Below are 55,644 nucleotides of genomic sequence, written 5' to 3'. Positions count from 1 at the left end.
CATCGGGCAGCGTGATCCGGGCCAGGGCGGTCATGATGTTTTCTTGGGTTACGGCCATATCGACGGCTCCTTTTCAAATGCGCCTGTTTTTCCGTCAACTTCTGGCACGTTTTGAGCAAGACGCAAGGGCGCAGCCCCACCTGCCTAATTTTGCAACACTCAGATGACATTAGGTCAGCATAACTTATGCATTTTCTGCATAGCAGCATTGACCGATCAGCCATTGTGCAGGTGCAGCATTATCTTACATGATGGACACAAGCGAACGGCGAGCCTGCCGCGACCAGTACAACGAAATGAGTAGTGACATGACAACCTTTAACATCACGCTTCCGACAAGCATCCCATTTTCGGATCGTCTGGCCAGCCTGCGCGCCACGCTGTCCGACAAGATGGCCAAGCGCAAAGTGTTTCAGACCACGCTGAACGAATTGCAGTCCCTGTCCAACCGCGATCTCGCGGACCTGGGCCTGTCGCGCTCTGCGCTGCGGGGCATCGCATTCGAAGCCGCTTACGGCAAGTAATTCAAGAATCGGATCTGCTGCCTCCTCCCTGAAAAGGCAGATCTGACAGACCCCCGCGCTCTACCTCCTCCCGGAGCCAGGGGTCATGATTAAGGCGGCGGCGCCCACCTCCTCCCGGGTGCCGCCGCTTTATGACACAGGTTTCGGAACCGCCCACCTCCTCCCGGGCTGGGACCGATTTTACCGCCGACGGCGCCCACCTCCTCCCGGGCAAAGTTGGCGAGGACGCGCCTTGCTTCTTCTCCTCCCGAGACGCAAGGAGGCGCTGATAAAAGAGAACGGTCATGCCCACCTCCTCCCGGGCATGGCCGTTTTTTTATGCGCGGTTGCAGGGGGCGCTGCCCCCACCCCGGATTAATTCCGGGGTCCCCCCGGAGTATTTTTGGAAATAAGAAGTCGGCGGATCAGGCCCGCGTATCCTTGGGTGATCCCATGACCATATAGCTGGTGATCGCGCGCACATGCGGCACAGTGCCAAGGATATCGGTGTGAAACGCCTTGTAGGCGGGCAGATTTGCGACCTCGACCCGCAGCATGTATTCGAACGCGCCTGCCACGTTGTGACATTCCGTCACCTGATCCGCGCCTTGCATTGCTGCCTCAAAACCCATTTGCGCGGCCTTGGTATGTTCCGACAGCCCCACAGCGACATAGACCACATAGGCCCGACCCGTCTGCGCAGGATCAAGCCGCGCGCGATAGCCTTTGATCACTCCGCTGCGTTCCAGTTCCTGCACGCGGCGCAGGCAGGCCGAAGGCGACAGCCCGACCTGTTCGGCGAGCTGCAAATTACTGATCCGGCCATCGCGGGACAGAGTGTGCAATATATCGGCGTTAATCTTGTCTATAGTCGTCATATATTGCATTCATAACCCAAAACTACGCAACTTGGCAATTACATTGCGCGATTTACCCACTATTGTTGCGTGATGAGTTATGACATCCTGATCGCCCTTGTGGGCTTTGCCTTTGCCTCGTCTGTCACACCGGGGCCGAATAATGTGATGCTGATGGCATCGGGGGCCAATTACGGGTTGCGGCGGACATTGCCGCATATGCTGGGCATATCGGCCGGTCATGCATTTATGGTGTTCATGGTCGGTGTCGTTCTTTTGGGCGTTTTCCTGACCTATCCTGCATTGAATATCGTGCTGAAAGTCGTCAGCGCCGCCTATATGCTGTGGCTGGCCTGGAAAATCGCCAATGCAGTGCCGCCAGAGGCGAAAAAGGTCACGGGCAAGCCGTTTACCTTTTTGCAGGCAGCCGCGTTCCAATGGGTCAACCCAAAGGCCTGGTTCATGGCAATCACCGCGATCAGCGCCTATGCGCCGCAGGACCGCGGGCTGGTCGTGGGGTCGCTGATGGTGGCGGGGGTTTTCGCCACAACCAACCTGCCCGCCGTCACGATCTGGGCCTGGATCGGGGTACAGCTGCGCCGCTGGCTGGGCACGGCGCGCCGGTTGCGCATGTTCAACATCACCATGGCATTGCTGTTGGTGACGTCATTATGGCCGATGCTTGTGGGTTAGAACGGCACGTCATCGGCGGCATCCGCGCTGACGATGAACCGCGCGACGACATGTTTGGTCCCGGCCTTGTCAAAGGCGATTTCGAGCTTGTCGCCCTCAATCCCCAGCACGTTCCCATAGCCGAATTTCTGGTGGAACACGCGATCATCCACGCTGAAGGCGGAGATCGCAGTCACGTCGATCGTCATGTTGCGCGCCTCGGACGGGACGCCCAAACCGCGCTGTTGGCTGCGGGTCTGCAGCCGCCGCCAGCCTGGCGAATTATAGACATCGGCGTCATGCGCCTTTTGGTGCAGGTCAGACCCCGCCGCCCCCATGATCGCAGGGGACGCACTGGCCGCCATCCCCGCCGCCCCGAACCCGCCGCCATAAAGGCCCGGCGGCGTCAGCACCGCGACATCGCGGCTGGGCAATTCATCGATGAACCGCGACGGCATCTGCGATTGCCACTGGCCGTAAACGCGGCGGTTGGCAGCAAAGGAAATGGTGCAAAGCTCTTCGGCGCGCGTGATGCCGACATAGGCAAGGCGGCGTTCCTCCTCAAGCCCTTTCAACCCGCTTTCATCCATCGAGCGTTGCGAGGGGAACAGCCCATCCTCCCAGCCTGGCAGGAACACAGAAGGGAATTCCAGCCCCTTTGCCGCGTGCAGGGTCATGATGCTGACCTTTTCGCCCGCTTCCTCGGTCTCGTTATCCATGATCAGGCTGACATGTTCCAAAAACCCTTGCAGATTCTCGAAATTCTCCAGCGCTTTGACCAGTTCCTTGAGGTTTTCGAGCCGTCCCGGTGCCTCGGGCGTTTTGTCGTTCTGCCAGAAACCTGTATAGCCGCTCTCGTCCAGAATAATCTCGGCCAGCGCGACATGGGTATCCGCCTCGGCGCGGAGCTGTGCGTGCCAGCGGTCCAGCCCTGCGACCAGTTCTGTCAGCTCTTTCAACCCCTTGCCACCCAGCAGCCGCCCTTGGCAGACCAGCCGCGCGCCTTCAACCAGCGACACGCGATTGGCACGCGCGGTGCGCTGGATCGTCTGGATCGCCTTGTCGCCCAAGCCCCGCTTGGGCGTGTTCACGATCCGCTCAAACGCCAGATCATCGGCGGGCGATACGGCCAGCCGGAAATAGGCCATCGCATCGCGGATTTCCATCCGCTCATAGAATCGCGGCCCGCCGATCACGCGGTAGGGCAGACCGATAGTCAGAAAGCGGTCCTCGAACGCGCGCATCTGGTGGCTGGCACGCACAAGGATCGCCATACTGTCCAGTCCCAAGGGCGCCATGCCACGGGTGCCGCGTTGGCTCGCCTCGATTTCTTCACCGATCCAGCGCGCCTCTTCCTCGCCGTCCCAATGGCCAATCAGGCGTACCTTTTCACCTTCCTCGACAGAGGTGAACAAGGTCTTGCCCAACCGGCCCTTGTTGGCGGCAATCACGCCTGACGCAGCAGCAAGGATATGCGGGGTAGACCGGTAATTTTCTTCCAACCGCACCACATGGGCGCCCGGAAAATCCGCCTCGAACCGCAGGATATTGCCGACCTCGGCGCCGCGCCAGCCATAGATCGACTGGTCATCATCGCCCACGCAGCAGATATTCTTGTGCCCCGCCGCCAGCAGGCGCAGCCACAGATACTGGGCGACATTGGTATCTTGATATTCGTCCACCAGAATATAGCGAAACCGCGTTTGGTACTGGCGCAGCACATCGGGGTGTTTTTGGAAGATCGTGACCATATGCAAAAGGATATCGCCGAAATCGACAGCATTCAGGTCGATCAGACGGCGCTGGTAGGCGGCGTAAAGATCCACACCTTTGCCGTCAAAGGCCCCGCTTTCGGCGACAGGCACCTTGTCGGGTGTCAGCGCCTTGTTTTTCCAGCTATCTATGATCCCCGCCAGCATCCGCGGCGGCCAGCGTTTTTCGTCGATGTCGGATGCCACGACCAATTGCTTGAGCAGGCGCAACTGGTCGTCGGTATCAAGGATCGTGAAACTCGATTGCAGCCCCACCAATTCGGCATGACGGCGCAGCAGTTTGGCGCTGACCGAATGAAACGTCCCCAACCATGGCAGACCTTCCACCGCCTCGCCCATCAACGCAGCGATGCGGTGCTTCATCTCGCGCGCGGCTTTGTTGGTAAATGTGACTGCCAACACCTCTTGCGGGCGCGCGGACCGTGTGGCCAGCACATGCGCGATCCGGCTGGTCAGCGCCTTGGTCTTGCCGGTCCCCGCCCCCGCCAGCATCAAGACCGGCCCGTCCAGCGTTTCCACCGCCTGCCGTTGCGCAGGGTTCAGCCCGTCCAGATAGGGCATCGCAGGCCGCGCCATCGCGCGCTGGCTCAACGGAACGGCGGCCGCCTCAAAGGCATCATCTTCGGAATAATCACTCATTCCCCAGACATAGCGCCATCACCGCGCCATGAAAAGCCTTGTTCTACTTCCGTTCCATCCCATCTTCCGAGCAAAAATATCCCCGCCGGAGGCATCGCAGCCATTGCAAATGGCGCGAAATCCACCCTAACGTCGCGGCATGAACGCCCATGCAAAATACCCCGCGATATCCGACCTGAAAACCCGTGCGCGGGGCCGTATCCCGCATTTCGTCTGGGAATATCTTGACAGCGCGACAGGGGTCGAGGCCACGCAAAGGCGCAACCGTACCGCGCTGGATCAGGTGCTGCTGAACCCCTCGATCCTGCATGGCGAATTCGCGCCCGATCTGTCCACCACCCTGCTGGGGCGCGACCATCCGCTGCCGATCGGGATTGCGCCCTTGGGCATGTCGGGGCTGATCTGGCCAGGGGCAGAACAGATGCTGGCGCGCATGGCCGCGCGCGAAAACATCCCTTATACTTTGTCCACCGTGGCCAGCCAGCTGCCAGAGGATGTCGGCCCGCATGCAGGCGATCAGGGCTGGTTCCAGCTTTATCCACCGCGCGATCCGGTGATCCGCGACGATATCTTGAACCGCGCAAAGAGTGCGGGGTTTCACACCCTAGTGCTGACGGTCGATGTGCCCGTCGCCTCGCGGCGCGAACGCCAAACCCGCGGCGGGCTGACGCAGCCGCCGAAACTGACGCCACGGCTGGCGTTGCAGGCGGCGCGCTGTCCGGCTTGGCTGCTGGGCATTAGACAGACCGGCATGCCGCGCCTACGGCTGATGGAAAGCTATAGTCAGGTCAAAGGCTCGCTGCCCTCCAACCAGCACATCGGCTACCTTTTGCGCACCTCGCCGGATTGGGATTATTTCAAGGCCCTGCGCGATGCATGGGATGGCCCTTTGGTGGTCAAGGGCGTGGGCCGCGCCGTTGATGCCGCCCGCCTGACCGACGAAGGGGCGGATGCAATCTGGGTCAGCACCCATGCAGGCCGGCAGTTCGACGGCGGCCCCGCCAGTATCGAAACCCTGCCCGCGATCCGTGCTGCCACCCCGCTGCCGGTGATTTTCGATAGCGGCATAGAAGGCGGGCTGGACGTTTTGCGCGCGCTGGCCTTGGGGGCGGATTTCGTGATGCTGGGCCGCGCCTTTCATTATGGCCTTGCCGCGATGGGCGAGGCGGGGGCGGCTCATGTGCTGGATATCCTGCGACAGGACATGATTTCCAACATGGGCCAGCTGGGCGCGCGCAGCCTCAAAGACCTGCCCGCCTGCCTGCGCCAAACCCCTTAACCATCTGGACGTCTCCAGATTTGCCGCTTACCAATGCTGCAACTGCGAAGGGGACGACAATGACCGAATTCAAGAAAATCCTGATTGCCAACCGTGGCGAAATCGCGATCCGCATCATGCGCGCCGCCAACGAGATGGGCAAAAAAACCGTCGCCGTCTATGCCGAAGAAGACAAGCTGGGCCTGCACCGTTTCAAAGCGGACGAGGCTTACCGGATCGGCGAAGGCATGGGGCCGGTCGCGGCCTATCTGTCGATTGACGAAATCATCCGCGTCGCCAAGATGTCCGGCGCGGATGCGATCCACCCGGGTTATGGCCTTTTGTCGGAAATCCCCGATTTCGTCGATGCCTGCACATCACACGGGATCACTTTTATCGGCCCCAAAGCGCAAACCATGCGCCAGTTGGGTGACAAGGCCAGCGCGCGCCGTGTGGCGATAGAGGCTGGCGTGCCGGTCATCCCCGCGACAGAAGTGCTGGGCGATGACATGGACCTGATCCGCAAACAGGCGGCCGAGGTGGGCTATCCCCTGATGCTCAAGGCGTCATGGGGCGGTGGCGGGCGCGGGATGCGCCCGATCATGAATGAAAAGGAACTCGAAGAAAAAGTCCGCGAAGGCCGGCGCGAGGCTGAAGCCGCATTCGGCAATGGCGAAGGCTATCTCGAAAAGATGATCATGCGCGCCCGCCATGTCGAGGTGCAGATTCTGGGCGACAGCCATGGCCAGATCTACCATCTGTGGGAACGCGATTGTTCGGTCCAGCGGCGCAATCAAAAGGTGGTGGAACGCGCCCCTGCCCCGTATCTTTCCGAGGTGCAGCGCCAACATATTTGTAATCTGGGCAAGAAAATCTGCGCCCATGTGAATTACGAATGTGCCGGCACGGTCGAATTTCTGATGGATATGGACAGCGGGGATTTCTTTTTCATCGAGGTGAACCCGCGTGTGCAGGTCGAACATACCGTCACCGAAGAAGTCACCGGCATTGACATCGTGCGCGCGCAAATCCTGATCGCGGAAGGCAAATCACTGGTCGAGGCAACGGGCTGTGCTTCGCAATATGATGTCAAACTTGACGGTCATGCCCTGCAATGCCGCGTGACGACCGAAGACCCGCAAAACAATTTCATCCCCGATTACGGGCGCATCCAGATGTATCGCAGCGCCACGGGGCCGGGCATCCGGCTCGATGGTGGCACGGCCTATTCGGGGGCGGTGATCACGCGCTATTACGACAGTTTGCTAACCAAGGTCACCGCCCGCGCCCCCACGCCTGAAATGGCGATTGCGCGGATGGACCGCGCCTTGCGCGAATTTCGTATCAGGGGGGTATCGACCAATATCGCCTTTGTCGAAAACCTGCTGAAACATCCGACCTTTCTGAACAATGAATATCACACCAAATTCATTGACGAGACGCCGGACCTTTTCAATTTCACCAAGCGCCGCGACCGCGCGACCAAAATCCTGACCTATATCGCGGATATCACCGTCAACGGGCATCCCGAAACCGCAGGTCGTGCGCGCCCCGCCGCAGATATCCGCCTGCCGCGCCCGCCGGTGAAACCGACCAGCAACCTGACGCCGGGCACCCGCAACATCCTTGACACCCAAGGGCCAATGGCCGTGGCGCAATGGATGCGCGACCAAAAACAGGTGCTGATCACCGACACGACAATGCGCGACGGGCATCAATCCTTGCTGGCCACGCGGATGCGGTCGATCGACATGATCAATGCCGCCCCCGCCTATGCCGCGAAAATGCACGGTTTGTTCAGCGTTGAATGCTGGGGCGGGGCGACATTTGATGTGGCTTACCGGTTCTTGCAGGAATGTCCGTGGCAGCGGCTGCGCGATATCCGCGCTGCCATGCCCAATATCATGACGCAGATGTTGCTGCGCGCCTCCAACGGCGTGGGCTATACCAATTACCCTGACAATGTCGTGCAAAGCTTTGTCGCGCAGGCGGCGATTTCGGGTGTTGATGTGTTTCGCGTCTTCGACAGCCTGAACTGGGTCGAAAACATGCGCGTCGCGATGGATGCAGTGATCGACGCGAACAAGGTCTGCGAAGGCACGATCTGTTATACCGGCGATTTGCTGGACCCTGCGCGCAGCAAATACGACCTGAAATATTATGTCGCCATGGCAAAGGATCTGGAATCGGCCGGCGCCCATGTGCTGGGGCTGAAGGATATGGCGGGGCTGCTCAAACCCGCCGCGGCCAGCATTCTGATCAAGGCGCTGAAGGACGAGATCGGCCTGCCAGTGCATTTCCACACGCATGACACATCGGGTGCGGCGATTGCCACGGTGCTGGCAGCCGCAGCCGCAGGTGTGGATTGCATCGATGCGGCGATGGATTCCTTTTCGGGCAACACATCGCAACCCACACTGGGCTCGATTGTCGAGGCTTTGCGCGGCACCGACCGCGACACCGGCCTTGATATCGCGGCGATCCGCGAGATCAGCAATTATTTCGAACAGGTCCGCGCACATTACACGGCCTTCGAATCGGGGCTGCAGGCCCCCGCGTCAGAAGTTTACCTGCACGAGATGCCCGGCGGGCAGTTTACCAACCTCAAGGCACAGGCGCGGTCCTTGGGGCTGGAAGACCGCTGGCACGAGGTGGCGCAAACCTATGCCGATGTGAACCAGATGTTCGGCGATATCGTCAAGGTCACGCCATCCTCCAAGGTCGTCGGCGATATGGCACTGATGATGGTCAGCCAGAACCTGACCCGCGCGCAGGTCGAGGACCCGAAAGTCGATGTCTCTTTTCCCGACAGCGTGATCGACATGATGCGCGGCAATCTGGGCCAACCGCCAGGTGGCTGGCCTATGGCGTTGCAGAAAAAGATCCTCAAAGGCGAGGCAGCACAGACCGACCGTCCGGGCAAGGCGCTCGCCCCCGTTGATCTTGCCAAGACCAAGGCGGATTTGCAGGTGAAATTCGAGGATGTGATCATCGATGACGAGGATCTGAACGGATACCTGATGTATCCCAAAGTGTTCATGGATTACACCGCGCGCCACGAAATCTATGGCCCCGTGCGCACCCTTCCGACGCGGACCTTTTTTTACGGGATGGAACCGGGCGAGGAAATCGCCGCCGAAATCGACCCCGGCAAGACCCTCGAAATCCGCATGCAGGCCGTGGCCGACATGAACGAGGATGGCGAGGTCAAGGTGTTCTTCGAACTCAACGGCCAGCCCCGCACGATCAGGGTGATGAACCGTCTTGCCGCCGCCGACAAGGTCCAGCGCCCCAAGGCAGAACTGGGCAACACGGGCCATATCGGCGCCCCGATGCCCGGTGTCGTGGCCAGCGTGGCGGCAGTGGCGGGCAAACAGGTCAAGGCAGGCGATCTGTTGCTGACGATCGAGGCGATGAAGATGGAAACCGGCATCCATGCGGAACGTGACGCCGTGGTCAAGGCCGTGCATGTCCAGCCCGGCAGCCAGATCGACGCCAAGGATCTGCTGGTCGAGCTGGAATAATCTGCCCAAAGGGGCGCAACACCCACTTGCGCCCCGCCCTTGCACTTCTCTTTTCCAAAAATACTCCCGCCGGAGGCCCCCCTGACCAGCTGGCACCCCGCCAAGGCTGTCTGCCGTAGGGCGGGGTTCACCCCGCCCCCCCTGTCGCTGCCCCAAACACCACAAAAAACACGAGGCTCTGCAATTTTGGCCTTGCGGACCACGCCAAGTATTTGTAATCCACGCCTCACCAACGGATGCGGGCGTAGCTCAGGGGTAGAGCATAACCTTGCCAAGGTTAGGGTCGAGAGTTCGAATCTCTTCGCCCGCTCCAATTGGTTCACTGGCCCAGAGGGCCGCTTGCAAAGGCCGCCTTTCAGGGCGGCCTTTTGCGTTACAGATCAGGCAAATGCCTTGATGGCGCCGTCGCGCGGCGGCATCGCTGGGGCATTGAGCACCGGATGCGGGCGCACATCGGCGTAATCGCCCCAGCTGCGCCGCCCATCTGCCACGCTGTCATGTGCAGCGGGCGCGGCCGAAGCGGCGTCATCTTCTGCGCCCCAACAGGCTGCATCATCCTGCGCGATCAGGTCGAGGTCTTCTTCACCCTCGCCCATATCCGCAGCATCGGCAGCAAGCTGACGATCAATACGGCGGGCCACCTCTGCCGCGTTGGCGACGGCAGACAAAAAGATCTGGCTAACCAGCGCCGTCTCTGTCTGCGTGCCGATCAGCGCGTACAGACTGGGGATCAGCCCATAAAGATCATCCATCACCTCACGCCCCTCATCGGTCATGATGATGGTGCTGACATAGGGATTGCGCCGTTCGGCGGACAGGGCCAACGTATGGGTCAGCTGCGTGCCGACCCGCTGATCCATGACCATAAGGTCGATCATTTCGGCATGGATCATTGCCTGGGCAAGGTCGCGGCTGGTCACGCACAGGGTCTGGAACCCATTGCTGGCCAGAATATGGGCTGTTTGCACCGCATCGGCGGCGTCGGCGCGCAAGATCATTGCTTTCATCGGATTCTCCTGACAAGGCTTCATCCCCTCCTGAATGACAGCAAATGCTTAAAACTTGCTGAAAAGCGCTGGCAGGCGCCCTGCGGACTTGGCGGTCGGAGCGGATGCCCTTATAGACAGGGCCAGCACGGCCAAGGGACAGCAGCACATGCGCACAGCCACCATCACCCGCAAGACCGCGGAAACCGACATCACGGTGACCATTAATCTGGATGGTAGCGGCATCTATGACAATGCCACTGGCGTCGGTTTCTTCGACCATATGCTGGATCAATTGGCGCGCCATGCGCTGATCGACATGACAATCCGCGCCAGCGGCGATCTGCATATCGACGATCACCACACGGTCGAGGATGTGGGCATCGCACTTGGCCAGGCGCTGACGCAGGCTCTGGGCGACAAGCGTGGCATCCGGCGTTACGGGTCCTGCCATCTGGCGATGGATGACGCACAGGTGCGCGCAGCGCTCGATCTGTCGGGGCGGCCCTATCTGATCTGCAACCTTGATCTGCCGTTTGGCAAGATCGGCACGTTTGACACCGAACTGGTGCGCGAATTCTTTCAGGCTTTGTCGACGCATGGCGGCATCACGCTGCATATCGACCGGCTGCACGGGTTCAACGCGCATCACATCACCGAAGCCGCATTCAAGGCGGTCGCGCGCGCTTTGCGTGACGCGGTGGAAACCGACCCGCGCAAGGGTGATGCCATCCCTTCTACCAAGGGCAGCTTATGACGACGGCACTCGTCGATTACGACAGCGGCAATCTGCATTCGGCGCAAAAGGCGTTCGAACGGATGGCGGCAGAGGTCGGTGCAGGCCCGATCATCGTCACCGGCGACCCCGATGTCGTGGCCCGCGCCGACCGGATCGTGCTGCCCGGTGACGGGGCCTTTCCGCATTGCCGCAGCCAGCTTTATGCACAATCCGGTCTGGCCGAGGCAATTACCGAGGCGGTGACCCGCCGCGCGGTGCCATTCTTTGGCATCTGCGTGGGAATGCAGATGCTTGCAACCACGGGCCATGAACATGCCGACACCCCAGGTTTTGGCTGGATCGCGGGCGATATCCGCCAGATCACCCCCGCCGATCCCGCGCTAAAAGTACCGCATATGGGCTGGAACGATCTGGTGATCGATACTCCCCATCCGGTGCTGGACGGGATTGCCACTGGCGAACATGCCTATTTCGTCCATTCCTATGCGATGCAGGTCAGCAACCCGGCAGAACGGCTGGCCCATGTCGAATACGGCGGCGATGTCACCGCCATCATCGGGCGCGACAATATCATCGGCACCCAGTTCCACCCCGAGAAAAGCCAGCATGCGGGCCTGCGCATGATCGCCAATTTCCTGAGCTGGAGACCGTAAGCTTGACCATGTGTCACTGGTCCAGACGCGCGATGCTGTTTGGCACAGGTGCTGCACTTGCCGCTTGCGCGCGCGGCGGCACGGAAACGGCAAGCATGGCCGATACCAGCAACATCCCGCTGCATCCCAATGAAACACCTGCATTGCGCGCCCTGATCAACCGATATGCCGATATTCACGAGATCCCCGTGACCTTGCTGCACCGCGTGATCATCCGTGAAAGCACGCATAACCCCGCCGCGCGCAACGGGCCTTATTACGGGTTGATGCAAATCCTGCCCGCCACAGCGCGCAGCATGGGGTTTCGCGGGCAACCTAACGATTTGCTAGATGCGGAAACAAATCTGAAATTCGCAGGCCGCTATTTGCGCGGCGCATGGCTGTTATCAGACGGCGACGAGCAGACCGCCATACGCTGGTATGCCCGCGGCTATTATTACGAGGCCAAGCGTCGTGGAATGCTGGTGGAAACAGGGCTGCGCCCCGGCCCCACCAGCAGCTAGGCAGGCCTATTCCACCCGCACCCAGTTCTGGCTGGAACACAGCAAGCCGCCCGCCACGCAGCCACGCAGGCGCAAAGCATCGCCATCAACATCCATTTTGCCCAGATAAATCCGGTCATTGGACGGGCGCCAGACCTGCCCTTGATAGCTGGCAGCCCCCGTTGGCACCATGTCGATCACCAATTGCCGGCCCAGGTTTTCAGATTGATATTCACCATCGGCATTAAACGTGCGCGCAATGATGCCGCAAACAGCCGCGCCACAAGGCGCGATTGTGATATAGGCGAAAGCGCCGTCATCGACCTCGGTTTGCCAAGTGCCGATGGCGGCATCCTGCGCGCTGACAGCACCGGCCATGGCAAAGGCCGCGGCGGCGGCAAGGATCAGTTGTTTCATATAGATCTCCTCCCTGAAGATAGGGCAGTTTGATCCGGACCGATTTGCGCAATCAAGTCTGACGTTGGGTCGGGGCTGCTGCGTTGCATTCCCGCGCACGCCATGCATAACGGGCGCGAACATGCGAAAGGTTGCGCCGATGATCCTTTACCCCGCCATCGACCTCAAGGACGGACAGGCCGTGCGGCTGGTGCATGGTGACATGAACCAGACCACCGTGTTCAACGACGACCCTGCCGCACAGGCGCGCGCCTTTGTGGATGCAGGCTGCACATGGCTGCATCTGGTCGACCTGAACGGCGCTTTTGCCGGCACACCGGTGAATGCAGCGCCGGTCGAGGCGATTTTGAAAGCCTGCCCCGTGCCTGCGCAACTGGGCGGCGGCATCCGCGATATGGCAACCATCGAGGCCTGGCTCGACAAGGGCCTCGCGCGGGTGATTCTTGGCACGGTCGCGGTTGAAAACCCCGATCTGGTACGCGAAGCGGCGCGCGCCTTTCCCGGTCAGGTCGCAGTGGGCCTTGATGCGCGGGGCGGACGCGTCGCCACCCGTGGCTGGGCCGAGGAAACCGATATCATGGTCACCGATCTGGCGCGCAGTTTCGAAGACGCAGGGATCGCCGCGATCATCTATACCGACATCCTGCGCGACGGCGCGATGAAAGGGCCGAATATCGCGGCCACCGCTGATCTGGCCCGCGCGGTCAGCATCCCGGTCATCGCCTCTGGCGGGGTGTCGTCGCTGGCGGATCTGACCGCGCTGCGCGACACCGGCGTGATCGCGGGTGCCATTTCGGGCCGCGCACTTTATGACGGGGCACTTGATCTGGCACAGGCGCTGCGCATGCTTGCCGAACCCCGCAGCCGGGCCTAAACAGGGCCATGCTCAAGGTCCGCATCATCCCCTGCCTCGACGTCGCCGAAGGGCGCACTGTGAAAGGCGTCAACTTCGTCGATCTGGTCGATGCAGGCGATCCCGTCGCACAGGCAATGGCCTATAACGCGGCAGGCGCGGATGAGTTGGTGTTTCTCGACATCAAGGCAACCCACGAAAACCGTGGCACGATGTTCGATCTGGCCACCCGCACGGCGGAACAATGTTTCATGCCACTGACCATCGGTGGCGGCGTACGCACGCATCACGATGTACGCGACCTGTTGCTGGCGGGGGCCGATAAGGTCAGTTTCAATTCGGCTGCGGTGGCCAACCCTGATGTGGTGGCCGAGGCCGCGATGCGCTTTGGCTCGCAATGTATCGTCGTCGCCATCGACGCCAAAACCGTAGCCTCCGGCAAATGGGAAATCTTTACCCATGGCGGCAGGCGCGCCACCGGCATTGATGCGGTGGAATTTGCCCGCACCGTCGTGCAAAAAGGCGCGGGAGAAATCCTTTTGACCTCGATGGACCGCGATGGGACCAAGGCGGGATTCAACCTGCCGCTGACCCGCGCCATATCAGATGCCGTCGATGTGCCGGTCATCGCCTCGGGTGGGGTCGGCACGCTGGATCACCTTGTCGAAGGGGTGACCATTGGCGGTGCATCCGCCGTGCTGGCCGCTTCGATCTTTCATTTTGGCACCTTCACCATCGCGCAGGCCAAGGCGCATATGGCCGCAGCCGGCATCGCGGTGCGGCCATGACGCTGGATGATCTCGCCGCCCTGATTGCCGCGCGCAAGAATGCCGATCCCGCCAGCAGCTGGACCGCACAATTGCTGGCCAAAGGCCCCGAAAAATGCGCCGAGAAATTCGGGGAAGAAGCCATCGAGGCCATCATCGAAGCCGTCAAAGGCGACCGTGAAAAGCTGACGTCAGAGGCAGCGGATGTGCTTTACCATCTTCTGGTCATGCTGACCGCGCGCGATGTCACATTGGCCGAAGTTGTAGCCGAGCTCGCCCGCCGCCAAGGCACATCAGGTATCGCCGAAAAATCCGCCCGCCCTTCCTGATCCACAATTTCTTATTTCCAAAAATACTCATACGCAGGGGTCGCCCCCTGTCAGAGCTTGGAAGAAATAATCCCCGTCGCAAACCCGCCCATGCGCAATTCACCAAACAGGCGCTGGTATTCGATCTTGGGGCAGCGATCCTGCACCACCGTCACACCGCGTGCTTCAGCCTTGGCCGCCGCTTCTGGATGGGTCACACCGATCTGCATCCAGATCGTTTGCAAATCAGGCCAGCGCGCCAGTGCTTCATCGACCAGCGCAGGCACAGCATCGGGTTTGCGAAAAATATCGACCATATCCACATCATGCGGGATATCGACCAAGCTGGCATAAACAGTCTCGCCAAACAGGGTCTGCCCGGCCAGCCCAGGATTGACCGGGATCACGCGAAAGCCCTTCAGCCCGAGATAGCGCGCGACAAAATAGCTCGGGCGCACCGGATTGGCCGACACGCCCACCACGGCGATGGTGCGGGTGCGTTTGAGAATCCTGCGCAGGCTGTCGTCATTGATGATCATGCGGTCACCCTAACCCAAGGTCTGAGAAGAAAAAAGCGCCCAAGGAAACCCTGGGCGCCAGTTATGGAACGAGGGACAGTGCGTTTGGCGCAACCGGTTCCAAAGGCCACGCCATACTCCACAGATGGTAAGCCATCCCGACAACAAAAGGTTCCCTCAGCAAGACGTGATGAATGCGTGATGGTGTCACTTTCAGTCGAAGACGTCTTCGATGATGTCCCAGATTTCCGAAAACACCTTGCGACCAAAGCTTTTGCCCTTACGCCGCTTTTGCGGTCGGGCGACCTGCTGACGTTCGGGATGGGGCGGGGTATAGGGGCGCTTTTGTGGTTGGGGCGCGGGTGCCTTGGTGGCAGGGAGCATCTTCATCACATGCAGCGGCGCACCACAATTGCTGCAACTCAACTCATGCCGGTTTTGGCCGCGCAACACCAGCGCCGCCCGTGTGCCACAATAGCAGCAGGTCGCGATCTTTGTCCCAGCCATCTGTCACCCCGTCGTCAGCCTCTGGCTGCATATAAGGCGACGGCGGCCGCATTTGAAACGTTGAGCGAGCCGAAATCGGCACTTGCGTCGATGCGGACCAGTATGTCGCAGGTCTCGCGGGTTTTGTCGCGCAGGCCCGGCCCTTCAGCCCCCATGACCAACGCCACGGCGCGGTCGCGCTTGCCTTCGACGGCTTCTTCGATGGTTGTCTCGGCCTCGCCGTCCAGCCCCAGCACCAGATAGCCCATCTGCTGCAATTCCACGATCGCATCGGCCAGATTGCGCACCCGCAGGTAAGGCTGGCGTTCCAGCGCGCCGCTGGCGGTCTTTGCCAGCGCGCCGGTTTCGGGGGCTGCATGGCGCTGCATAGCAACAACGGCGCGCGCGCCGAAGACTTCGGCCGATCGCAGGATCGCACCCACGTTATGGGGATCGGTCACGCGGTCCAGCAGCACGATGCGCGGCGGCATCGGGCCTTCGCGCAAGGCGACATCCTGCAAACTGCCCCAATCCAGCGGTTTGACCTCGAGCGCGGCCCCCTGATGCACCGATTGCGGATCAAGCGGTGCCGCAAATTTGCGCGGATCGCTGATTTCAGGCTCGATGCCGCCAGTTGCCACCGCATCGCCCAAACGTTCCAGCGCATTGCGCGTCACGATCAGGCGCAGTTTTTCGCGCGCGGGGTTTTCCAGCGCATCACGCACGGCATGCAGGCCGAACAACCAGACGGTTTCCTGCGACGCCACGCGCTTGGCCTGTTCCTTGGCAATCACCCATGTCGGCTTTTTCATTCTGGCACCTGTCCTAGCTTTGGCACGCCGATACGCGACATTGCCCGCGCTGTGAAGAGGCCGACGAAAACCCGCGACTTTTGCGGTTGACGGCAATCGGGGCCGCAGGTAATCACCCCCGCAGTGGGCGACAGGCCGCAAGGTGTGGCAGGGGACTGTAACTCCCTCGCGGAGACGCACGCCAGGTTCGATTCCTGGGTCGCCCACCACTCTCCCACTTTTTCCTATTGTGACTGCAGCGCGTTTTCTCTTACGAAAAACCCGGTAAAAAGTGACAGGATTTCGCCCAATGCCGCAGCCGTTCAATATCATGATCGTGGGTCAGGGCGGACGGCTGCAATACGAGGCATTGGTCTTTGTGGCCAGCCTGCGCGCCCATGCGCCGGGGTTTGCAGGGCGAATGATCGTGGCGGAACCGCAGCCGGGGCCGCTGTGGCAAGATGATCCGCGCATGACCCCCGAGATCACGGCGGCGCTGGTGGCATTGGGAGCAGAGGTGGTCCCTTTCACCGCGCAGCATTTCGGGCAAGCCTATCCGCATGGCAACAAGATCGAAGGCTTGCAGGCCCTGCCTGCGGGCGCGCCATTCGTGTTTTTCGACAGCGACACGCTCATCACAGGCGATATCAGCACGGTACCGTTCGATTTCACGCGCCCTGCCGCTTCGATGAACCGGACGGGAACTTGGCCGGTCGAGGACCTGTATTGGCCGGGCTATACCGCAATCTGGCAATCGCTTTATGACAAATTCGGTCTCGATTTCGCCTCTTCACTGGACCTGTCGCAGCCGGATGAATTTTGGGAACGCTATCTTTATTTCAACGCGGGCTGGTTTTACGGGGCCGACCCCGCGCAATTCGGCGCGCTGTTCACCAAATACGCCGTGGCGATCCGCGATGCGCCGCCGCCCGAACTGGTGATCCAGCCGCTTGATCCCTGGCTTGATCAGGTGGCCTTGCCGCTGGTCATCCATGCCTTGAAAGGCGGCAGGCCGGATGCGGCGCTGGCAGGACTGGACGGTGATCTGACCTGTCATTACCGCCTGCTGCCCCTGCTTTACGCACGCGGCAGCGATGCCCAGATCGCGGCACTGGAACAGGTCTGCGCGCCCAACAAGATCAAGAAATACCTGCGCCAGCACCCGCCGTTCAAGCGGATGGTCTATCAAGGCCAAGGGCAAAAGGTGCGCGCATTGTTCGACAGGGCCAACCTGCCCCGCCATGAACGCGCAATCCGCAACCAGATCAGGGCGGCAGGATATTGGATGCGCTAGGCTGATCGCCAGCTGTTTTATATCACCGGTCATGGCCATTGCGGCCACAATGTCAGGCGGATGCAATCACCCAAGCATCACGTGTTTGAGGCGACTGCCCCGCCGCTCAGGCTGCGAAAACACCGCTTTCAGCAGCGAAACCCTTGATCTCGATCGGGTTGCCAGAGGGGTCGCGAAAGAACATCGTCCATTGTTCGCCCGGCTCGCCCTTGAACCGCACCGAAGGGGCAAGGATGAAATCGGTCTGCCGGTCTTCCAGACGGCCGGCAAGCTGGGTCCAGTCATCCAGCGGCAGCACCACGCCGAAATGCGGCATTGGCACCATGTGATCACCCACTTTTCCGGTCGGCGCATTGGCAAAGGGTTCGCCCAGATGCAGGCTCAACTGATGGCCGAAAAAGTCGAAATCGACCCAGGTGTCGGTAGAGCGGCCTTCAATGGCCCCCAGCGCGCCAGTATAGAATGCGCGCGCCTCGTCCAGATCAGTGACGTGATAGGCGAAATGAAATGGTACGGGCATGGGCGGCTCCTTGGGTTCTGCACCCTCGATTTACACATTCTGTACTGCGAAGTCCAAGCCCGAAGTGTCCTGTTGCCGCACAAGTCTTTTCGCGCGGCGCGCTGTTGTTTGCCCACCGTTTTGGCCCTACACCTTTTCCAGTCCATTCACAGGGAGAGAGATGATGACAGACGCCCCCAGCTACGGTTTCGATACATTGCAAGTTCACGCAGGCGCGCGCCCTGATCCCGCGACAGGCGCACGGCAGGTGCCGATCTACCAGACCACCGCCTATGTGTTCCGCGACGCCGAACACGCCGCCGCACTCTTTAACCTGCAAGAGGTCGGATACATCTATTCGCGCCTGACCAACCCCACGGTCGCGGCCTTGCAAGAACGGATCGCCACGCTCGAAGGTGGCGTCGGGGGTGTGTGCTGTTCGTCGGGTCACGCCGCCCAGATCATGGCGCTGTTTCCGCTGATGCAGCCGGGGCGCAATATCGTGGCGTCGAGCCGTCTTTATGGCGGCACGGTCACGCAGTTCAGCCAGACCATCAAACGCTTTGGCTGGTCGGCCAAATTTGTCGATTTCGATGACCACGCCGCTGTCGCCGCCGCCATCGACGATGACACCCGCGCCGTGTTCTGCGAAGCGATTGCCAACCCCGGCGGGCATATCACCGATCTGGACGCGATTTCCGCGATCTCTGATGCGGCGGGCATTCCGCTGATCGTCGACAACACAACGGCAACGCCATATCTGTGCCGCCCTATCGAACATGGCGCGACGCTGGTCGTGCATTCGACGACGAAATACCTGACCGGCAACGGCACCGTCACCGGCGGCTGCATTGTGGACAGTGGCAAATTCGACTGGCGCGCCAATGACAAGTTTCCGTCTCTGTCGCAGCCCGAACCCGCCTATCACGGGCTGACATTCGCAGAAACCTTTGGCCCGCTCGCGTTCACCTTTCACGGCATTGCTATCGGGTTGCGCGATCTGGGCATGACGATGAACCCGCAAGCCGCGCATTACACGCTGATGGGAATCGAAACGCTGTCGCTGCGGATGGACCGGCATGTGCAGAACGCACAGACCATCGCCAAATGGCTGCAGGATGATCCGCGCATTGATTATGTCACCTATGCGGGGCTGGACAGTTCACCCTATGCGCATCTGGTGCCCAAGATCTGCCCCAAAGGCGCGGGTGCCTTGTTCACCATCGCCGTCAAGGGTGGCTATGACGCCTGCGTCAAACTGGTCGATAGCCTAGAGATATTCAGCCATGTGGCTAACCTTGGTGACACACGCTCGCTGGTGATCCATTCAGCCAGCACAACGCACCGGCAGTTGACGCCAGAGCAGCAAAAGGCCGCAGGGGCCGGGCCGAACATCGTGCGCTTGTCCATCGGGATCGAGGATGCCCGCGACCTGATTGCCGATCTGGATCAGGCGCTGGCCAAGGCTGTCGGCTAGGCCTGTCGCAACAGTATCTGCCCGCCCTTGCCCTTGGCTTGGGCGGGTTTTTGCTTTAGGATTTCGGGATCTGCGCAAAGGCGTTCAGATGCGGCCTTCAACCTGCTAGACGCGGTATATGACACCCGATTTCGCCCTTTCGCTTTCGCTTGCAGGCATTGATCTGCTGCAACGTACCGACACTGGATGGCGTCGTGTTGGGACGGCATCGCTGTTGTCGCAAGATATCGCGGCGGACCTTGCCGATCTGCGCAGCAAAGGACAGGCGCTGGCACCTGACGGATTTTGCACCAAGCTTGTGATCCCGATGGAGCAGGTCAAATACCTCGCGCTGGATGGCATCCAGACTACTTTGGCCGACATCACGCAGGCGCTGGATGGAACAACGCCTTATGCGCTAGATGCATTGGCGATTGATTTCGAACGCAGCAACGGGCGCACCCATATTGCCGCCGTCGCCCAAGACACCCTGCGCGAGGCAGAAGATTTCGCTGCGGCGCATGGATTCAACCCCGTCGCCTTTGTCGCGGTGCCGGACCCTGACACTTTTGCGCAGGAAATCTTTTTTGGTCCCACCACGATGGCCGCCCGCAATCTTGGCCCCGGTGTTACCGTTACGCGCGACAGCCTGCCGGTCAGGTTGATCGGCACGCGGATCAAGGCGTATATGCTGGAGCCGCACACAGCTGTCATTCCCTCTGCCGCAGCGTCTGACCCAGCCCAAGTGACGCCGCTTGACCAGATCATCACCGAATACTACCCCCAGCACAGACCCGCAGCTGTGGTGCCTGCACTGCCGCGCGTGGTCCTGTCTGACGCAGTGCCTGCCGCACCGGACCATCTGGACCGGATCATCGGCGCATATCACGCCCCCACGACCCAGACCGAAGTCCCGATGATCGCCGTGCCTGCGCCCGGATCGACGCGGGCTGTGGTGCTAGGCGGGGTCATGGCGAGAGTGTCAACGGCTGCTTTGCGATGGCCCGCCTATCGGGTGTCGGGCGCGATTGCTGCCAGCCTTGCCGCCTTGGGCGTCATCTGGTGGCTGCAATCCGGCCCCGTGCCGGTTGACGCCGTGCCGGTTGACGTACCCGTCACTGTCGCCGCACAATCCCAAAGCGGCCCCACAGCGGTGCAGCTCGACATCGCGATCGCGCTACCGGATCAGCAGGCTTTGGCACAAAGGCTGCCCGAAGCCGACACCGCATTTGCCACCAGCCCGCCACCTTTGCCTTTGACGCCAGATGCGGCTGACAGCCCCGGCGGCGCGCCGCAACCCCCACCTGCGCGGGTCATGGCAACAACGCACGTCCTAAGCGCGGATCAGGCGCAAGCCGCCTATGCCGCGACAGGCGTCTGGCAGCGGCCACCGCGTTTTGTCGATCAGCCCTCTGCCACCACGACCCAAGACGTCACTTTGCCAGCCATCGCGGCCGCCCCGACCTCTGTGGCCGCGCCGCGCTTGGCTGATATTGAAACGCTGACGACCGATCTTGCCTTTGTGCCACCAGCGATTCCGCCTGCGGCCGGTACAACCTTCGACATTGACGAAGACGGCTTTGTGCGCGCAACCCCCGAAGGTACGCTGACGCCCGAAGGTGTCGTCGTTTACGCAGGGCTACCGAACGTGCCATTCCGCGTGCGGCCGACCCTGCCCCCCAACACGGACGCCGCATTGGTCGATACAAGCGTCGCAGACATTCTGGCTGATATTGTCGTGATCCCTGGCCCGCCGCCGGTTGTGCCGCCCGTGCGCCCTGCGGCTGTCGAAGACAGGACAGCGGGCGGGGTATCCTTGGCGGGGTTGCAACCGGGTGCCACCGGACAGGATGCAATCGGCGATCTGGCACCGCCCCCCGGTGCGATCCGCCCACGGGTGCGCCCCGCCTTGCCTGCGTCCGCCACGGTGGCCAGCGAGATTGAGGCCGTTCTTGGCGGTATCGCGCTGGCAACGCCGAACCCGAGCGCCACCGCATCGGCCTTAGCGGTGACACGTTCACTGCGTCCGACCAGCCGGCCCAACAATTTCGACCGCGTCGTCGCCGCGGCCCGCAGCCGCCAACAACCCGCGGCAGCGCCATCGCTCGGCGCAATCGCGGCAGCGCCTGCGGCACCGGTACAGACAGCAGCCCCCCCAGCCCCACAGAATTACGAACCCGTACCAGGCGGCGTTGCCCGTGCCGCCACGCAGGATAGCGCGATCCGCCTGCGCGACATCAACCTGATCGGCGTCTATGGGCAACCCAGTGCGCGACGCGCGCTCGTACGGCTCAGCAACGGACAATTTGTCCGCGTGCAGGTCGGCAGTGACCTTGACGGCGGACAAGTGACCGCCATCGGTGAAAACGCGCTGAACTATGTCAAGCGCGGCACCACCTATGCTTTGCAGATCCCGCAAGGTTGAATAGCGTCAGAACCTGCTTTTGTTTTGACGCCTTTGAACGCCGGTCAGGCGTCGCTGACACCGGCCTCGGCGAAAGTGGCCATGCCGGAATGGCAGGCGATCGCCCCTTGCAGGATGGTGATGGCAAGCGCCGCGCCCGAGCCTTCGCCCAGCCGCAGACCCAGCGACAAAAGCGGCTGTTTGCCCAAGGCATCCAGCAGGGTCTGATGCGCGCCTTCGAGGCTCAGATGACCTGCGACGGTATGATCCAGACCGGCGGGATGCAGTTTGTGCAGAACGCCCGCCGCCGCCGCACAGATGAAACCGTCCAAGATCACAGGAATCCGGTGCGCCCGTGCTGCGGCCATCGCACCGGCCATTGCCGCAATCTCGCGCCCGCCAAGACAACGCAACGCCTCCAGCGGATCAGCCACATCATGCAGGGCCAGCCCAGCATCCACAGCCGCCACCTTGCGCGCAAGACCCGCATCATCGACGCCCGTGCCACGCCCGGCCCAATCGGCGCCCGTGCCACCGAATAATGCCGCGGCAAGGGCTGCCGCCGATGTGGTGTTGCCGATCCCCATTTCGCCGGTGACCAGCAGGTCGGCAGCGGGATCAACCGCGCTCCAACCGGTTTGCAAGGCGCTGACCAGTTCGGCTTCGGTCATCGCGGGGGCCTGGGTGAAATCGGCCGTGGGTGTCTCAAGCGACAATGCATGCACATCCATCCGCGCGCCTGCCGCCTTGGACAATTGATTGATCGCCGCACCACCATGGTCGAAATTGGCGACCATTTGCGCCGTGACCTCGGGCGGAAAGGCCGACACACCCTGCGCACAAATGCCGTGATTGCCGGCAAAGATGATAACCTGCGGCGCGGTGATCGCGGGGCGCGGATTGCCGCGCCAGCCGGCGTACCAGATTGCCAGATCCTCCAACCGGCCCAAGGCGCCTTGCGGTTTGGTCAACTGTCCGTTGCGGTCGGTCGCACCGGCGATTGCACTGGCGTCAGGGGCGGTCAGATCGGCGAAGATCGCGCGGAAATCGGCAAGGGTGGTGAAAGGGGCTGTCATCAGGTCCTCGTTGCGTAACATGTCCTGACTGTCTAACGATCACGTCACAGATGAAAAGAGCCGCAAGGGGCAAACAATTGACCAATCCCGACAATCGCCTTTTTGCCGCCATCGACCTGCCTGCCGCATTGGGCCTTTTGACGCGGCTGCCGGTGCCGGTGGATGGTGCGGCAGCGACCGCGCGGGGCGCTGCGGCGGTCTGGGCCTATCCACTGGCGGGCATGATCGTGGGTGGGATGCAGGCGCTGGCGATGGCGGTGCTGCTCTGGCTCGGCGTACCGGCTGCGATCACGGCGGCGCTGGTGCTGGCGCTGGCGGTCAGCGTGACGGGTGCGATGCACGAGGATGGTCTGGCCGACAGCGTCGATGGTCTATGGGGCGGCTGGGACAAGGCGCGCCGGCTGGCGATTATGAAGGACAGCCATATCGGCACCTATGGCGTGATAGCGCTGGTCCTGACGCTGGTACTGCGCTGGACAGCGCTGGGCATGATCGCGGACGCGGGGGGCTTTGCGCTGGTGCTGGTCACCGTCGCAACACTCAGCCGTGCGGCGATGGTGGGCGTTATGGCCACCCTGCCCCATGCCCGCGATGGCGGGCTGAGCCGCGCCGTCGGGCGACCTGCACCGCGTGTGGCTTGGGTCGCTATCGGGATCGGCGCGGGGCTGGCATTGGTGACGGGGTATCTGGGGCTGGTGATTGTGGCGGCAACCGTTGCCGTGCTCTGGGCGATGATCGCGCGGGCCAAGATCGGCGGACAGACAGGTGATATTCTGGGTGGTGCGCAGCAATTCGTCGAGGTCGCCTTGCTGATCGCAGTCGTCTCGGCGCTGGATTAATCCGGCAGCAGGCCACAACGCAGCGCTATGGCGAAACTATCGGCGCCATCATGCCGCCCGATGTCCGTCTGCTGCAGGCGCCCATCGTGTAACCGCGTGGCGATGATCCGTGACCAATCGGCATTCGCGGTGATGATGTCAGGCCCTTGCCCGCAATCGCGGATACCACCGGCAATGTCGGTCTGTCCGATCCGGTGATTGGTCAGCCCGGCGGAACGGGCGATTTCGCGCAAGGACCACGCATCACCCGCCTGACTGATCCGCACCACGACCAGTTCGCGTGCCAGATGCGGGCGGTCGATATAGGCGATTTCGATCGCGCCGTCGCCGTCCAGATCGGCAGCACCCGCCACGGCCAGCCAACGAAACCGCGTGCCAATATGGGGCGCCGCGACAAGCGGCTGCAACGCACCGTCGCGCAGCCCCCAGACCGCCAGTTGCGCGCCAAACGTCTCGTGGCTTTGCACCACGATCACCTCTGCCGCGCCATCGCCGTTCAGATCAACCACGCGGGGGCTGGTATCTTCGAAAACCATCGGCGCGGGCCAGCGCGTAGCCAGTTGCCTGCCATCCGCCAATGTCACCTCGAGCGTGTCGTGTTCACTGGGCGCGCCAAGCACGCCATGCGGATAGCGGTCGGTCGGGCCGGTCAGCCGCGCATCCGTGATCGTCTGTGCCTGCGCCAAGGCCGGAAAAACCGCCAAGGCCAGCAGGCACAGCCGCATTAGATCTGCTTTTCAGGCATCTGCACCCGCAGACCGTCCAGCGCATCGCTCACCTTGAGCTGGCAGGTCAGGCGCGATTTGACCGGGTCGGGCTGATAGGCGAAATCGAGCATGTCGTCTTCCATCGCGTCTTTGGCGGGCAGTTTGGCCACCCAAGCGTCATCGACATAGACATGGCAGGTCGAACAGGCACAGGCGCCGCCGCAATCAGCCTCGATCCCCGGAATACCGTTGTCGCGTGCGCCTTCCATGACTGTCAGGCCATTGGCCACATCGACCACATGTTCCTTGCCGCCATGTTCGACATAAGTGATTTTCGCCATTGTCTTGGGTCCTTTGTAGAATTGATGCGTCGCGCTATTCCTAAATGACCCATTGGGCCGGTGCCAGCGCAAATCCGCCACATGGACAAAGGGCGGCCCATCAGGACCGCCCTTTGCCGCAAGCGGTAAGGCCGGTTATTCCTGATCCAGCACCAGCGCCACGAAACGTGGATCGCCCCCGCGCCGGACCAGCATCAGGATCGACGTGCGCCCTGCTTCGGTCGCAAGGTCGATCTGTGCGCGCAGCTCGTCCATCGTGCCGACCGGCTGGCGCGAGGCTTCGGTGATCACATCACCTTCGATCAACCCCTTGGAGGCGGCATCCGAGTCAGGTGCAATGGCGGTGATGACAAGACCCTGATCGACGTTCAGCGAAAATTGTTCCACCAGTTCAGGGCTGACAGGTTCCAGCGTCAGACCCAGCAAAGTGTCGGGTTCGGCGGCAGGCGCCTCTGGTGCGGCGGCGGGAAACGCCACGGCCTCAGATGTTTCGCGCCGGCCAAGCACCACAATCAGCTGTTCCGTTTCGCCATCGCGCAGCACCTGCACGGGGACTTCTTTGCCCACGGGCGAATTGCCGACGATGCGTACCAGTTCACGGGTATCCGCGATTTCGACCCCGTCAAAGATCAAGATAACGTCGCCCGACAGCATGCCGGATTCTTCTGCGGGTCCGGCAGGAACATCCGTCACCAGCGCGCCGCGCGCATTGTCCAGCCCGTCGATCGCCGACACCATGTCAGGTGTCACATCCTGAATCCGCACACCCAACCAACCACGGCGGGTTTCGCCGAATTCGATCAGCTGATCGACGACATTCACCACAACGTCGGACGACATGGCAAAACCGATCCCGATAGACCCGCCCGTGGGCGACAGGATCGCCGTGTTCACGCCGATGACCTGACCGTCCATGTTGAACAATGGACCACCCGAATTGCCACGGTTGATCGCCGCATCGGTCTGGATGTAATCGTCATAGGTGCCAGACAGCGCGCGATTGCGCGCAGACACGATCCCGACAGAAACCGAAAAGCCCTGCCCCAGCGGGTTGCCCATCGCCATCACCCAGTCACCGACGCGCGCGCCTTCGGCATTGCTGTCGCCAAAGGCCACGAACGGCAGGTCGGTTGCGTCTACTTTCAGCACGGCGATATCGGTGTTGGGGTCGGTGCCGATCAATTCGGCCGGCAATTCGACACCGGAATAGAATTCGATCAGGATCTCATCCGCGCCTTCGATAACGTGGTTATTGGTGACGATGAACCCATCGGGCGAAATCACAAAACCTGATCCCAAGGCAGATGACCGCTGCGGCCCACCGCGGGGGCCGTTGTTGAAGAAATCCTCGAAAGGGGATCCTTCGGGCACGACACCGCGCGGCATGGTGCGTTCGGCGATCGTCGTGCTGGTCGTGATATTCACCACCGATGGGCTGACCAGTTCGGCCAGATCGGCAAAGCTGGGCGGACGGTCCTGCGCAAAGGCGGCCACGGCCTGCATGACAAGGAACGACACTGCCAGCAGGATCGCGCTGGCGCCTGCGATCAGCATGCGGCGCATCTGGGAAAGGTCTTTTTGGATAGCGACTGCCTTGGCGTTCACGGATCATCTCCTCAAGGATGGGCGGGACCATTGTCCTGCGATAATTCTAAAAATAAGTTAGCGCATCAGTCAGGCAGTACAATCCCCCTCACCTGCAAGTGATCCAATGCAAAAGGCCGGCCACAAGGGCCGGCCTTTGCGATGCTGCACGGGTGCCGCGGATCAGCGCAGGGCTGCTTCATCCTCGACCGGTGGCAGGCTCTGCACGGCTGCCCCCGTGTCGCCATTATCGGTAGAGCGCAGCGAATCCGCTCCTTGGGCCGAGCGTAGGTAGTTGAAGAACTCGCTTTCCGGCGACATCACCATCATCGTGTTCCCACCCTGCAAGGCCCGCTGATAGGCGGTCATCGACCGGTAGAATTCAAAGAATTCCGGGTCAGCGCCAAAGGCCGTTGCAAAGATTTCGTTGCGCAACGCATCGGCTTCACCCTGAATGACCTGGGCTTCGCGTTCGGCTTCGGACACCAGTTCGATCACGGTCCGGTCGGCCTGCGCTTGAATACGCTGGGCGGCTTCACGGCCACGGGCGATTTCATCGGCAGCTTCGCGTTCGCGTTCGGCCTTCATACGCTCGTAGGTGGCGTTGAGGTTGGCCTCGGGCAGGTCGGTCCGTTTCAGGCGCACGTCCAGCACCTGAAGCCCCAAGGCTTGCGCTTGCGTGATCGCACCGTTGCGGATGCGCAGCATCAATGCAGCCCGGTCGATCGACAAGATGTCATTTGACGACACCGAACCCAGGACTTCGCGGGTTTCAGCGCGCAGGATACTGTCCAGACGCTGCGACGCCGCCGCAAGCCCACCGACACCGACAGCGCGGCGGAATTGTTCCACATCCGCGATACGGAACCGTGCAAAGGCATCTACGACCAGACGACGATCATCCGCAGGCGTGACTTCGATCGGGTCCAGATCGCGGCTCAGGATCCGGTCGTCGTATTTCACGACTTCTTGAATCAGCGGGATCTTGAAACCAAGACCGGGTTCTTCCTTGACGCTGACAATCTGGCCGAACTGGAGGACCAGCGCCTTTTCGCGTTCGTCCACGATGAACACCGACGACATTGCGACGCCGATGATGACCACCAATGCGGGAATGAGAAGTGCTGTTTTCCGCATCAGTTGTTACCTCCTGTCGCAGCGGGCGTGCGCCGCATTTCGTTCAGCGGCAGATAAGGCACGACGCCTTGGCTGCCGGCAGCGTTTTCATCCATCATGATGATATCGACATCGCTCAGAACACCTTCGAGTGTTTCCAGATAGATCCGCTTGCGCGTCACATCGGGCGCCTGAACATATTCCGCCAGAATGGCCGAGAACCGGCTGGCTTCACCCAAAGCTTCGTTCACGACACGGGCGCGGTACCCTTCGGCCTGTTCCAGAACCTGTGCCGACTGACCGCGCGCTTCGGCGACGACGCGGTTGGCATAGGCGTCAGCCACGTTCTGCAGACGGTCGCGTTCCTGACGGGCATCCTGCACCTGTCGGAATGCGGCGATCACCGGCTCGGGTGGGTCGGCCTTGTCAAAGTTGACGCGGATCACGTTCACGCCTGAATCAAAACTATCGAGCGACGCTTGAATGGCTTCGCGCAGGCTGTCTGCAATCGCGCCACGGTCACGGTTCAGAATTGGCGCCAGTTCGGATTGCGAAATGATTTCGCGCATCGCAGATTCCGACACCGCCGCAATCGTCTGGGGCGGATCAGTCAGACTGAACAGGTAAAGCTGCGGATCAATGATGTTCCACACGATCTGGAAATCAATGTCGACGATGTTTTCGTCGCCAGTCAGCATCAGGCCGGGATCACGGCGGGTGGCACTTGCGCCCACGTCAATCGTCCGCTCTGTCGACACAGCCAGCACCTCGCGGGTGACAACGGGCCAAGGCGCAAAGTTCAAGCCAGGTTCACCCGTCTTGTAATAGCTGCCCAGGAACAATTCGACAGACCGTTCTTCGGGCCGGACCGTATAGAAAGAGGCAAAAAGCCACAGCGCCACGAGCGCCAGAATACCAAGCCCCACGGTGCCGCGTGTCAGTTGCGGTCCTTGACCGCCACTTTCGCCGCCTGGCCCACGCGATCCGCCACGGCCGCCGCCCATCAGGACGCGCAGCTGTTCGCGGCCCTTGTTCACCAATTCATCAATTTCGGGGATGTTGGGACCGTCATTGCCGGGCCTGCGCCCACCGCCACGATTGCGGTCGTCGTCGCCGTTCCCGCCCTTGTTGCCGCCACCGCCCCACGGGCCTCCAGAATTTCCTGCCATCGTTTCCCTATTCTTCCTTTCAACTCGCCCCGCGCGCGGGGTTCTTGTTCGACATGTGTGTCCTGACGGCGCAAATTCAAGCGCGGCGGACAGGGTCCTTCATGGTGACCAGTTCTTCGGCCATGGTCGGATGAACCGCGACCGTGCGGTCAAAGTCCTCTTTTGTGGCACCCATCTTGATCGCAATCGCGGCCAGCTGGATCATTTCGCCCGCGTGATCTGCGACGATATGACAGCCCAGCACCTTACGGGTGGCGCAGCTGACGACCAGCTTCATCATGACACGGTCCGTGCGCCCCGCAAAGGCATGGTTCATCGGCTTGAACGAGGTGCAATAAATCTCGACCGGTTCGATGTCGCGGGCTGCTTCTTCGGTCAGGCCGATGGTGCCCATTTCGGGTTGGGTAAAGATCGCCGAAGGGATCAGATCGTGATCCGGCTTCGTCGGATTGCCCTTGAACACGGTTTCGACGAAAGCCATGGCTTCGCGGATCGCCACTGGCGTCAGCTGCACGCGGTCGGTCACGTCACCGATCGCATAGATCGACGGCACGCCGGTCTGGCTGTAGTCATCGACCATGATTTCGCCGCGCCGCCCGATCTGCACGCCGGCCGCTGCCAGCCCGATATTTTCGGTATTGGGCGCGCGGCCGGTGGCGAACATGACCTGATCAAAAATCGCCTCCTGACCATTGGTGGCCTTGACCCAGATCCCCTTGGCCGGTTCGCCGGACGGCGCCGAGACGGGCTTGCCCTGTTCGATAGGCGCGGACATGCCGTTGTCTTGCAGGTCGTCGGCGGTGGCGGCGCGCATTTCGACGATATTGGTGCCCAGATGCAGGTTCACGCCTTTTTCGCGCATCCCTTCGGCGACCAGACCGCGGGCTTCGTCGTCAAAGCCACGCAGGATCTGCGCACCGCGATAGAATTGCGTCACCTTCACGCCCAGCCCGTTCAGGATGCCCGCAAATTCCGACGCGATATAGCCGCCGCCGACGATCAGGATCGATTTTGGCAATTCATCGAGCAGGAAAATATCGTTCGAGGTGATCCCCAACCCGGCCCCCGGAATGTCGGGGACAACAGGGCGGCCGCCGGTGGCGATCAGGATATGTTTTGCCGTCACTGTCCGGCCGGTGGACAAAACCACGGTATGCGCATCGGTGACACTGGCGCGCGCATCGCAGATTTCAACGCCGGAATTGTCCAGCAGCTTGCGATAGATCCCTTCAAGCCGGTCAAGTTCCTTGTGCAGATGGCTACGGAAACGCGGCCAGTCGAACGGGCCATCGGTCACATCCCAGCCATAGGCGCGGGCGTCGTCGAACATTTCGGAATAGCCGGATGCAAAGACCATCAGCTTTTTGGGCACGCAGCCGCGGATGACACAGGTGCCGCCCATGCGGAATTCCTCGGCCAGCGCCACTTTGGCACCGGTGGCCGCCGCCACACGCGCAGCCCGCACCCCGCCCGAGCCGCCGCCGATGACGAAAAGATCATAGTCAAAGTTCATATCTGGTCCTTGGGTCGGTGCAGGCGATTATTTCGCAAGGTCTGCGAACAGATTGTCATCGTCCTGCAGATCGAATTGCACAACATCATTTATGTCGTTGGTGATGTCACGGATTTCAACCTTGCCAGTGCCGTGGCCCACGATCACGACATCACAAATGTCGATAAACAAACCGTTTTCCACCACACCGGGGATCTGGTTCAGCATCATCGCCAGTTGGCGCGGATTGCCGATGCTTTTGAGATGCAGATCAAGGATGAAATTGCCTTCATCCGTGACATAGGGCGCATCGCCCTGCATCCGCTGGATCACGTCACGACCCAGCACATCGACACCGACCAGCAGCTCCTCGATCAAACCGCGCGTGATCTGCATCCCGAAGGGCAGCACCTCGACCGGCAAGGGAAAGGCCCCCAGCGTCGCCACCGTCTTGGAGGCATCGGCGATCACGATCATCCGGTCGCTGGCGGTCGCCACGATCTTTTCGCGCAGATGCGCGCCACCGCCGCCTTTGATCAGGTTCAGATTGGCGTCATATTCATCGGTCCCGTCGATCGTCAGGTCGAGCCATTTGGCCTGATCCAGTGTAATGATCTCGATCCCCGCAGCGCGCGCCAATTCGGCAGTGCGGTTGGATGTCGGCACGCCCTTGATCTGCAATCCGTGATCGCGCACCATCTCGCCGAGACATTGCACCAGCCATGCTGCGGTAGAGCCGGTCCCCAGACCCACCTTCATGCCCGATTGCACATAATGTGTCGCCTGTTTGGCGGCAACGAATTTGGCCGTATCCATGGGGGACAAGTCGATGGTCATGCGCAGCTCTCCGATTTTGTTGCGCTGCTTATAGGCAGTTTGCCCACAAGGTGCGAGACCACAAATGCCGCACTGACGCAACCCGCAGGGCGGCTGTCGCTTTTGAGGGATGGCCTGCACGGCAAAGCAGGTAGCAAGATCAGGCACCAGTAAGGACGCACCCATGTTCCTGTCCGTCTTCGATATGTTCAAGGTCGGTATCGGCCCGTCATCATCCCATACAATCGGCCCGATGGTTGCCGCGGCACGGTTTCTGGACCATCTGCGCGCCTTGCCGTTCAGCGTCGCGGGGCTACGCGCATCCTTGCATGGATCGCTGGCTTTTACCGGCATCGGCCATGCGACGGATCGCGCGGTGATCCTTGGGCTGGCGGGCATGCGCGCGGATGATTACGACGCAACCCGGGCCGAGGCCGAGCTTGCCCGCATCAAGGCCGACCGCACCATCGCGCCCGACGGTCTGGGCCTGCTGCGGTTCGATCCGTCAGCCGATCTGCGGTTCGATTACGGCCCTGCCCTGCCCGGCCATGCCAACGGGTTGGTCCTGTCAGGCACCGATGCTCAAGGCGACGTGATCACGCAGGTGACCTATTATTCCATCGGCGGCGGTTTTGTTCTGACGGCTGATGAACTGGCCGCAGGGCGCGCTGCCGACACCGGCCCCGCCGTCCCCTATCCGTTCCGCACCGCCGCCGAGATGTTGCAGATGGCCAGCGCCAGCGGGCAAAGCATCGCCGCGATGAAACGCGCCAACGAGTTGACGCGTATGTCCGCCGCCGATCTGGACCGGGGGCTGGCGCGGATCTGGCAGGTGATGAATGCCTGTATCGACCGGGGGCTGGCGACAGATGGCATATTGCCCGGCGGGCTGTTCGTGCGCAGACGCGCCAAGGGGATATATACCGCGCTCATGGCCGAACGCGGGCTGAACATGACCGCGCCCCATACGATCAACGATTACATGTCCACCTATGCCATGGCGGTGAACGAGGAAAACGCCGCCGGTGGGCAGGTCGTGACCGCGCCCACCAACGGCGCTGCCGGTGTTGTCCCTGCGACGATCCGGTATTGGCTGGACCATGTGCCGGGGGCAGCGTCATCCCGCGTGGGGGATTTTCTGCTGACGGCAGCGGCAGTGGGCGGGTTGATCAAGACGAATGCCTCGATCTCGGGCGCGGAATGCGGTTGTCAGGCGGAGGTGGGCAGCGCCGCTGCAATGGCCGCCGCAGGGCTGGCCGCCGTGCTGGGCGGCACGCCCGAACAAGTGGAAAATGCCGCCGAAATCGCGCTTGAACACCATCTTGGGATGACCTGCGATCCGGTCAAGGGGCTGGTGCAGGTGCCCTGCATCGAACGCAACGGGCTGGGCGCGATCAAGGCGGTGTCGGCGGCGTCACTGGCGCTGCGCGGCGATGGCCAGCATCTGGTCGCACTTGATGTCGCGATCGAGACGATGCGTCAGACCGGCGCCGACATGTCCGAGAAATACAAGGAAACGGCGCTGGGTGGACTGGCCGTGAATGTCCCCAATTGCTAGGCAATCGGGGAGCGCTCCGCGCGGGGATATTTGGGCTCGGAAGATGATGCGTTTCGTGTTCGGCTGATTGTCTTCGCTTTGCGGTCGCGTGACATCACCCAGCGCGCATGCCGCTTGTTATGGCCGCAGCCAAACAGGCCAGCGGCAGCGTGACCAAAAGCGGCCCTTGCGCGGTGATCTGAACGCCCCCCTCCGCCGCCATGTTGGACGCGCTGTTGCGCCCCACCGGATGCAGCGCCCAATCGGTGAACGGCCAAGCCACGCCCGCCGCCGATGCGCGCACATCCCCCAGCGGCATCAGCGACACGCGCGTGCCTGCGGGCAGGTCCAGCATGCTTTTGCCCTGTGGCGCCAGATAGGACACGTCGTCCGCATCCACCAGAAACACGCGCCTGTCGGGCATCCGCGCCATCACGTTGAGCACCGACAGCGCATGGTCCATCCGTCCGCCGGTAAAGCCCAGCGCGATCACAAAGGGTGCGGTCACGCGGGTCAGCGCCTTTTCAAAATCGGTCGTGTCCTGTTCGGGGATATGCCAAAGGCAATCTGCAAAGGCGGCGCGGGCCTGCGTTGAGACACTGTCCAGATCGCCGATCACCGCGATCGGGGCAATCCCGCCTGCCAGCAGATGATCTGCCCCGCCATCGACGCCGACAAAACCTATGACATAAGGCGAAACTACGGCAAAGACCGCATCTGCCACCGGCGCGCCGCCGACAAGGCAGATCGCGCTGCTGCTGGAAACAATACTTGGATGCATCATGTTATTTGCCCCAATTCACAAACATTCCCCAAAACGGTCACATTATCCGCCTGAATGACGGACCAGTTTAAGCGTGGCAACCTTTCTGCCCGATTCCGTCAGATTGCGGCAGACCAACCACGAAAGACAGCAGCAATGACCGATCAGACACAGATCCTTGATGTGACCTATGGCATGTTCTCCTGCCGCCTTGAAGGTTTCGACGATAGCGTTGCGACGATGAAGCAGATCGTCAGCTATTTCCACGATCTTGCCGGCCATGAGGCGTTTGTGGGCGACGCTCTGCTGGCACCGGACATGGATGAAGTGTCGCGGGTGGCGGGGGTGTCATCGGGCGGCGATATCGAGGCCGCGGTGGCAGGCGGCAAGTTGCGCTTGCGCCTGCGCGACACGCCGGCACAATCGGCCGATGAAGACGCGGCAGATGCAGCATTCGACCAAGAGAGCGTTGCCGCCAAGCTGGACCGGATCCGCAGCGTCGTTGGCCGCGGCCATGTGACTGAAACCACCAATCGCCCCACTGCCGAGCAAGCCGAAGAAGACGGCGTTGCGCCGCAAAGCGGGGTTAACCCGCTGGCCCAACGCCTTGCGGCCCTGGCCAAGCGCAATGCCGAACGCGCCGCGACCCAAGCGGGTGCCCTCCCCCACCTGCAGGACGCGCCCGAAATCATGGATGACGCCAACAGCGCAGATGTTGTCACCGCCTTGCCGTCGGAAAACCAGACATCTGACGAAAGTCTGCATCTGGCCAATCTGGTCGCAGATGACGGGCTTGACCTGCACGCCGAGGTCGCCGAAATCGAACGCGTGATCGAGGATCGCAAGAAGCGGCACGCCTTGTCAGACAACGCCGATGATGCGATCAGCCGGATCCTGTCGCATACCGATGCCGCGCTGAACCAGCCTGAACACCGCCGCCAGCAAGACGCTTTTGCGCAGCTCAAGGCGGCCGTGGCCGCCACCGAGGCCGCACGCCAGCTGGGCGACGATGGCGCCCCCCAGCACCGCCCGAGCGAAGTATACCGCGACGATCTGGATGAATTCGAGACTGTGGAAGACACTGACGATGCGGATATGGTTGCTGATGCCGTCAATCCCAATCCCGACGCGATCAGCGCACCGCGCAGCCCGGCAACCCTGCGCCTTGTCGCGTCCCAGCGCGCGGACATACCCGCCGAACCGGCATCGCAACGCCTGCGCCAGATTGCGGCAAAAGCAACAGATTCGGGGCAGCGCCTGATCAGCTTTGCCGAATTCGCCGCCGATTATGCCGCGACCAGCCTTGAAGACCTGATCGAAGCGGCTGCTGCCTATATCACCTTTTTGCTGGGCGAAGACGATTTCTCGCGGCCACAGGTGATGAAACTGGTTCAAAGCCTGACCCAGACCGAGATTTCACGCGAAGACGGATTGCGCTGTTTCGGGCGACTGTTGCGCCAGAACCGGATTATCAAGTTGGACAATGGCCGTTTTCAGGTGACGGATGGCACAAGGTTCCGCCCCGATGACATGACAGCGCGCGGATGACAAAAGCAAAAGGCGGGGCTGCCCCCGCCTGTTTCATTTATGGTCTGGCGCGTCGGGGTCGGCCTGACCGATCCCCTTGAACACCCATTTCAGCGGGAACACCCAGGCGATCCCCAGCACGACATAGATCAGCAATTCAATCGCAATGGGAAACCGGCTTGCTTCGGACATGATGGTAACGGCCAACACGATATAGGCGGGCAGGCCCACGACCAGCACGAACAGGGACAGGCGTTTGCGGTTCTTGTAGGTCATGATCCTCAATCAGCGAAAGGGTCGGTCACAAGGATCGTATCCTCGCGCTCTGGTGAGGTAGAAACTAGGGCGACGGGGCAATCGATCAACTCTTCGATCCGGCGGACGTATTTGATCGCCTGTGCAGGCAGATCTGCCCAGGACCGCGCGCCCATGGTGGATTGCGACCAACCTTCGATTTCCTCGTAGATCGGGGTGCAGCGCGCCTGTTGATCGGCAGCGGTGGGCAGATAATCCAGCCGTACGCCATCCAGATCATAGCCGACACAGATTTTCAGCACCTCGAACCCGTCCAGCACATCCAGTTTGGTCAGCGCGATACCGTTGATCCCTGATGTGGCACAGGTCTGGCGCAGCAAGCAGGCATCAAACCAGCCGCAGCGGCGTTTGCGCCCTGTCACGGTGCCAAATTCATGGCCGCGCTGGCCAAGGCGTTCGCCATCGGCGTCGTGCAATTCGGTCGGGAACGGCCCTTCGCCGACGCGGGTGGTATAGGCTTTGACAATGCCCAGCACGAAATCAATCGCGCCTGGCCCCATGCCGACGCCTGTCGCCGCCTGCCCTGCGATCACGTTGGATGATGTGACATAGGGATAGGTGCCAAAGTCGATATCGAGCAACGCGCCCTGCGCGCCTTCGAACAAGATACGCTTGCCCGCTTTACGCTGTTCGTTCAGCACCTTCCAGACAGGGGCGGCATAGGCCAGCACCTGCGGCGCGATGGCGCGCAGATCGGCAAGGATTGCCGCGCGGTCGATCGGGTCCAGCCCCAGACCACGGCGTAACGCATCATGATGCGCCAAAGCGCGGTCCAGCCGCAGTTCCAGCGTGGCATCATCGGCCAGATCGGCCACGCGGATCACGCGGCGGCCAACCTTGTCCTCGTAACACGGGCCAATGCCACGGCCCGTTGTGCCGATTTTCGCCATGCCCACATTCGCTTCGCGCGCGCGGTCTAATTCGCCGTGGAAAGGCAGGATCAGCGGGGTATTTTCCGCCACCATCAATGTGTCCGGCGTGATCGTTACACCCTGGTCGCGCAGAATGCCGATTTCCTTGATCAGATGCCAAGGGTCCAGCACGACACCATTGCCGATCACGCTGAGCTTGCCGCCCCGCACAATCCCCGACGGCAACAGTGACAGTTTATAGACCTTGCCATCAATGACCAGCGTATGGCCCGCATTATGCCCGCCCTGAAAGCGCGCGATCACATCGGCCCGCTCGGACAGCCAGTCCACGATCTTGCCTTTGCCTTCATCGCCCCACTGGGCACCGACGACCACCACATTTGCCATAAAACTGTCCTTTGCTGACCCGATGCCCCCTATAGCGATGCGCGCGCAGGCGCGAAACCGGAAAGTTGCGCCCTGCCGGTTGCAGCGCCCGCCCACATCATCGCGCGAAAAGACAACAGGGGTTGCGGGAGGCGCTATCTGCTTTTAGATACGCGCCAGTGCGCAAGCCCTGAAAGGCAAGAAATGGAAAACGTCGTCCTTATCATCCACCTGATCCTGGCGCTCAGCCTGATCGGCACCGTTCTGTTGCAACGGTCCGAAGGCGGTGGGCTGGGTATGGGCGGCGGTGGCGGCACGGCGAACAGCCGCCCCCCTGCATCTGCGATCAGCAAGTTCACATGGATGCTGGCGGCGGCATTCATCGCCACCTCGATCACGCTGACGCTGATTGCGGCGGGCAATACGGCGGGATTGTCGGTTGCGGACCGTGTTGGCGGGATCAACCTGAACCAGAATGATGTGACGGTGCCGGACCTTGGCGATAGCCTGTTGCCTCCCTCTGCTGCCGAAGAGCCTTTGCTGCCTGCGGGCGACTGACCACAACTGATTGCCGATCTGCAACGGTCGGCAACATGATCTTGCGTCACGAGGTTGCGCAGCAGCGCCGAATCCACTATGGGTCAAACCCCGTGATGATGCGATTTTAACGGGTCGCTTTCCCACTTATTTTAGACTTTTCACGGGGGCTGCCGCCTATGGCACGTTATATTTTCATCACCGGTGGCGTTGTGTCTTCTTTGGGCAAGGGGCTGGCCTCTGCGGCCCTTGGGGCCTTGTTGCAGGCACGCGGCTTTTCTGTCCGGCTGCGCAAGCTTGACCCTTACCTGAACGTCGATCCGGGCACGATGTCACCGTTTGAACATGGCGAGGTTTTCGTCACCGATGATGGGGCCGAAACCGATCTGGACCTTGGGCATTACGAACGCTTTACCGGCGTGCCTGCCCGGCAAACGGATTCGGTTAGTTCCGGGCGCATCTATTCCACCGTGTTGGAAAAGGAACGGCGCGGCGATTATCTGGGCAAGACCATTCAGGTCGTCCCGCATGTCACCAACGAGATCAAGGAATTCCTGAAAATCGGCGAAGACGAGGTCGATTTCATGCTGTGCGAAATCGGCGGCACCGTCGGCGATATCGAGGGCCTGCCGTTTTTCGAGGCGATCCGCCAGTTCGCGCATGACAAGAAACGCGGGCAATGCATCTTCATGCATCTGACCCTGCTGCCTTATCTGGCCGCCAGTGGTGAATTGAAAACCAAGCCGACCCAGCACAGCGTCAAGGAATTGCAATCTATCGGGATAGCGCCCGATATCCTTGTCTGCCGGTCGGAACACCCGATCCCAGAAAAAGAACGCGAAAAGATCGCCCTGTTCTGCAACGTGCGCAAAGAGGCGGTTGTTGCAGCCTATGACCTGAAATCGATCTACGAGGCCCCATTGGCCTATCACGAACAGGGGCTGGATCAGGCGGTGCTGGATGCCTTCGATATCTCGCCTGCGCCCGCGCCGAACCTTGCGATGTGGCATGATGTCTATGACCGCATCCACAACCCCGAAGGCCATGTGAAAATAGCCATCGTCGGCAAATATACCCAGCTGGAAGACGCCTATAAATCCATCGCCGAGGCGCTGACCCATGGCGGCATGGCCAACCGGGTGAAGGTCAAGATCGAATGGGTCGATGCGGAACTGTTCGACCGCGAAGATGCCGCCCCCTATCTGGAAGGTTATCACGCCATTCTGGTCCCCGGCGGCTTTGGCGAACGCGGCACCGAGGGCAAGATCAAGGCCGCGCAATTCGCCCGCGAAAAGAAGATCCCCTATCTGGGCATCTGTCTGGGGATGCAGATGGCCGTGATCGAGGCAGCGCGCAATGTCGCGGGACTGGCCAAGGCAGGGTCAGAAGAATTCGACCACGAGGCCGGTGGCAAACGGTTTGAGCCTGTGGTCTATCACCTCAAGGAATGGGTGCAGGGCAACCACACCGTCGCGCGCAAGGCCGACGACGACAAGGGCGGCACCATGCGGCTGGGGGCCTATACCGCCAGCCTCAAGCCCGGATCAAAGGTTGCAGATGTTTATGGCAGCACCACGATCGAGGAACGGCATCGGCACCGCTATGAGGTGGACACCAAATACCGCGAGACGCTGGAAAGCGCGGGCCTGCTGTTTTCGGGCATGTCGCCCGATGGCAAGCTGCCCGAGATCGTGGAATGGCAGGACCACCCCTGGTTCATCGGTGTACAGTTCCACCCCGAGCTAAAATCAAAACCCTTTGCCCCGCACCCGCTGTTCGCCGATTTCGTGCGCGCCGCGGTCGAGATGTCGCGGCTGGTCTGACAACGCTGGTGGGTGGGGCTGAAATATTTGTGACAATATTTCAGCCCCCCTCTTAGAACCCGAAGCTGAAGCGCCGCGTGACCATCAGGCTGACACTGGTCTGATCCTTGCTTTGCACGACGGGGCTGTCGGCGGCGTCGCCCTGCAGCTGGTCATAACGCAGGATGCCAAGCACGCCCCAATCGGGTGTCACCTGATACATGACCTCGGCCGCGATGCCGGCGCTGATCACCCCTGCACCTGCATCATAGGCGTCAAAGGCGCTGGCAGTTGCCTCGGCTGCGGTGACGCCGAAATAGGTTTGCGCGTAATCATCGCTGCCCCATAAGAGGCGCGGGCCACCGCGCAGGGACCACGCGTCGTCAGCCCTGTAGACAAGGTCACCACCGAGCTCGGCCACAAAGGCCGCATGTCCACCAAGGCCGTAACGCAATGCGCTAAACACTTGGTATTGCGGGGCAATAAACGTCACTTCGCCGCCAACCTCTAGCGTCGGATCAATATCGCTCAGACCTGTCAGTGCGGCATGGTCACTAGCCGTCCGCGCCCGGACAAACCGCAGCGACCCACCAAGATCAAGGCTGTAAAGCCCGCTCTCACCCAGCGCGATGTCCCCTGCTAAAGTTTCAGCAAACTTCAACCGTCCAGTTACGCCAGTCTCGTTGCTGTCCGCACCGAAATAGGCCGGGGCAGACCTTGCGCCCAAGCCGATAAAAACGTCCGTGCCGTCATTCGTCTGGGCCAGCCCGGACACCGGGAACCCCAGCGCCAAAATCATCAAACAACGCATAACTTTCCTTTCATCCGTCTGGCGCCACCAAATCGCGTCCGGCGCCCAGAGGCAAGTGACTTGGCACCACGGCCGCACAAGGGTAGGCACGCATCAGCCCAATCAAAGGTTTCAGATCATGCTGTCCTATCAACACGGCTATCATGCCGGCAATCTTGCGGATGTCCATAAACATGCGCTGCTGGCGTGGATGCTGGCCTATCTGACGCAAAAGGACAAACCGCTGTCCTATCTGGAAACCCATGCCGGACGCGGGCTTTATGATCTGACCGATGCCGCAGCCCTCAAGACCGGCGAGGCCGCCAAGGGGATCGCTGTTGCCGCCGACTGGTTTGCGCCAGATCATCCGTACAGGACGGTACTGGGACGTATCCGCGCGACATATGGCGCAAACGCCTATCCGGGGTCACCGCTGGTGGCCGCAGAGATGCTGCGCCCGGTTGACAGCATCCATCTGGCCGAATTGCACCCGCAGGAATATGCAGCGTTGGCCACCAATATGGCCCCCTATGGCGGCGTGTTCCGCCAACGCGACGGGTTCGAGATGGCGCTATCGCTCTGCCCGCCCGATCCGCGCCGGGGGCTGATGCTGGTCGATCCCAGTTTCGAGGTCAAAACGGATTACGACACGATCCCGCCCCTGCTGGCCAAGGTGCATCGCAAATGGGGCGTGGGGGTTCTGGTGCTGTGGTATCCGATCCTGACCGATGGCCCGCACCGCCCGATGCTGCGCGCCCTACAGGAGGCTTTCCCCGATGGATTTCGCCACGAAGTCGGCTTTCCCCCCGCCCGTGAAGGGCACCGGATGACAGGCTCTGGCCTGTTCGTGGTGAACCCGCCTTACGGGTTGCAGGACGAAGGCGCGCGCCTGTCAGCGATGTTCCAACAGCAGCTCATGCAGAATTGATGTTTGTTCCGGCGCGAAAATCCCCTATGTCGGTCATATGTTTGCAGACCTGATCCGGCGCATGACCGCCCCCGCCCCACAGCCCCTGTCCGACCCTGATGCGCGTTTGGCGCTTGGCGCGCTTCTGGTGCGCATCGCGCGCACGGATGGCCGATATGATCCCGCCGAAAAGGCCCAGATCGACCAGACCATGATGTCACGCTACGCCCTGACCGAGGCAGAGGCCGCAACCCTGCGCGCCGATTGCGAGGCCTTGGAATCAGAGGCCCCCGATACCGTCCGTTTCACCCGCGCGATCAAGGAGGCCGTGGCCTATGACCAGCGCCTGTCGGTGATCGAGGCGTTGTGGCGGGTCGTCTTGGCCGACGGCGTACGCGACGAACACGAAGACAGCATGATGCGGATGACCGCGTCGTTGCTGGGCATCACCGATCAGGACAGCAATGCGGCACGGCTTCGCGTCACGCCGTCGTGATCGCCAGCCTGCCGATGTATCTGCGCCCCGCCAACACGGCGGCGCATCATGCCCTTTGGGCCTTGATCCGCGACGGTTTGCGCAACCGCGACCTGCCCGCGCCTGATGCGTTGGACGAAGATATCGACTGTCAAGACAGCTGGGCGCATCCTGATCTGGTGCTAGGCCAGATCTGCAATCTGCCCTATCGCGCGCAGTTCCGTGACCGCGTGACACTGGTTGCAGCGATGGATTACGATCTGCCGGGCTGTGCGCGGGGCTATTACAATTCGGTTTTCATTGTGAACCGCGACAGCCACCTGTCCGATTTGCGCCATTTGCGCGGCAGGCGGATGGCCGCCAGCGCCCTGTTGTCGCAATCAGGCTATGGCGCAGCCCAGCAATGGGCGGCGGATCAGGGGTTTGTGTTTGCCAGCCCTTTGATCACTGGCAGCCATGCCGCCAGCATCAAGGCAGTGGCGACAGGAGCCGCCGATTTTGCCAGTATCGACGCACAGACATGGTGGATGGCGCAGCAGGACGATCCGCTGACCGGACAGGTCAGGGTGATCGGCACCACCCCCGCCAGCCCCTGCATGACGCTGATCACGCGCAAAGAACAAAACCCCGCGCCCTACCTTGCTGCCGTCACTGACGCCATTGCCGCCTTGCCCGAAACACACCGCCAGATGCTGGGGTTGCGCGGCGTTGTGGCGCTGCCGCCTGCGGCCTATGATATCGCTTTGCCGCCCGATCCTTAGGCATCTGCCTCGTGACGTGTGGTAAACCGTTACCAAACCGTTGCAAACGCCGCGAAAAGCGGGCCTAATCGGCGCTGAGTGAAGCAAACGAGCCTGCCAGAAAAGAAGCCTGAGCGTGACCAACAGCGTCCCTGTGATCGAAATTCGTGACCTGCATAAATCCTATGGGTCGCTTGAAGTGTTGAAGGGCGTCGATATCACCGCGCCCGCAGGCCATGTCGTGTCGCTGATCGGATCGTCGGGATCGGGCAAATCCACCTTGCTGCGCTGCGCAAACCTGCTGGAGGACAGCCAGCAAGGCGATGTGATCTTTTGTGGCGAGGCTGTGACCTGGAAAGGCACCGGATTGAACCGCCGTCCGGGCGATCACGCGCAGATGATCCGCATCCGCACCAACCTGTCGATGGTGTTCCAGCAGTTCAATCTCTGGGCGCATATGACGATTCTGCAAAACGTGATGGAAGCGCCCGTCACCGTTCTCAAACGCCCCAAGGCCGAGGTCGAGGGCGCGGCGCGCGCCTATCTGGACAAGGTCGGCATCGGCGACAAATGCGATGCCTATCCCGCGCAGCTGTCAGGTGGCCAGCAGCAACGCGCGGCGATTGCACGCGCGCTTTGCATGGAACCCAAGGCGCTGTTGTTCGACGAACCGACCAGCGCGCTGGACCCCGAACTGGAACAAGAGGTGATCCGCGTGATCAAGGATCTGGCCGCCGAGGGCCGCACCATGATCATCGTCACGCATGACATGCGCCTTGCCGCCGATGTCAGCGACCATGTCGTGTTTCTGCATCAGGGCCGCATCGAAGAACAAGGCGCGCCTGACGCGCTTTTTGCCAATCCGACAACGGAAAGACTGCGCGGATTTCTGTCCGCAACAGTCGCTTAATCATCAACGGGAGAAGTATGATGAACAAACTGATCGTGACAAGTGTAGCTGCCGCGCTTTTGGGCAGTGCCGCGATGGCGCAAGACGTGGTGCGCCTTGGCACCGAGGGCGCCTATGAACCCTACAACTTTATTGACGATAAGGGTGAAATCGCAGGGTTCGAGCGTGAAGTGGGCGATGAGCTTTGCGCGCGCGCCGAACTGACATGCACTTGGTCGATATTCGACTGGGACGGAATGATTCCTAACTTGGTCTCAGGTAACTTTGATGTCATCATTGCTGGCATGTCGATCACCGAGGAACGCAAGGAAGTCATCGACTTTTCCGACAACTATACCCAGCCCGATCCATCCTCTTTCATGGCTATGGGAGATGTTGATCTGTCCAACGCGGTGATTGCGGCGCAGGTCGGCACTGTTCATGCCAGCTATGTCACCAGCATGGCGGGTGCGACCTTGCTGGAATTCGCCACCGCCGATGAAACCATTTCAGCCGTGCGCAATGGCGAGGCGGATGCCGTTCTGGCCGACAAGGCATTTCTGGAACCGATCGATTCCGAAGGCGGCGATCTGTCCTTTGTCGGTGACGATGTGCTGATCGGTGGTGGCATCGGTCTGGGCGTGCGCCAGTCAGATACCGCATTGCGCGACACATTCAGCGCCGCGATCCAGTCGATGAAGGATGACGGCAGCCTGAACGCGCTGATCACCAAGTGGCTGCCAGGTTCGGCCACGTTCTAAGCGCAAGGCGCCCCGGCCATCGTGCCGGGGCCTCACCCCCAGATAGTGCGGTCCCGCCATTTTCAGCTTTTGCACAGACCCTGCGACATTGGAGACATTCCAATGGTTTGCCTGCTACCTGACAACAGGCAAGCATATGCAGATCTATTCTGCTGTCTGGACGGTGCTTTTGCTGCTAGCGCTGACCGCACCTGCGGCGCTCGCCTTCGGCTTTGCCGGTGCGGCCGCCGCGCGCAGCGCCGTGGCTCCGATGCGCTGGATCGGCAAGACCTATATCGCCGTGGTGCGCGGCGTGCCCGATATCGCGTTTTTCCTGTTCTTCGTGATCGCGCTGGACCAGTTGCTGGAATATATCCGGCACCGGGTCAAATGCCCCGACTGGGAACAGGCTGTCTGGCAAGGCAATGATTTTGTGGTCTGTCAGGCCGCGAAACTGCCTTTGGGCAATGCGGCGCAATGGGTGCATGACACCTATGCCTTTGCGGTTGCGGCTTTTACCTTTGCCATCGTGTTCGGCGCTTTCGCCGCCAATGTCCTGTTCGGGGCGATGCGCGCCGTGCCGCGCGGCCAGTTGGAAACCGCCGAAGCCTATGGCATGAGCCAGCGCCAGACCTTCTGGCGGGTGCTGGTGCCGCAGATGTGGGTCTATGCGCTGCCCGGCCTGTCGAACCTGTGGATGGTGCTGATCAAGGCCACGCCGCTGTTGTTTCTGCTGGGGATTCAGGACATCGTCTATTGGGCGCGCGAATTGGGCGGTGCGGCACAGCCCCGCTTCACCGATTACCCGCATCCTGACTGGCGGCAATGGTATTTCCTTGCGCTGCTGGTGTTTTATCTATGCTTCACGAAAGTGTCCGAGATCGTGCTGGACCGGATCATGGCGCGGCTGACATTCGGGCAGGCCACAGCCGCAGGCGAAGCCCAGCGCAAGGCCGCGACATGAGCTGTTGGGAAACAATCCTCGATTACGCCCTGCGCAGTCAGGGGCTAGGCGAGCGGCTGTTGCCGCAGCGTGATTTCACGCTGTGCCAGCAATTCACGCTGATCGGGTCGGGCATGATCTGGAATATCTATTTCGGTCTGGTCGCCCTTTGCACGGGGTTCGTTCTTGCGACCGCTGTCGCGCTTGGCAAGGCATCGCGCAACAGGGTGATCCACAAGGCATCGGCTTGGTTCATCTTTTTGTTCCGTGGCTCGCCTTTGTTCATCCAGTTCTTTTTTGCCTATTTCCTGTTTCTCAGCCTCAAGAATGTGTCGCCGTTCTTTGACCCGTTCACATCTGCTTGGGCCGGCGCGCTGGTCGTGTTGTTTCTGAACACCGCCGCCTATTCGGGCGAGATTTTTTATGGCGCGCTGCAATCTATCCCAAAAGGCGACCTCGAGGCTGCCGACGCCTACGGCCTGTCGGGCTGGGCGCGGTTCCGGCGGATCACCTTTCCCACGATGCTGCGCCTTGGCTGGCCCGCCTATACGAACGAGGCGATATTTTTGTTCCACGCCACGACGCTGGTGTTCTTTTCAGGCTTTCCCGCGATCCAGCAAAAAGGTGATGCGCTGTACTACGCGCGCTATTTCGCGGACAAGACGTTCAACCCTTTTATCCCCTATCCGATACTTGCGGGCTACTTTATCGCGCTGACTTTGGTCGTCATCGGCGTTTTCGGGCTGGTCAACGGCCGGTTGAACCGCCATCTTCCGCAAAACATGCGCGCAAAGCTGCGTTTCAAACCACAGGTAATCAGATGAGCTGGATCGACGACCGCCCCGAGGTCCGCAACGTGCGTTGCGGAGCCGCAGACCTGAACGGTCAGGCAAGGGGCAAGCGGGTGCCGCGCAAATTTGCGGCCAAGCTGGAAGAAGAAGGCACGCGGTTCCCGTTTTCCATCCTCAACCTTGATATCTGGGGCGAGGATGTCGAGGACAGCCCGCTGGTGTTCGAAGCGGGCGATCCCGATGGTGTGCTGATGCCGACCGAACGTGGCTATGTCCCGATGCCATGGCTGAACAGCCCATCCGCGCTGCTGCCGATGTGGATGTTCCACGAAGACGGCACGCCCTTTGCCGGTGATCCACGACAGGCCTTGGCGCGGGTAGTAGAGAAATACCATGCGCGCGGGCTGACGCCTGTGGTCGCCACGGAAATGGAATTCTATCTGGTCGATGATAGCGGCGATGGTATCCGCCAGCCCCGATCGCCGCGATCAGGCAAGCGCCGTCCGGGTGCGGAAATCCTGTCTTTGCGTGCGCTGGATGCGTTCGATATGTTTTTCAACGACCTCTATGACGCTTGCGACGCGATGAACATTCCCGCCGAAGCCGCGATTTCCGAGGTCGGCATGGGCCAGTTCGAGATCAACCTCGAACATGTCTCCGATGCGCTGAAGGCGGCGGATGATGCGTGGCTGTTCAAGATGCTGGTGCGCGGTCTGGCGCGCAACCACGGGATGGCGGCCAGTTTCATGGCCAAACCTTACGAAGAATACGCAGGCTCTGGGCTGCACACGCATTTTTCGGTCGTGGACGCCGAAGGCAACAACCTGATGGCCAATGACACGTTCGAAGGCACGCGGCTGTTGCACAATACGATTGCGGGTTGCCTGAAAGGCATTCCAGATCTGGCGCTGATCTTTGCGCCGCACGGCAATTCCTATGAACGGCTGGTGCCGGAAAGCCATGCCCCCACGGGGGTTTGCTGGGCCTATGACAACCGTACCGCATCTGTGCGGGTGCCGGGCGGTAGCTTCAAGGCGCGCCGCGTTGAACACCGCGTGGCGGGCGGCGATGTGAACCCTTATCTGTTCCTTGCCGCTGTGCTGGGGTCGGCCCTGATCGGGATCGAGGATGATCTGACCCCGCCACCGCCAATTTCGGGCAATGCCTATGAGCAAGAGATGTTGCAGATCCCCGACACATGGGCCGCCGCGATTGATGCGTTCGAAAATAGCCGGATCGCGCGGCGCATTTTCGACGACACGCTGGTGGACAATTTTGTGATGACCAAGCGGCAAGAGCTGCATTATTTCGCAGAACTCAGCGAAGAACAGCAGTTAGAGCTGTACCTCGATACGGTTTGACGCGTCCCCGCTTGCGGGCATACCTGCGGCAGGGTAGTTTGGCGTTGAAACCCAACACATGGTGAAAACATGAAAATCGGCATCCTGCAAACAGGGCACGCGCCGGACGAATTGCGCCCGACCACTGGTGATTTCAGCGATTTGTTCCAAGGTCTGCTGGGCGGTCACGGGTTTGAATTCACCGTCTACAACGTCGTCGACATGAACTTTCCGGCTGCAATCACCGATTGCGACGGCTGGCTGATTACCGGGTCCAAACATGGCGCCTATGAGGATCACCCGTTCATTCCCCCGCTAGAGGCGATGATCCGCGACATCTATGCCGCTGATATTCCGCTGGTCGGGGTCTGCTTTGGTCACCAGATCATCGCGCAGGCGCTGGGTGGTACGGTCACAAAATTCGATGGCGGCTGGTCGGTGGGGCGACAACGCTATCAGATCAATGGCGATGACTTTGCGCTGAACGCATGGCATCAGGATCAGGTCGTGGTCCGGCCGAAGGATGCCACAGTCGTCGGCAGCAACGATTTTTGCGCCAATGCCGCACTGGTCTATGGCAACCGGATTTTTACCGTGCAGCCGCATCCCGAATTCGACAAACAGGTCATCGACGGGCTGGTTACTTATCGCGGCCCCGGCAATGTCCCCGATGCGCAGCTCGCACAGGTGCGCAACGATCTGGACAAACCCGTCGATAATGGCCGGCTTGCCACCCAGATCGCGCGATTTTTCAAGGAAAGAGAACTGGCATGAGCTGGACAACGAAAATCCCCGCCGCCGCCACCGCCTATCTTGAAGCCAACCGGCTGGACGAGGTGGAATGCGTGATTGCCGACCTGCCCGGCATTGCCCGCGGCAAGGCTGTGCCTGCGGGCAAATGGGAAAAGCAGACGCATTTCCACCTGCCCAATTCGATCTTTTTCCAGACCATCACCGGTGACTGGGGCGAAGCATCCGGCCCTGACGGATTTCTGGAACCCGACATGATCCTGAAACCAGATCTGTCCACAGCGACCGCCGCCCCTTGGGCTGCGGATGGCACCTTGCAGGTGATCCACGACGCCTATGACCAGAAAGGCAAGCCTGTCGCCTTTTCGCCGCGCAACGTGCTGCGCCGTGTGGTCGATCTGTACAAGGCCGAAGGCTGGACCCCTGTTGTCGCGCCAGAAATGGAATTCTATCTGGTCGGGCGCAACATCGACCCCGCCAAGGCGATTGAACCGATGATGGGCCGCACCGGACGCCCCGCCGCCGGACGGCAGGCCTATTCGATGACAGCGGTGGACGATTACGGCCCTGTCATCGACGACATCTATGAATATGCCGAAATCCAGGGGTTCGAGATTGACGGCATCGCGCAGGAAGGCGGCGCTGGCCAGCTGGAAATCAACCTGCGCCATGGCGACCCGATCAAGCTGGCGGATGAGGTATTTTTCTTCAAACGCCTGATCCGCGAGGCTGCGCTGAAACACGATTGTTTTGCGACCTTCATGGCCAAACCCATCGAAGGTGAACCGGGGTCGGCGATGCATGTGCATCATTCGGTTATTGATGCGAAAGGGCGCAATATCTTTACCGGACCGGGCGGCGGGGAAACCGATGCGTTTTTCCATTTTATCGGCGGGTTGCAGGAACATATGCCCAGCGCCATCGCGGTGATCGCGCCCTATGTGAACAGCTATCGCCGCTATGTGCCGGATTCCGCCGCCCCCGTGAACCTTGAATGGGGCCGCGACAACCGCACCACGGGTATCCGCATCCCGATTTCGGACCCCGCCGCGCGGCGCATCGAAAACCGCCTGCCGGGCATGGATTGCAACCCCTATCTGTGCATCGCCGCGTCGCTTGCCTGCGGCTATCTGGGGCTGAAGAACGAAATCCGGCCCGATAAACGCTGGGTCGGTGAAGCCTACGAATCTGAATCCGAGATTGCGGGGTCTTTGTCCGACGCTTTGGACCTGTTCGACGAGGCCAAGGAGCTTCGCGCCGTTCTGGGCGAGGATTTCGCGCGGGTCTATTCCATCGTCAAGCGGCTGGAATACAAGGAATTCCTGCAGGTGATCAGCCCGTGGGAACGCGAACATCTGTTGTTGAACGTATGAACCCGCTGTACCGCAACGACCGCCCCGGCCAGATGCCGAAAAGCTGGTATGTCGCAAGCACCGACCTGCCACCCGAACGCCCTGCCCTGTTCGGTGAAACCGTGGCTGATGTCTGCGTGATCGGTGCGGGCTATACCGGCTTGTCGGCGGCATGGCATCTGGCGCAAAAGGGGCTGGATGTCGTTGTGCTGGATGCGCATCGCGCGGGGTTTGGCGCGTCCGGGCGCAACGGCGGGCAGGTTGGCACCGGCTATAACGCGAGCCAACAAAGCCTTGCACGCAAACTGGGTGCGGGCAATGCCACAGCCCTTTGGGCGCTGGCCGAAGAGGCCAAGGCCGATGTACGCCGGATTTGCGCAGACCACATCCCCGAGGCGCAATACAAGCCCGGCGTCGCGCATGGCTATTATTCCGCTACCGAAGCACGCGATTACGACGCCGATGCCGATTATCTGGCGCAAAGCTATGGCTATGACCAGATCGAGAAACTGCACCCCGATGCGATGCGCGATCTGGTGAAATCGCCGCTATATCAGGGTGGATTGCTTGATATGGGGGCCGGCCATCTGCACCCTTTGCGCTATGCCTTGGGGCTGGCGCGGCTGGCCGAGGCGGCCGGCGCGCGGATCTATGACCGCTCCGAAGTCACCGGCCTTGCCATGGGCGATCCGGCGGTGGTGCAGACCGGCCAAGGCCGCGTGCGCGCGCGCCATGTCATCATGGCGGGCAATGGCTATATGCCCAATATCAACCGCGCGGTGGCGGCCAAGGTGATGCCGATCAATTCGTTCATCTGCGCGACCGAACCTTTGGGCGACCGCGCGCGCGATGTGCTGGCACGCGATATCGCGGTGGCGGACAGCAAGTTCGTCGTGAATTACTATCGCATGTCCGAGGATAATCGGTTCCTGTTCGGCGGGCGCGAAAGCTATTCCATCGGCTTTCCGCGCGACATCAGCACGGCGCTGATCCAGCGGATGACGACCCTGTTTCCGCAGCTTGACGGCGTGAAGGTCGATTATGTTTGGGGCGGGACGCTGGGTATCACCATGACCCGCCTGCCCGCGATCCAGCGGGTGGCCCCCAATGTGCTGTCAGGCGCGGGATTTTCGGGGCATGGCGTGGCGCTGTCGGGGCTTGCGGGCAAGATCATGGCCGAGGCTGTGGCGGGCCAAGCAGGCCGTTTCGATACGCTTGCGGGGCTGAATGTGCCCAGCTTTCCGGGTGGTCGCGCGTTGCGGGCGCCGCTGCTGACGCTGGCAATGACATGGTACGCGCTGCGCGACCGACTGGGGGTCTGACCCCTATTTGCCCATCTTGGCCAGCTTTTCCTGCAACGCGGCCAGCTGTGTCTTGATGTCGTCCAGATCATCGCCATCCTTGGCAGGCGCGGTGTTGCCACCAACCAGACCGCCCGTCATCGCCTTGAAAAAAGCCGCCTGCTGGGCGCGCATCGCGTCAAAGCCCGGCATCGCGGTCATTGGATTGGCCTTGGTCATGTTTTCCATCGCCTTGGACTGGCCATCGCGCAGCATCTCGAAACTGGCGGCCAGGAATTGCGGCACGACCGATGCGGCCTGTGTGGTATAGCTGCGCACCAGATCGGTCAGCACATCGACGGGCAGCACGCTTTCGCCGCGGCTTTCGTGTTCTGCGATGATCTGCAGAAGATATTGCCGTGTCAGGTCGTCGCCGGATTTCAGATCGACGATCTGCACCTCGCGGCCTTCACGGATGAACAGCGCGATGTCTTCCAGCGTGACGTAATCGCTGGTTTCCGTGTTATAGAGACGCCGGCTTGCGTAGCGCTTGATAAGCAGTGGTTTATTGGTGTCAGCCAAGACGCGCCCTCCCCTTGGACATGTTTCATTAAAAATAAGCCTAGGCTGCGTCCACAAGAAAGGAAAGCGTTACCTCGAACGAAAAACGGCCCGCGTGATGCGGGCCGTTTTCGGAACAATCCCCAAGGGAGAGGTGGGGTCGTTCGTAATACTTATTTCGCTGCGGTCGCTTTTTTCGCAGCGGCGGTGACTTCGTTCGTCGCTTTCTTGGCAGCGGCGGTCATTTCTTCGGACATGTCCTTGCCAGCGGCCAGAACCAGTTCCATCGTCTGTGTCTGCACCTTTTTCGCGATCTCGGCGAAAGCGGCCATATGCTCGGCTGCGGATTCAGCAGACGCCGATGCGAAATCGGTCATTGCCTTGGCGTAGTCGGTAGGTTCGGTTTTGGCGGATGCCATCGACTGCAGCTTGGTCAGCGTGTCCTGTGCCCATTTTGCGGACAATTCGGTCGACTTGTGCGCCGCATCAATCGCGACAGACGACATTTTCTCGGCCAGAGCGGTCTGGTTCTTGAATGTGTCTTCCATTGCCTTGGTATCGACGGGGAACGCGCCCATCATGTCTTTGAACACGCCGGTGAAATCTTGGGTCTTAGCCATTGGAGTAATCCTTTGTATCTGCGGATCAGCATCCGCTGTTTTCATATGACACCAATATGCATGCTGCAGTGCAGCATTTCAAGTATTTTTTCTGCACTGCAGCATGAATTTTTTGTAAAGCGGAAAAGTGCTTTGTTCAGGCTTACTTAGCGGAAACATACGTGCCGGGTGCAGGGGCCAGAACCGGGTGATCGGCCCCCCCCGGCGTGCGGGCAGGCACCGATTTGCCCGATTTTGGCGCCAACCACGCATCCCAGCGCGGCCACCATGACCCGTCATGGCGCACTGCGGACAGGCGCCAATCATCCGCCGTCAATCCCAGTTCGGGGTTGGTGTAATGGCCGTATTTGTTCTTGCTGGGGGGGTTGATGATCCCCGCGATATGACCGGATTCCGACAGGATAAAGGTCTTGTCCTTCGACCCCATCTTTTGCACGCCAGCGTAACTGCTTTTCCACGCGGCAATGTGATCCGTCTCGCAGGCAATCGCGCAGAGCGGGACGGTCACGTCTTTGAGATGAACCATGGTGCCACAAATCTCGAAACCGTCGGTGGCGAAACGGTCGCCCTGACACAGGCCGCGCAGATATTCGACCGACATTTTCGCGGGCAGATTGGTACCATCACCGTTCCAGAACAGCAGATCAAAGGCGGGGGGTGCCTTGCCCAGCATATAGCTTTTGATCGCGGGGCCATAGATCAGGTCGTTGGACCGCAGATAGGAAAAGGTCCGCGACATGAAAAAGGAATCAAGGATGCCGTTCTGCGCCACTTCCGCCTCGATCCCGTCAACGAAATCATCGTCAAGGAACACGCCCACCTCGCCCCGGTCGGAAAAATCGGTCAGCGTGGTGAACAGGGTCGCGGTGTTGACCGACGTATCCTTTCGCTGTTTCATCAGCGCCAGCGTCAGCGAAAGCGTCGTCCCCGCGATGCAATAGCCCACGGCGTTGATCTTTTTGACGCCACAGATTTTCTTGGCCTCGGCGATAGCGGTCAGATATCCGTCCTCGACGTAATCGGACATCGATGTGTCGGCATAGGACGCATCGGGGTTGACCCAGGACACGACGAACACGGTATAGCCCTGATCGACAGCCCATTTGATCAGGCTGTTTTGTGGTTTCAGGTCCAGAATATAGAATTTGTTGATCCATGGCGGAAAGATCAGCAGCGGGATTTCATGGACCGTTTCGGTGCTGGGCGCATATTGGATCAGCTCGAACAGGTGGTTGCGAAACACGACAGAACCCGGCGTGGTCGCCAGATTTTCACCCAGTTTGAACGCCTTTTTATCAGCCAAGGTAACGACCAGATCACCATCATTCGCCTCAAGGTCGGCGATCATGTTTTCAAGCCCCGCGACAAGGCTTTCGCCTTCGGTCTCGGCGGCCAGCGCCAGCGCCTCGGGGTTGGTGGGCAGGAAATTGGTGGGGCTGATCATATCGACCATCTGCTGGCTGAAATAGCGCAGGCGCTTTTTTTCATCCGCGTCCAGGTTGTCGATGTCTTCGACCGCCTGTTGCACGGCGGCGGCATTCATCAGGTATTGCTGCTTGATAAAGTTGAAATAGGGGTTGGTGTCCCAAAGCTCGTGGCTGAAACGGCGATCCTTGGGGGTTTCATCGGTCGGCGGGGTCAGCTTGCCTTGGGCCAACAGATGCTGGGCCTCGACATAATGTTTCACCGACTTGCCCCAGAATGCCAGCTGATGTTCGATCAGCTTGGCGGGGTTCTGCATCATCTCGGCCATATAGGCGCTGGCCGCCTTGACATAAAGTTCCTGGCTTGGCCCCTGCAAGGATGGCGCGACCTTGCGCGACTGCCCCATCACCTTGAGCAGACGCTGGGTCAATTCTTCGACACGGGCAAGGTTGGCTTCCAGTTTGGCAACACCGGCGCCCGTTTCAGTGACCGGGTCTAAATCGTTTGTTGTCATATTCATCCACCTATGCGTATGCTGCAACTGCAGCATATGTGCCTGACCGATCGGAGCTTTCTATGAAGTATATGATGACCTATGACCTGATGGAAAGCACGCGCAATACCTATCAGTGGCTGGGGGCCAGCGCACGCGCATACGCATCATATCCGATGATGTCATGGGGCACAAACCCGGGCATGGACTGGCTCAAGGCGTGGGGTGAGGTCACGGAACGGACATTTGCGCGGATGGTGGTCAAACCCGACTGGAACATCCCGGCGATTTCCGATGACAAGGGCAAGGACCACCCGGTCGTTATCAAACGTGTGCTGGAACGCCCGTTTGGCGATTTGATCCATTTCACCACACCCGGTCGCAAGGCCAGCAAACGGCGCGTGCTGGTTGTTGCTCCGATGTCGGGCCATTACGCGACCCTGCTGCGCAAGACCGTGATCAGCCTTTTGCCTGATGCAGATGTTTATATCACCGATTGGCACAATGCGCGCGACATCCCCGTCAGCGCGGGCAAGTTCGATGTCGAGGATTACACGCTTTATCTGGTCGATTTCCTGCGCGAGCTTGGCCCCGACACCCATGTGATCGCCGTGTGCCAGCCTGTGCCTTTGGCGCTGGCCGCCACCGCCTATCTGGCCGCCGAGGACCCCAAGGCGCAGCCAAGATCATTGACGCTGATCGGTGGTCCTGTCGATCCCGATGCGAACCCGACCGAAGTCACCGATTTTGGCCGGTCCGTCACCATGGGCCAGCTGGAACAGACGATGATCCAGCGCGTTGGTTTCAAATATGCGGGCGTTGGCCGGACGGTTTATCCCGGCCTGTTGCAGCTGGCGTCTTTCATCTCAATGAACATGGAAACGCATACTGACGCGTTCCGCGACCAGATCATCAAGTCCGCCAAGGGCGAAGCCACTGAACACGACAAGCATAACATGTTTTATGACGAATATCTGGCGGTCATGGACATGACGGCAGAATTTTACCTGTCCACGGTGGAACGTATCTTCAAGAACCGCGAAATCGCGCTGAACAGCTTTACCGTCAATGGTAAACTGGTTGACCTTGGCAAGATCACGACCGTTGCGGTCAATATTGTCGAAGGCGAAAATGATGATATTTCCGCCCCCGGCCAGTGCCTTGCCGCATTGCCCCTGCTGACCGGCCTGCCCGATAGCAAGAAAGCCGCGCATCTGGAGCCGGGCGCCGGACATTACGGGATTTTCGCAGGGCGCAGCTGGCGGCAGAATATCCGCCCCCTGGTGCTGGCTTTCATCGACGCCAATTCAGGCGATACGGCGAAACCCGCCAATAAAAACGCCGCCGCCTAATCTAGAGCCGCAGCATCAGCGGCGCTGTCATCCAGCGCCGCAGCGCCGCCGTCACCTGATCCGGCGCTTCGAGCGTAGGCATGTATCCGGCATCCTCAATCACCTCTAGCGTGGCATAGGGGATCAGTTCGGCCATGAATTGCTGCCGCTTGACCGGATATTGCCCATCATGCTGCCCGCAAATCACCATCGCGGGCTGTTTGATCTGGCTGAGCGTCGATTGCTGGTCCTTGCGCCGCTGCATCGCGCGCGACTGGCTGACATAGACGGCAGGGCCCAGCGCCTCGGCCATCTGGCGCAGATGCCGGACCAATGCGACGCGGTCGGTCGTGGGGGCCATCCATGTTGAATTGATTTCGTGCTGCACAACCTCGTGCCAGCGCCCGCCGCCTTTGGCCGCGATGATATGGGGTTCGCGCGCGGCGGCGGTCTCTGGCGTTTCGGCCTGCGCGCTGGTGGCGATCAGCGCGATCCGCGTCACACGCTGCGGCGCACGGCGCAGGAGTTCAAGCGCAACCATCCCGCCCATCCCCATCCCCGCCAGCGCGAATTTCGCAGGCGCCCAAGTCAGGATCTGGGAGGCGATTTCTTCCATCCGTTCACCTTGGGTCGTGGGGGCGAACATCACCGCGTGATCCTTGGCCAGATCCAGCATCTGCGGCCCGAAAACCCCCAGATCGCACAGCATCGGGGGGACAAGGACGATCGGATCATGCGGCATTGTGGCTATCTGTGGTTGTTTTTGCTGGGCCCTTTTGGCCTGCCTGCCCCCGCATCACAAGTGGCATCGGCGCAGGATCGCTGTCAGCGCTCAGCCCGCGCGATCACATCTGTGATACTGTCCGCGATCAAGGCAAGGCAGGCGTCGTCGGAAAACCGGTGATCAGCCCCGTCAACCAGCGTCAGCCGCATGTCAGGCCCCTGTGCGTGATCCAGCAGGCGCTGCGCCACGGCCATATCCACATCCTTGTCCGCTGTCCCTTGCAGGAACCGCACGGGGAACGGCAGCTGCAGTGGCGCGCGCAGGACCAGATAGTCGCGCCCGTCCTCGATCAGGCGGCGGGTGATGATATAGGGGTCGCCATACTCTGACGGCAATGCGATCTGTCCGTCCGTCATCAGCGCGGCGCGCTGCGCCTCGGTTGCGCCCGCCCACATGCTGTCTTCGGTGAAATCGGGCGCGGCGGCGATGGTGACAAGACCCGCCACACGGTCAGGCTGGCTGCGCGCCAAAAGCAGGGAAATCCAGCCCCCCATGCTGGACCCGACCAGCACCACAGGCCCCGCGACCAGCCCGATGGCGGCCTGCGCATCGTGATACCAATCGCCAATCGCCCCGTCGGTGAATGCACCGCTGCTGTCGCCGTGGCCGGAATAGTCGAAGCGCAAAAACGCCCTGCCCTGCCGGCGCGCCCAGTCTTCCAGAAACACAGCCTTGGTGCCGCCCATGTCGGATTTG

At 60.9% G+C, this 55,644-nt stretch carries 56 protein-coding genes and 2 tRNA genes (2 of these 58 cut by a window edge); 32 read left to right on the top strand and 26 right to left on the bottom strand.

Going from position 1 to position 55,644, the window contains the following annotated elements:
* Nucleotides 1-58, bottom strand: the beginning of a protein-coding gene (locus ACPF9B_RS03235) for an Mrp/NBP35 family ATP-binding protein (RefSeq protein WP_007205416.1). Its footprint begins 1,016 nt before the window's first position; the window shows 58 of its 1,074 coding nt (coding positions 1-58); its start codon is at nt 56-58; its stop codon lies off the left edge, out of view.
* 250 nt (nt 59-308) lie between these two features.
* Between ACPF9B_RS03235 and ACPF9B_RS03230 the strand changes: the two genes are divergently transcribed.
* A complete protein-coding gene (locus ACPF9B_RS03230) occupies nt 309-524 on the top strand; it encodes a DUF1127 domain-containing protein (RefSeq protein WP_007205417.1) in 216 nt (71 codons plus the stop codon).
* Between the two features lie 404 nt (nt 525-928).
* Here ACPF9B_RS03230 and ACPF9B_RS03225 read toward each other — a convergent pair whose 3' ends face one another.
* Entirely contained in the window at nt 929-1,381 is a 453-nt protein-coding gene (locus ACPF9B_RS03225; RefSeq protein ID WP_424179200.1) for an Lrp/AsnC family transcriptional regulator, read from the bottom strand.
* Nucleotides 1,382-1,453: 72 nt separating this feature from the next.
* Between ACPF9B_RS03225 and ACPF9B_RS03220 the strand changes: the two genes are divergently transcribed.
* A complete protein-coding gene (locus tag ACPF9B_RS03220) occupies nt 1,454-2,053 on the top strand; it encodes a LysE family translocator (protein ID WP_424179198.1) in 600 nt (199 codons plus the stop codon).
* Here ACPF9B_RS03220 and ACPF9B_RS03215 read toward each other — a convergent pair.
* Complete coding sequence (locus tag ACPF9B_RS03215) at nt 2,050-4,443, bottom strand: ATP-dependent helicase (protein ID WP_424179196.1); 2,394 nt, start codon at nt 4,441-4,443, stop codon at nt 2,050-2,052. The genes ACPF9B_RS03220 and ACPF9B_RS03215 overlap by 4 nt on opposite strands.
* A 139-nt stretch (nt 4,444-4,582) precedes the next feature.
* Between ACPF9B_RS03215 and ACPF9B_RS03210 the strand changes: the two genes are divergently transcribed.
* The 3 genes from ACPF9B_RS03210 (at nt 4,583) to ACPF9B_RS03200 (ending at nt 9,538) form a co-directional block, all read left to right on the top strand.
* On the top strand, nt 4,583-5,722 hold the full coding sequence (locus tag ACPF9B_RS03210; protein WP_424179194.1) for an alpha-hydroxy acid oxidase: 1,140 nt from the start codon (nt 4,583-4,585) through the stop codon (nt 5,720-5,722).
* 59 nt (nt 5,723-5,781) lie between these two features.
* Nucleotides 5,782-9,225, top strand: coding sequence for a pyruvate carboxylase (gene pyc / locus ACPF9B_RS03205; protein ID WP_424179192.1), 3,444 nt, complete (start codon nt 5,782-5,784; stop codon nt 9,223-9,225).
* Between the two features lie 238 nt (nt 9,226-9,463).
* Nucleotides 9,464-9,538 (top strand) — tRNA-Gly (locus tag ACPF9B_RS03200).
* 67 nt (nt 9,539-9,605) lie between these two features.
* Here ACPF9B_RS03200 and ACPF9B_RS03195 read toward each other — a convergent pair.
* Entirely contained in the window at nt 9,606-10,232 is a 627-nt protein-coding gene (locus ACPF9B_RS03195; RefSeq protein ID WP_007205423.1) for a hypothetical protein, read from the bottom strand.
* Between the two features lie 148 nt (nt 10,233-10,380).
* On the opposite strand from ACPF9B_RS03195, the gene hisB reads away from it, so the two are divergent.
* Genes hisB through ACPF9B_RS03180 form a run of 3 tightly spaced genes read left to right on the top strand, consistent with a single transcriptional unit; the run spans nt 10,381 to nt 12,106 of the window.
* Entirely contained in the window at nt 10,381-10,968 is a 588-nt protein-coding gene (hisB, locus tag ACPF9B_RS03190; RefSeq protein ID WP_007205424.1) for an imidazoleglycerol-phosphate dehydratase HisB, read from the top strand.
* Nucleotides 10,965-11,603 (top strand): imidazole glycerol phosphate synthase subunit HisH, encoded by a 639-nt coding sequence (gene hisH / locus ACPF9B_RS03185; RefSeq protein WP_007205425.1) that lies wholly within the window; start codon nt 10,965-10,967, stop codon nt 11,601-11,603. Before hisB ends, hisH begins: the two co-directional genes overlap by 4 nt.
* Before the next feature lie 32 nt (nt 11,604-11,635).
* The gene (locus ACPF9B_RS03180) at nt 11,636-12,106 is read left to right on the top strand and encodes a lytic transglycosylase domain-containing protein (RefSeq protein WP_007205426.1); all 471 of its coding nucleotides are present in this window, start codon (nt 11,636-11,638) and stop codon (nt 12,104-12,106) included.
* Between the two features lie 6 nt (nt 12,107-12,112).
* On the opposite strand, the gene ACPF9B_RS03175 is transcribed toward ACPF9B_RS03180, so the two are convergent.
* Nucleotides 12,113-12,502, bottom strand: a complete 390-nt coding sequence (locus ACPF9B_RS03175) for a DUF2147 domain-containing protein (protein WP_007205427.1) — start codon at nt 12,500-12,502, stop codon at nt 12,113-12,115.
* Between the two features lie 139 nt (nt 12,503-12,641).
* Between ACPF9B_RS03175 and hisA the strand changes: the two genes are divergently transcribed.
* From hisA to ACPF9B_RS03160, 3 genes are read left to right on the top strand one after another with little or no spacing between them, the layout of a single operon-like run.
* Complete coding sequence (gene hisA, locus ACPF9B_RS03170) at nt 12,642-13,376, top strand: 1-(5-phosphoribosyl)-5-[(5-phosphoribosylamino)methylideneamino]imidazole-4-carboxamide isomerase (protein WP_424179188.1); 735 nt, start codon at nt 12,642-12,644, stop codon at nt 13,374-13,376.
* Nucleotides 13,377-13,384: 8 nt separating this feature from the next.
* Nucleotides 13,385-14,143 carry an imidazole glycerol phosphate synthase subunit HisF gene (hisF, locus tag ACPF9B_RS03165; RefSeq protein ID WP_424179186.1) on the top strand — a complete coding sequence of 253 codons (759 nt, stop codon included), beginning with the start codon at nt 13,385-13,387 and terminating at the stop codon, nt 14,141-14,143.
* Entirely contained in the window at nt 14,140-14,451 is a 312-nt protein-coding gene (locus ACPF9B_RS03160) for a phosphoribosyl-ATP diphosphatase (protein ID WP_424179184.1), read from the top strand. The genes hisF and ACPF9B_RS03160 overlap by 4 nt, the downstream gene beginning before the upstream one ends.
* Nucleotides 14,452-14,501: 50 nt before the next feature.
* Here the strand turns inward: ACPF9B_RS03160 and ACPF9B_RS03155 are convergent, their stop codons facing one another.
* The 3 genes from ACPF9B_RS03155 to rlmB all read right to left on the bottom strand — a co-directional run bounded on the left by ACPF9B_RS03155 (nt 14,502) and on the right by rlmB (nt 16,246).
* Entirely contained in the window at nt 14,502-14,969 is a 468-nt protein-coding gene (locus ACPF9B_RS03155) for a CoA-binding protein (RefSeq protein WP_424179182.1), read from the bottom strand.
* A 192-nt stretch (nt 14,970-15,161) separates the two neighbouring features.
* Nucleotides 15,162-15,455 carry a hypothetical protein gene (locus ACPF9B_RS03150; RefSeq protein WP_007205432.1) on the bottom strand — a complete coding sequence of 98 codons (294 nt, stop codon included), beginning with the start codon at nt 15,453-15,455 and terminating at the stop codon, nt 15,162-15,164.
* 14 nt (nt 15,456-15,469) lie between these two features.
* Nucleotides 15,470-16,246: a 23S rRNA (guanosine(2251)-2'-O)-methyltransferase RlmB gene (gene rlmB / locus ACPF9B_RS03145; RefSeq protein ID WP_424179180.1), complete on the bottom strand. Its 777-nt coding sequence runs from the start codon at nt 16,244-16,246 to the stop codon at nt 15,470-15,472.
* 125 nt (nt 16,247-16,371) lie between these two features.
* Here rlmB and ACPF9B_RS03140 point away from each other — a divergent pair.
* Together ACPF9B_RS03140 and ACPF9B_RS03135 are read left to right on the top strand one after the other, a co-directional pair.
* Nucleotides 16,372-16,455 (top strand) — tRNA-Tyr (locus ACPF9B_RS03140).
* Between the two features lie 80 nt (nt 16,456-16,535).
* Nucleotides 16,536-17,519, top strand: coding sequence for a hypothetical protein (locus ACPF9B_RS03135; protein WP_424179178.1), 984 nt, complete (start codon nt 16,536-16,538; stop codon nt 17,517-17,519).
* Between the two features lie 106 nt (nt 17,520-17,625).
* On the opposite strand, the gene ACPF9B_RS03130 is transcribed toward ACPF9B_RS03135, so the two are convergent.
* Nucleotides 17,626-18,039 carry a VOC family protein gene (locus ACPF9B_RS03130; RefSeq protein WP_007205435.1) on the bottom strand — a complete coding sequence of 138 codons (414 nt, stop codon included), beginning with the start codon at nt 18,037-18,039 and terminating at the stop codon, nt 17,626-17,628.
* A 163-nt stretch (nt 18,040-18,202) separates the two neighbouring features.
* Between ACPF9B_RS03130 and ACPF9B_RS03125 the strand changes: the two genes are divergently transcribed.
* Both ACPF9B_RS03125 and ACPF9B_RS03120 read left to right on the top strand, forming a co-directional pair.
* Entirely contained in the window at nt 18,203-19,495 is a 1,293-nt protein-coding gene (locus tag ACPF9B_RS03125; protein ID WP_040483195.1) for an O-acetylhomoserine aminocarboxypropyltransferase/cysteine synthase family protein, read from the top strand.
* Nucleotides 19,496-19,613: 118 nt separating this feature from the next.
* A complete protein-coding gene (locus ACPF9B_RS03120) occupies nt 19,614-21,899 on the top strand; it encodes a hypothetical protein (protein WP_424179175.1) in 2,286 nt (761 codons plus the stop codon).
* Between the two features lie 44 nt (nt 21,900-21,943).
* On the opposite strand, the gene cobT is transcribed toward ACPF9B_RS03120, so the two are convergent.
* Nucleotides 21,944-22,954, bottom strand: coding sequence for a nicotinate-nucleotide--dimethylbenzimidazole phosphoribosyltransferase (cobT, locus tag ACPF9B_RS03115; RefSeq protein ID WP_424180328.1), 1,011 nt, complete (start codon nt 22,952-22,954; stop codon nt 21,944-21,946).
* Nucleotides 22,955-23,004: 50 nt separating this feature from the next.
* On the opposite strand from cobT, the gene ACPF9B_RS03110 reads away from it, so the two are divergent.
* Nucleotides 23,005-23,793, top strand: coding sequence for an adenosylcobinamide-GDP ribazoletransferase (locus tag ACPF9B_RS03110; RefSeq protein WP_424179173.1), 789 nt, complete (start codon nt 23,005-23,007; stop codon nt 23,791-23,793).
* On the opposite strand, the gene ACPF9B_RS03105 is transcribed toward ACPF9B_RS03110, so the two are convergent.
* The 7 genes from ACPF9B_RS03105 to rpiA form a co-directional block, all read right to left on the bottom strand.
* Entirely contained in the window at nt 23,790-24,518 is a 729-nt protein-coding gene (locus tag ACPF9B_RS03105; RefSeq protein WP_424179171.1) for an FG-GAP repeat domain-containing protein, read from the bottom strand. The genes ACPF9B_RS03110 and ACPF9B_RS03105 overlap by 4 nt on opposite strands.
* Nucleotides 24,518-24,841 (bottom strand): 2Fe-2S iron-sulfur cluster-binding protein, encoded by a 324-nt coding sequence (locus ACPF9B_RS03100; protein WP_007205441.1) that lies wholly within the window; start codon nt 24,839-24,841, stop codon nt 24,518-24,520. The genes ACPF9B_RS03105 and ACPF9B_RS03100 overlap by 1 nt, the downstream gene beginning before the upstream one ends.
* 135 nt (nt 24,842-24,976) lie before the next feature.
* Entirely contained in the window at nt 24,977-26,404 is a 1,428-nt protein-coding gene (locus tag ACPF9B_RS03095; protein WP_424179169.1) for a Do family serine endopeptidase, read from the bottom strand.
* Between the two features lie 204 nt (nt 26,405-26,608).
* Nucleotides 26,609-27,562, bottom strand: a complete 954-nt coding sequence (hflC, locus tag ACPF9B_RS03090) for a protease modulator HflC (protein WP_424179167.1) — start codon at nt 27,560-27,562, stop codon at nt 26,609-26,611.
* Complete coding sequence (gene hflK / locus ACPF9B_RS03085; protein ID WP_007205444.1) at nt 27,562-28,710, bottom strand: FtsH protease activity modulator HflK; 1,149 nt, start codon at nt 28,708-28,710, stop codon at nt 27,562-27,564. The genes hflC and hflK overlap by 1 nt, the downstream gene beginning before the upstream one ends.
* A gap of 76 nt (nt 28,711-28,786) precedes the next feature.
* Nucleotides 28,787-30,223, bottom strand: a complete 1,437-nt coding sequence (locus tag ACPF9B_RS03080; protein ID WP_424179164.1) for an FAD-dependent oxidoreductase — start codon at nt 30,221-30,223, stop codon at nt 28,787-28,789.
* Nucleotides 30,224-30,250: 27 nt separating this feature from the next.
* The gene (gene rpiA, locus ACPF9B_RS03075; RefSeq protein WP_424179162.1) at nt 30,251-31,039 is read right to left on the bottom strand and encodes a ribose-5-phosphate isomerase RpiA; all 789 of its coding nucleotides are present in this window, start codon (nt 31,037-31,039) and stop codon (nt 30,251-30,253) included.
* A 163-nt stretch (nt 31,040-31,202) separates the two neighbouring features.
* On the opposite strand from rpiA, the gene ACPF9B_RS03070 reads away from it, so the two are divergent.
* Nucleotides 31,203-32,576 carry an L-serine ammonia-lyase gene (locus tag ACPF9B_RS03070; protein ID WP_007205447.1) on the top strand — a complete coding sequence of 458 codons (1,374 nt, stop codon included), beginning with the start codon at nt 31,203-31,205 and terminating at the stop codon, nt 32,574-32,576.
* A gap of 94 nt (nt 32,577-32,670) precedes the next feature.
* Here ACPF9B_RS03070 and ACPF9B_RS03065 read toward each other — a convergent pair whose 3' ends face one another.
* A complete protein-coding gene (locus tag ACPF9B_RS03065; RefSeq protein ID WP_424179160.1) occupies nt 32,671-33,339 on the bottom strand; it encodes a thiamine diphosphokinase in 669 nt (222 codons plus the stop codon).
* A gap of 135 nt (nt 33,340-33,474) precedes the next feature.
* Here ACPF9B_RS03065 and ACPF9B_RS03060 point away from each other — a divergent pair, with 135 nt between their 5' ends.
* Complete coding sequence (locus tag ACPF9B_RS03060) at nt 33,475-34,866, top strand: hypothetical protein (RefSeq protein WP_424179158.1); 1,392 nt, start codon at nt 33,475-33,477, stop codon at nt 34,864-34,866.
* Nucleotides 34,867-34,899: 33 nt separating this feature from the next.
* Here ACPF9B_RS03060 and ACPF9B_RS03055 read toward each other — a convergent pair whose 3' ends face one another.
* Both ACPF9B_RS03055 and ACPF9B_RS03050 read right to left on the bottom strand, forming a co-directional pair.
* A complete protein-coding gene (locus tag ACPF9B_RS03055; RefSeq protein WP_007205450.1) occupies nt 34,900-35,121 on the bottom strand; it encodes a DUF2842 domain-containing protein in 222 nt (73 codons plus the stop codon).
* Nucleotides 35,122-35,126: 5 nt separating this feature from the next.
* Entirely contained in the window at nt 35,127-36,419 is a 1,293-nt protein-coding gene (locus ACPF9B_RS03050; RefSeq protein WP_007205451.1) for an adenylosuccinate synthase, read from the bottom strand.
* 183 nt (nt 36,420-36,602) lie between these two features.
* On the opposite strand from ACPF9B_RS03050, the gene secG reads away from it, so the two are divergent.
* Nucleotides 36,603-36,956, top strand: coding sequence for a preprotein translocase subunit SecG (gene secG / locus ACPF9B_RS03045; protein ID WP_007205452.1), 354 nt, complete (start codon nt 36,603-36,605; stop codon nt 36,954-36,956).
* Nucleotides 36,957-37,114: 158 nt separating this feature from the next.
* Entirely contained in the window at nt 37,115-38,758 is a 1,644-nt protein-coding gene (locus tag ACPF9B_RS03040) for a CTP synthase (protein WP_424179155.1), read from the top strand.
* A gap of 52 nt (nt 38,759-38,810) precedes the next feature.
* Here ACPF9B_RS03040 and ACPF9B_RS03035 read toward each other — a convergent pair whose 3' ends face one another.
* Complete coding sequence (locus ACPF9B_RS03035) at nt 38,811-39,548, bottom strand: MipA/OmpV family protein (protein ID WP_007205454.1); 738 nt, start codon at nt 39,546-39,548, stop codon at nt 38,811-38,813.
* A gap of 118 nt (nt 39,549-39,666) precedes the next feature.
* Here ACPF9B_RS03035 and ACPF9B_RS03030 point away from each other — a divergent pair, with 118 nt between their 5' ends.
* The 11 genes from ACPF9B_RS03030 to ACPF9B_RS02980 all read left to right on the top strand — a co-directional run bounded on the left by ACPF9B_RS03030 (nt 39,667) and on the right by ACPF9B_RS02980 (nt 49,776).
* Nucleotides 39,667-40,455 carry a 23S rRNA (adenine(2030)-N(6))-methyltransferase RlmJ gene (locus ACPF9B_RS03030; protein WP_424179152.1) on the top strand — a complete coding sequence of 263 codons (789 nt, stop codon included), beginning with the start codon at nt 39,667-39,669 and terminating at the stop codon, nt 40,453-40,455.
* Nucleotides 40,456-40,492: 37 nt separating this feature from the next.
* Nucleotides 40,493-40,930 carry a TerB family tellurite resistance protein gene (locus ACPF9B_RS03025; protein WP_424179150.1) on the top strand — a complete coding sequence of 146 codons (438 nt, stop codon included), beginning with the start codon at nt 40,493-40,495 and terminating at the stop codon, nt 40,928-40,930.
* Nucleotides 40,927-41,670 carry a phosphate/phosphite/phosphonate ABC transporter substrate-binding protein gene (locus ACPF9B_RS03020; RefSeq protein ID WP_424179148.1) on the top strand — a complete coding sequence of 248 codons (744 nt, stop codon included), beginning with the start codon at nt 40,927-40,929 and terminating at the stop codon, nt 41,668-41,670. The genes ACPF9B_RS03025 and ACPF9B_RS03020 overlap by 4 nt, the downstream gene beginning before the upstream one ends.
* A 115-nt stretch (nt 41,671-41,785) precedes the next feature.
* Entirely contained in the window at nt 41,786-42,559 is a 774-nt protein-coding gene (locus ACPF9B_RS03015; RefSeq protein WP_007205458.1) for an ABC transporter ATP-binding protein, read from the top strand.
* A gap of 17 nt (nt 42,560-42,576) precedes the next feature.
* A complete protein-coding gene (locus ACPF9B_RS03010) occupies nt 42,577-43,299 on the top strand; it encodes a transporter substrate-binding domain-containing protein (RefSeq protein ID WP_424179146.1) in 723 nt (240 codons plus the stop codon).
* Between the two features lie 58 nt (nt 43,300-43,357).
* A complete protein-coding gene (locus ACPF9B_RS03005) occupies nt 43,358-44,242 on the top strand; it encodes an ABC transporter permease (RefSeq protein WP_424180326.1) in 885 nt (294 codons plus the stop codon).
* Nucleotides 44,239-45,045, top strand: a complete 807-nt coding sequence (locus ACPF9B_RS03000) for an ABC transporter permease (RefSeq protein WP_007205461.1) — start codon at nt 44,239-44,241, stop codon at nt 45,043-45,045. The genes ACPF9B_RS03005 and ACPF9B_RS03000 overlap by 4 nt, the downstream gene beginning before the upstream one ends.
* The gene (locus ACPF9B_RS02995; protein ID WP_424179143.1) at nt 45,042-46,373 is read left to right on the top strand and encodes a glutamine synthetase family protein; all 1,332 of its coding nucleotides are present in this window, start codon (nt 45,042-45,044) and stop codon (nt 46,371-46,373) included. Before ACPF9B_RS03000 ends, ACPF9B_RS02995 begins: the two co-directional genes overlap by 4 nt.
* 69 nt (nt 46,374-46,442) lie before the next feature.
* Nucleotides 46,443-47,126, top strand: a complete 684-nt coding sequence (locus ACPF9B_RS02990; protein WP_424179141.1) for a type 1 glutamine amidotransferase — start codon at nt 46,443-46,445, stop codon at nt 47,124-47,126.
* Nucleotides 47,123-48,475: a glutamine synthetase family protein gene (locus ACPF9B_RS02985; RefSeq protein ID WP_213394253.1), complete on the top strand. Its 1,353-nt coding sequence runs from the start codon at nt 47,123-47,125 to the stop codon at nt 48,473-48,475. The genes ACPF9B_RS02990 and ACPF9B_RS02985 overlap by 4 nt, the downstream gene beginning before the upstream one ends.
* On the top strand, nt 48,472-49,776 hold the full coding sequence (locus tag ACPF9B_RS02980) for an NAD(P)/FAD-dependent oxidoreductase (protein ID WP_007205465.1): 1,305 nt from the start codon (nt 48,472-48,474) through the stop codon (nt 49,774-49,776). Before ACPF9B_RS02985 ends, ACPF9B_RS02980 begins: the two co-directional genes overlap by 4 nt.
* 3 nt (nt 49,777-49,779) lie before the next feature.
* Here ACPF9B_RS02980 and phaR read toward each other — a convergent pair whose 3' ends face one another.
* From phaR to ACPF9B_RS02965, 3 genes are all read right to left on the bottom strand, one after another.
* A complete protein-coding gene (phaR, locus tag ACPF9B_RS02975) occupies nt 49,780-50,316 on the bottom strand; it encodes a polyhydroxyalkanoate synthesis repressor PhaR (protein ID WP_007205466.1) in 537 nt (178 codons plus the stop codon).
* 152 nt (nt 50,317-50,468) lie between these two features.
* On the bottom strand, nt 50,469-50,915 hold the full coding sequence (locus ACPF9B_RS02970) for a phasin family protein (protein ID WP_007205467.1): 447 nt from the start codon (nt 50,913-50,915) through the stop codon (nt 50,469-50,471).
* A 142-nt stretch (nt 50,916-51,057) separates the two neighbouring features.
* A complete protein-coding gene (locus ACPF9B_RS02965) occupies nt 51,058-52,854 on the bottom strand; it encodes a PHA/PHB synthase family protein (protein WP_424179138.1) in 1,797 nt (598 codons plus the stop codon).
* A 62-nt stretch (nt 52,855-52,916) separates the two neighbouring features.
* On the opposite strand from ACPF9B_RS02965, the gene phaZ reads away from it, so the two are divergent.
* Nucleotides 52,917-54,185 carry a polyhydroxyalkanoate depolymerase gene (phaZ, locus tag ACPF9B_RS02960; protein ID WP_007205469.1) on the top strand — a complete coding sequence of 423 codons (1,269 nt, stop codon included), beginning with the start codon at nt 52,917-52,919 and terminating at the stop codon, nt 54,183-54,185.
* A 1-nt stretch (nt 54,186) separates the two neighbouring features.
* Here the strand turns inward: phaZ and ACPF9B_RS02955 are convergent, their stop codons facing one another.
* Both ACPF9B_RS02955 and ACPF9B_RS02950 read right to left on the bottom strand, forming a co-directional pair.
* Nucleotides 54,187-54,906: an alpha/beta fold hydrolase gene (locus ACPF9B_RS02955; RefSeq protein ID WP_007205470.1), complete on the bottom strand. Its 720-nt coding sequence runs from the start codon at nt 54,904-54,906 to the stop codon at nt 54,187-54,189.
* Nucleotides 54,907-54,989: 83 nt separating this feature from the next.
* Nucleotides 54,990-55,644, bottom strand: partial view of an alpha/beta hydrolase gene (locus ACPF9B_RS02950; protein WP_424179135.1) — the 3' portion only. 92 nt of this gene lie beyond the right edge of the window; 655 of the gene's 747 nt are visible here — the last part of the coding sequence; its start codon lies off the right edge, out of view — the gene reads right to left on this strand; the stop codon is at nt 54,990-54,992.

Source organism: Yoonia sp. TsM2_T14_4, assembly GCF_049602355.1.
In the GTDB taxonomy this organism is placed as follows: Bacteria; Pseudomonadota; Alphaproteobacteria; order Rhodobacterales; family Rhodobacteraceae; genus Yoonia; species Yoonia vestfoldensis_A.
The sequence above is the reverse complement of the archived record's forward strand: the minus strand, read 5'-3'. Positions and strand labels throughout refer to the sequence as shown.

Bases quoted from the DNA above. Each gene is read 5' to 3' on its own strand.
- ACPF9B_RS03230 (WP_007205417.1), top strand. From the start codon at position 309: ATGACAACCTTTAACATCACGCTTCCGACAAGCATCCCATTTTCGGAT.
- ACPF9B_RS03225 (WP_424179200.1), bottom strand. From the start codon at position 1,381: ATGACGACTATAGACAAGATTAACGCCGATATATTGCACACTCTGTCC.
- ACPF9B_RS03220 (WP_424179198.1), top strand. From the start codon at position 1,454: ATGAGTTATGACATCCTGATCGCCCTTGTGGGCTTTGCCTTTGCCTCG.
- ACPF9B_RS03215 (WP_424179196.1), bottom strand. From the start codon at position 4,443: ATGAGTGATTATTCCGAAGATGATGCCTTTGAGGCGGCCGCCGTTCCG.
- ACPF9B_RS03210 (WP_424179194.1), top strand. From the start codon at position 4,583: ATGAACGCCCATGCAAAATACCCCGCGATATCCGACCTGAAAACCCGT.
- pyc (WP_424179192.1), top strand. From the start codon at position 5,782: ATGACCGAATTCAAGAAAATCCTGATTGCCAACCGTGGCGAAATCGCG.
- ACPF9B_RS03195 (WP_007205423.1), bottom strand. From the start codon at position 10,232: ATGAAAGCAATGATCTTGCGCGCCGACGCCGCCGATGCGGTGCAAACA.
- hisB (WP_007205424.1), top strand. From the start codon at position 10,381: ATGCGCACAGCCACCATCACCCGCAAGACCGCGGAAACCGACATCACG.
- hisH (WP_007205425.1), top strand. From the start codon at position 10,965: ATGACGACGGCACTCGTCGATTACGACAGCGGCAATCTGCATTCGGCG.
- ACPF9B_RS03180 (WP_007205426.1), top strand. From the start codon at position 11,636: ATGCTGTTTGGCACAGGTGCTGCACTTGCCGCTTGCGCGCGCGGCGGC.
- ACPF9B_RS03175 (WP_007205427.1), bottom strand. From the start codon at position 12,502: ATGAAACAACTGATCCTTGCCGCCGCCGCGGCCTTTGCCATGGCCGGT.
- hisA (WP_424179188.1), top strand. From the start codon at position 12,642: ATGATCCTTTACCCCGCCATCGACCTCAAGGACGGACAGGCCGTGCGG.
- hisF (WP_424179186.1), top strand. From the start codon at position 13,385: ATGCTCAAGGTCCGCATCATCCCCTGCCTCGACGTCGCCGAAGGGCGC.
- ACPF9B_RS03160 (WP_424179184.1), top strand. From the start codon at position 14,140: ATGACGCTGGATGATCTCGCCGCCCTGATTGCCGCGCGCAAGAATGCC.
- ACPF9B_RS03155 (WP_424179182.1), bottom strand. From the start codon at position 14,969: ATGATCATCAATGACGACAGCCTGCGCAGGATTCTCAAACGCACCCGC.
- ACPF9B_RS03150 (WP_007205432.1), bottom strand. From the start codon at position 15,455: ATGGCTGGGACAAAGATCGCGACCTGCTGCTATTGTGGCACACGGGCG.
- rlmB (WP_424179180.1), bottom strand. From the start codon at position 16,246: ATGAAAAAGCCGACATGGGTGATTGCCAAGGAACAGGCCAAGCGCGTG.
- ACPF9B_RS03135 (WP_424179178.1), top strand. From the start codon at position 16,536: ATGCCGCAGCCGTTCAATATCATGATCGTGGGTCAGGGCGGACGGCTG.
- ACPF9B_RS03130 (WP_007205435.1), bottom strand. From the start codon at position 18,039: ATGCCCGTACCATTTCATTTCGCCTATCACGTCACTGATCTGGACGAG.
- ACPF9B_RS03125 (WP_040483195.1), top strand. From the start codon at position 18,203: ATGACAGACGCCCCCAGCTACGGTTTCGATACATTGCAAGTTCACGCA.
- ACPF9B_RS03120 (WP_424179175.1), top strand. From the start codon at position 19,614: ATGACACCCGATTTCGCCCTTTCGCTTTCGCTTGCAGGCATTGATCTG.
- cobT (WP_424180328.1), bottom strand. From the start codon at position 22,954: ATGACAGCCCCTTTCACCACCCTTGCCGATTTCCGCGCGATCTTCGCC.
- ACPF9B_RS03110 (WP_424179173.1), top strand. From the start codon at position 23,005: ATGAAAAGAGCCGCAAGGGGCAAACAATTGACCAATCCCGACAATCGC.
- ACPF9B_RS03105 (WP_424179171.1), bottom strand. From the start codon at position 24,518: ATGCGGCTGTGCCTGCTGGCCTTGGCGGTTTTTCCGGCCTTGGCGCAG.
- ACPF9B_RS03100 (WP_007205441.1), bottom strand. From the start codon at position 24,841: ATGGCGAAAATCACTTATGTCGAACATGGCGGCAAGGAACATGTGGTC.
- ACPF9B_RS03095 (WP_424179169.1), bottom strand. From the start codon at position 26,404: ATGCGCCGCATGCTGATCGCAGGCGCCAGCGCGATCCTGCTGGCAGTG.
- hflC (WP_424179167.1), bottom strand. From the start codon at position 27,562: ATGCGGAAAACAGCACTTCTCATTCCCGCATTGGTGGTCATCATCGGC.
- hflK (WP_007205444.1), bottom strand. From the start codon at position 28,710: ATGGCAGGAAATTCTGGAGGCCCGTGGGGCGGTGGCGGCAACAAGGGC.
- ACPF9B_RS03080 (WP_424179164.1), bottom strand. From the start codon at position 30,223: ATGAACTTTGACTATGATCTTTTCGTCATCGGCGGCGGCTCGGGCGGG.
- rpiA (WP_424179162.1), bottom strand. From the start codon at position 31,039: ATGACCATCGACTTGTCCCCCATGGATACGGCCAAATTCGTTGCCGCC.
- ACPF9B_RS03070 (WP_007205447.1), top strand. From the start codon at position 31,203: ATGTTCCTGTCCGTCTTCGATATGTTCAAGGTCGGTATCGGCCCGTCA.
- ACPF9B_RS03065 (WP_424179160.1), bottom strand. From the start codon at position 33,339: ATGATGCATCCAAGTATTGTTTCCAGCAGCAGCGCGATCTGCCTTGTC.
- ACPF9B_RS03060 (WP_424179158.1), top strand. From the start codon at position 33,475: ATGACCGATCAGACACAGATCCTTGATGTGACCTATGGCATGTTCTCC.
- ACPF9B_RS03055 (WP_007205450.1), bottom strand. From the start codon at position 35,121: ATGACCTACAAGAACCGCAAACGCCTGTCCCTGTTCGTGCTGGTCGTG.
- ACPF9B_RS03050 (WP_007205451.1), bottom strand. From the start codon at position 36,419: ATGGCAAATGTGGTGGTCGTCGGTGCCCAGTGGGGCGATGAAGGCAAA.
- secG (WP_007205452.1), top strand. From the start codon at position 36,603: ATGGAAAACGTCGTCCTTATCATCCACCTGATCCTGGCGCTCAGCCTG.
- ACPF9B_RS03040 (WP_424179155.1), top strand. From the start codon at position 37,115: ATGGCACGTTATATTTTCATCACCGGTGGCGTTGTGTCTTCTTTGGGC.
- ACPF9B_RS03035 (WP_007205454.1), bottom strand. From the start codon at position 39,548: ATGCGTTGTTTGATGATTTTGGCGCTGGGGTTCCCGGTGTCCGGGCTG.
- ACPF9B_RS03030 (WP_424179152.1), top strand. From the start codon at position 39,667: ATGCTGTCCTATCAACACGGCTATCATGCCGGCAATCTTGCGGATGTC.
- ACPF9B_RS03025 (WP_424179150.1), top strand. From the start codon at position 40,493: ATGTTTGCAGACCTGATCCGGCGCATGACCGCCCCCGCCCCACAGCCC.
- ACPF9B_RS03010 (WP_424179146.1), top strand. From the start codon at position 42,577: ATGATGAACAAACTGATCGTGACAAGTGTAGCTGCCGCGCTTTTGGGC.
- ACPF9B_RS03000 (WP_007205461.1), top strand. From the start codon at position 44,239: ATGAGCTGTTGGGAAACAATCCTCGATTACGCCCTGCGCAGTCAGGGG.
- ACPF9B_RS02995 (WP_424179143.1), top strand. From the start codon at position 45,042: ATGAGCTGGATCGACGACCGCCCCGAGGTCCGCAACGTGCGTTGCGGA.
- ACPF9B_RS02990 (WP_424179141.1), top strand. From the start codon at position 46,443: ATGAAAATCGGCATCCTGCAAACAGGGCACGCGCCGGACGAATTGCGC.
- ACPF9B_RS02985 (WP_213394253.1), top strand. From the start codon at position 47,123: ATGAGCTGGACAACGAAAATCCCCGCCGCCGCCACCGCCTATCTTGAA.
- ACPF9B_RS02980 (WP_007205465.1), top strand. From the start codon at position 48,472: ATGAACCCGCTGTACCGCAACGACCGCCCCGGCCAGATGCCGAAAAGC.
- ACPF9B_RS02970 (WP_007205467.1), bottom strand. From the start codon at position 50,915: ATGGCTAAGACCCAAGATTTCACCGGCGTGTTCAAAGACATGATGGGC.
- ACPF9B_RS02965 (WP_424179138.1), bottom strand. From the start codon at position 52,854: ATGACAACAAACGATTTAGACCCGGTCACTGAAACGGGCGCCGGTGTT.
- phaZ (WP_007205469.1), top strand. From the start codon at position 52,917: ATGAAGTATATGATGACCTATGACCTGATGGAAAGCACGCGCAATACC.
- ACPF9B_RS02955 (WP_007205470.1), bottom strand. From the start codon at position 54,906: ATGCCGCATGATCCGATCGTCCTTGTCCCCCCGATGCTGTGCGATCTG.